The organism is Aestuariivivens insulae, from assembly GCF_022662195.1.
In the GTDB taxonomy this organism is placed as follows: Bacteria; Bacteroidota; Bacteroidia; order Flavobacteriales; family Flavobacteriaceae; genus Aestuariivivens; species Aestuariivivens insulae.
In genome coordinates, this window is sequence record NZ_JAKMCS010000018.1 from 1 (window position 1) to 57,671 (window position 57,671).

Annotated in this window: 38 protein-coding genes, 1 tRNA gene and 1 pseudogene (1 of these 40 running past the window's edge); 20 read left to right on the plus strand and 20 right to left on the minus strand. The window is 35.5% G+C overall.

The window, feature by feature from the left end; all coding sequences use genetic code 11:
- Positions 1-876, minus strand: a pseudogene (locus tag MR062_RS15905) (hypothetical protein); the annotation flags it as partial.
- A 425-nt stretch (positions 877-1,301) separates the two neighbouring features.
- Positions 1,302-3,212 carry a hypothetical protein gene (locus tag MR062_RS15910; RefSeq protein WP_242206070.1) on the minus strand — a complete coding sequence of 637 codons (1,911 nt, stop codon included), beginning with the start codon at positions 3,210-3,212 and terminating at the stop codon, positions 1,302-1,304.
- A gap of 689 nt (positions 3,213-3,901) precedes the next feature.
- On the opposite strand from MR062_RS15910, the gene MR062_RS15915 reads away from it, so the two are divergent.
- The 3 genes from MR062_RS15915 (at position 3,902) to MR062_RS15925 (ending at position 5,705) form a co-directional block, all read left to right on the plus strand.
- Positions 3,902-4,252 (plus strand): hypothetical protein, encoded by a 351-nt coding sequence (locus MR062_RS15915; RefSeq protein WP_242206072.1) that lies wholly within the window; start codon positions 3,902-3,904, stop codon positions 4,250-4,252.
- 296 nt (positions 4,253-4,548) lie between these two features.
- Entirely contained in the window at positions 4,549-4,905 is a 357-nt protein-coding gene (locus MR062_RS15920; protein ID WP_242206074.1) for a hypothetical protein, read from the plus strand.
- Positions 4,906-4,994: 89 nt separating this feature from the next.
- Complete coding sequence (locus tag MR062_RS15925; protein ID WP_242206076.1) at positions 4,995-5,705, plus strand: LytR/AlgR family response regulator transcription factor; 711 nt, start codon at positions 4,995-4,997, stop codon at positions 5,703-5,705.
- A gap of 291 nt (positions 5,706-5,996) precedes the next feature.
- On the opposite strand, the gene MR062_RS15930 is transcribed toward MR062_RS15925, so the two are convergent.
- The 10 genes from MR062_RS15930 to bshB1 form a co-directional block, all read right to left on the minus strand.
- On the minus strand, positions 5,997-8,180 hold the full coding sequence (locus MR062_RS15930) for an alginate lyase family protein (RefSeq protein WP_242206078.1): 2,184 nt from the start codon (positions 8,178-8,180) through the stop codon (positions 5,997-5,999).
- A gap of 274 nt (positions 8,181-8,454) precedes the next feature.
- Positions 8,455-11,772, minus strand: a complete 3,318-nt coding sequence (locus MR062_RS15935) for a VCBS repeat-containing protein (RefSeq protein ID WP_242206080.1) — start codon at positions 11,770-11,772, stop codon at positions 8,455-8,457.
- 20 nt (positions 11,773-11,792) lie between these two features.
- Positions 11,793-12,818, minus strand: a complete 1,026-nt coding sequence (locus MR062_RS15940; protein WP_242206081.1) for a hypothetical protein — start codon at positions 12,816-12,818, stop codon at positions 11,793-11,795.
- Between the two features lie 127 nt (positions 12,819-12,945).
- Positions 12,946-16,638: a CBM96 family carbohydrate-binding protein gene (locus MR062_RS15945; RefSeq protein WP_242206083.1), complete on the minus strand. Its 3,693-nt coding sequence runs from the start codon at positions 16,636-16,638 to the stop codon at positions 12,946-12,948.
- 166 nt (positions 16,639-16,804) lie between these two features.
- A complete protein-coding gene (locus MR062_RS15950; protein WP_242206084.1) occupies positions 16,805-18,325 on the minus strand; it encodes a RagB/SusD family nutrient uptake outer membrane protein in 1,521 nt (506 codons plus the stop codon).
- Positions 18,326-18,342: 17 nt separating this feature from the next.
- Entirely contained in the window at positions 18,343-21,228 is a 2,886-nt protein-coding gene (locus MR062_RS15955; protein WP_242206086.1) for a SusC/RagA family TonB-linked outer membrane protein, read from the minus strand.
- 210 nt (positions 21,229-21,438) lie between these two features.
- Positions 21,439-22,635, minus strand: a complete 1,197-nt coding sequence (locus MR062_RS15960; RefSeq protein ID WP_242206088.1) for a glycoside hydrolase family 88 protein — start codon at positions 22,633-22,635, stop codon at positions 21,439-21,441.
- Between the two features lie 179 nt (positions 22,636-22,814).
- Positions 22,815-26,936 (minus strand): hybrid sensor histidine kinase/response regulator transcription factor, encoded by a 4,122-nt coding sequence (locus MR062_RS15965; protein ID WP_242206090.1) that lies wholly within the window; start codon positions 26,934-26,936, stop codon positions 22,815-22,817.
- Between the two features lie 712 nt (positions 26,937-27,648).
- Positions 27,649-27,724: transfer RNA gene (locus MR062_RS15970), tRNA-His, on the minus strand.
- A gap of 81 nt (positions 27,725-27,805) precedes the next feature.
- The gene (gene bshB1, locus MR062_RS15975; RefSeq protein ID WP_242206092.1) at positions 27,806-28,528 is read right to left on the minus strand and encodes a bacillithiol biosynthesis deacetylase BshB1; all 723 of its coding nucleotides are present in this window, start codon (positions 28,526-28,528) and stop codon (positions 27,806-27,808) included.
- A gap of 441 nt (positions 28,529-28,969) precedes the next feature.
- On the opposite strand from bshB1, the gene MR062_RS15980 reads away from it, so the two are divergent.
- The 3 genes from MR062_RS15980 (at position 28,970) to MR062_RS15990 (ending at position 33,466) form a co-directional block, all read left to right on the plus strand.
- Complete coding sequence (locus MR062_RS15980; protein WP_242206094.1) at positions 28,970-30,811, plus strand: SLC13 family permease; 1,842 nt, start codon at positions 28,970-28,972, stop codon at positions 30,809-30,811.
- A gap of 42 nt (positions 30,812-30,853) precedes the next feature.
- Positions 30,854-32,485, plus strand: coding sequence for a phosphoenolpyruvate carboxykinase (ATP) (gene pckA, locus MR062_RS15985; RefSeq protein WP_242206096.1), 1,632 nt, complete (start codon positions 30,854-30,856; stop codon positions 32,483-32,485).
- A gap of 309 nt (positions 32,486-32,794) precedes the next feature.
- Positions 32,795-33,466 carry a DUF2490 domain-containing protein gene (locus MR062_RS15990; RefSeq protein ID WP_242206098.1) on the plus strand — a complete coding sequence of 224 codons (672 nt, stop codon included), beginning with the start codon at positions 32,795-32,797 and terminating at the stop codon, positions 33,464-33,466.
- 2 nt (positions 33,467-33,468) lie between these two features.
- On the opposite strand, the gene MR062_RS15995 is transcribed toward MR062_RS15990, so the two are convergent.
- Together MR062_RS15995 and MR062_RS16000 are read right to left on the minus strand one after the other, a co-directional pair.
- Positions 33,469-34,056 carry a TMEM175 family protein gene (locus MR062_RS15995; RefSeq protein WP_242206100.1) on the minus strand — a complete coding sequence of 196 codons (588 nt, stop codon included), beginning with the start codon at positions 34,054-34,056 and terminating at the stop codon, positions 33,469-33,471.
- A gap of 47 nt (positions 34,057-34,103) precedes the next feature.
- Positions 34,104-35,513 carry an MATE family efflux transporter gene (locus MR062_RS16000; protein ID WP_242206104.1) on the minus strand — a complete coding sequence of 470 codons (1,410 nt, stop codon included), beginning with the start codon at positions 35,511-35,513 and terminating at the stop codon, positions 34,104-34,106.
- 355 nt (positions 35,514-35,868) lie between these two features.
- Here MR062_RS16000 and MR062_RS16005 point away from each other — a divergent pair, with 355 nt between their 5' ends.
- Entirely contained in the window at positions 35,869-36,534 is a 666-nt protein-coding gene (locus MR062_RS16005) for an HAD family hydrolase (RefSeq protein ID WP_242206105.1), read from the plus strand.
- A gap of 22 nt (positions 36,535-36,556) precedes the next feature.
- Here the strand turns inward: MR062_RS16005 and MR062_RS16010 are convergent, their stop codons facing one another.
- From MR062_RS16010 to MR062_RS16020, 3 genes are all read right to left on the minus strand, one after another.
- Complete coding sequence (locus MR062_RS16010) at positions 36,557-37,168, minus strand: glutathione peroxidase (RefSeq protein WP_242206110.1); 612 nt, start codon at positions 37,166-37,168, stop codon at positions 36,557-36,559.
- Positions 37,169-37,172: 4 nt separating this feature from the next.
- A complete protein-coding gene (ccsA, locus tag MR062_RS16015; RefSeq protein WP_242206117.1) occupies positions 37,173-40,451 on the minus strand; it encodes a cytochrome c biogenesis protein in 3,279 nt (1,092 codons plus the stop codon).
- 230 nt (positions 40,452-40,681) lie between these two features.
- Positions 40,682-41,068: a group III truncated hemoglobin gene (locus MR062_RS16020; RefSeq protein WP_242206119.1), complete on the minus strand. Its 387-nt coding sequence runs from the start codon at positions 41,066-41,068 to the stop codon at positions 40,682-40,684.
- Between the two features lie 208 nt (positions 41,069-41,276).
- Here MR062_RS16020 and MR062_RS16025 point away from each other — a divergent pair, with 208 nt between their 5' ends.
- The 10 genes from MR062_RS16025 to MR062_RS16070 all read left to right on the plus strand — a co-directional run bounded on the left by MR062_RS16025 (position 41,277) and on the right by MR062_RS16070 (position 51,962).
- A complete protein-coding gene (locus MR062_RS16025; protein ID WP_242206122.1) occupies positions 41,277-41,675 on the plus strand; it encodes a hypothetical protein in 399 nt (132 codons plus the stop codon).
- Between the two features lie 54 nt (positions 41,676-41,729).
- Positions 41,730-42,533, plus strand: a complete 804-nt coding sequence (locus tag MR062_RS16030; protein ID WP_242206124.1) for a Rossmann-like and DUF2520 domain-containing protein — start codon at positions 41,730-41,732, stop codon at positions 42,531-42,533.
- Positions 42,534-42,536: 3 nt separating this feature from the next.
- Positions 42,537-43,067, plus strand: coding sequence for a KdsC family phosphatase (locus MR062_RS16035; protein WP_242206126.1), 531 nt, complete (start codon positions 42,537-42,539; stop codon positions 43,065-43,067).
- A 48-nt stretch (positions 43,068-43,115) separates the two neighbouring features.
- Positions 43,116-44,030, plus strand: coding sequence for a geranylgeranylglycerol-phosphate geranylgeranyltransferase (locus MR062_RS16040; RefSeq protein WP_262916861.1), 915 nt, complete (start codon positions 43,116-43,118; stop codon positions 44,028-44,030).
- Entirely contained in the window at positions 44,030-44,623 is a 594-nt protein-coding gene (locus tag MR062_RS16045; RefSeq protein ID WP_242206130.1) for a Maf-like protein, read from the plus strand. Before MR062_RS16040 ends, MR062_RS16045 begins: the two co-directional genes overlap by 1 nt.
- Positions 44,624-44,715: 92 nt before the next feature.
- Positions 44,716-45,246 (plus strand): mechanosensitive ion channel domain-containing protein, encoded by a 531-nt coding sequence (locus tag MR062_RS16050; RefSeq protein WP_242206132.1) that lies wholly within the window; start codon positions 44,716-44,718, stop codon positions 45,244-45,246.
- Positions 45,247-45,330: 84 nt separating this feature from the next.
- Complete coding sequence (gene corA, locus MR062_RS16055) at positions 45,331-46,398, plus strand: magnesium/cobalt transporter CorA (RefSeq protein WP_242206134.1); 1,068 nt, start codon at positions 45,331-45,333, stop codon at positions 46,396-46,398.
- Positions 46,399-46,537: 139 nt separating this feature from the next.
- Positions 46,538-49,063: a PIG-L family deacetylase gene (locus MR062_RS16060; RefSeq protein WP_242206136.1), complete on the plus strand. Its 2,526-nt coding sequence runs from the start codon at positions 46,538-46,540 to the stop codon at positions 49,061-49,063.
- Positions 49,064-49,177: 114 nt separating this feature from the next.
- The gene (locus MR062_RS16065; RefSeq protein ID WP_242206138.1) at positions 49,178-50,992 is read left to right on the plus strand and encodes a sodium:solute symporter; all 1,815 of its coding nucleotides are present in this window, start codon (positions 49,178-49,180) and stop codon (positions 50,990-50,992) included.
- Positions 50,970-51,962 carry a Gfo/Idh/MocA family protein gene (locus MR062_RS16070; RefSeq protein WP_242206140.1) on the plus strand — a complete coding sequence of 331 codons (993 nt, stop codon included), beginning with the start codon at positions 50,970-50,972 and terminating at the stop codon, positions 51,960-51,962. Before MR062_RS16065 ends, MR062_RS16070 begins: the two co-directional genes overlap by 23 nt.
- 138 nt (positions 51,963-52,100) lie before the next feature.
- Here MR062_RS16070 and MR062_RS16075 read toward each other — a convergent pair whose 3' ends face one another.
- From MR062_RS16075 to MR062_RS16085, 3 genes are all read right to left on the minus strand, one after another.
- Complete coding sequence (locus MR062_RS16075) at positions 52,101-52,637, minus strand: hypothetical protein (RefSeq protein ID WP_242206141.1); 537 nt, start codon at positions 52,635-52,637, stop codon at positions 52,101-52,103.
- Between the two features lie 161 nt (positions 52,638-52,798).
- A complete protein-coding gene (locus tag MR062_RS16080) occupies positions 52,799-54,766 on the minus strand; it encodes a helix-turn-helix domain-containing protein (protein WP_242206143.1) in 1,968 nt (655 codons plus the stop codon).
- A gap of 182 nt (positions 54,767-54,948) precedes the next feature.
- On the minus strand, positions 54,949-55,797 hold the full coding sequence (locus tag MR062_RS16085; RefSeq protein ID WP_242206145.1) for a DUF2911 domain-containing protein: 849 nt from the start codon (positions 55,795-55,797) through the stop codon (positions 54,949-54,951).
- A 115-nt stretch (positions 55,798-55,912) separates the two neighbouring features.
- Here MR062_RS16085 and MR062_RS16090 point away from each other — a divergent pair, with 115 nt between their 5' ends.
- From MR062_RS16090 to MR062_RS16100, 3 genes are all read left to right on the plus strand, one after another.
- On the plus strand, positions 55,913-56,569 hold the full coding sequence (locus MR062_RS16090; RefSeq protein ID WP_242206146.1) for an MIP/aquaporin family protein: 657 nt from the start codon (positions 55,913-55,915) through the stop codon (positions 56,567-56,569).
- Positions 56,570-56,732: 163 nt separating this feature from the next.
- Entirely contained in the window at positions 56,733-56,948 is a 216-nt protein-coding gene (locus tag MR062_RS16095; protein WP_242206148.1) for a hypothetical protein, read from the plus strand.
- Between the two features lie 65 nt (positions 56,949-57,013).
- Positions 57,014-57,671 carry the 5' portion of a cryptochrome/photolyase family protein gene (locus MR062_RS16100; RefSeq protein WP_242206150.1) on the plus strand. 650 nt of this gene lie beyond the right edge of the window, so the window shows 658 of its 1,308 coding nt (coding positions 1-658); its start codon is at positions 57,014-57,016; its stop codon lies beyond the right edge, outside the window.

Below are 57,671 nucleotides of genomic sequence, written 5' to 3' on the forward strand. Positions count from 1 at the left end.
TGTTCCATCCCCATTATCCATATAACTGGTAAGGGTCTCGCTCCCGGACACCACATTGTTTATGTTATTGATAATGTCCTGCAAAGTCACGTTGTCGTCCTTAACGCCATCGCCATCGATATCCACCGTGCCGTCGGGCACCTTTGTATTGGTCGATATCATGTCTCCTAAATTGTCGGTGATGTCCTTTAGAGTAACATTGTCGTCCAAAACGCCATCGCCATTGATGTCTACAGTACCATCGGGAACCATTGTATTTCCCGCCAGCACCGTATTGTTGTAATCTTTCTTAACCTTATTTTCATCAGTATAGCTCGATGTTCCATCCCCATTATCCATATAACTGGTAAGGGTCTCGCTCCCGGACACCACATTGTTTATGTTATTGATAATGTCCTGCAAAGTCACGTTGTCGTCCAAAACGCCATCACCATTGATGTCTATAGTATTATCTGGAATCAGCACACTATCTGCAGTCGCAGAAATTTTTACGATGTTGGGATTGTCATTCTCATCTGTATAAGAAACGGTTCCATCTCCATTATTTTTTAAGGAGGTAACGGTTTGGCTTATGCTAGCAATGGCATCGGAATCTACCATACGAAGCCACTTTGCCCCACCCCAATAGTAATACCCTGGGGCAACATCATTAATTTTTGTGGTATTATAGACTAACAAACTTATAACATTACCACTGTTAATGGTCTTATTATCGTTAGTACCGGACAAAGCCACTCTGGGAATTAGCAGTCCTTTATCACTAGATACAATATCCAATTGGGCAGCCCCGTCCGGCACAGGAGAGCCTATGCTTACCTGTGCATACGAAACAGTGAAGCTAAAAGGAAAAATCAATAAAAGTAAAATTTTCTTCATTTGTGTTGGTTTTATAATGTCTTTTAAGATTATTTTAAAGTATATTTTAACTCTGTGAATTTTGAATTTTTTCAAATCTCTTGCATTCTGAAAATCATTCAAATATATAGAGCCGAAATAGCCTAAATAACTAAAATGACAGGCAAAACCTTATTAACCAACACCAAACAGATAAAGCACACATTTTTAAAGCATATATAGATCTTTTATGTTTTTTAGCATAAAAAAACTGCATAGGCCTATTATTGCACATAATTCTCCCTTAAAACAACCTATTTGGAATTTAATATTTTTAAACCTTAAAAACGGTCGCTTGAAAACACACGACTATACAGAAAATTAGTACACAAGAAGAAGATCGTGGATTTTTCTGTTAAGATTACATCAATACCACTACTTTAAAGCTTAACAACCTATTGCTATTATTAGCTTAAACTTTGATAAGGAAATTTTAGAATTTGAAAATTGCAGTACCCTTCTCGATCGGAAGTCGCGAATAGCAATTGGGCCTTCAATTTATTTGCATAGGTCTTGATTAGAAACATCCCTAGGCTTGAACCAAACTCTTTTTTGGATGAATTTATGTAATCCTGAATATCCTTTTGCAAAAGCCTATCCATTTTATTTCCATTATCATAAAACTTAAAATAAACCATTTGCTGTTCGATCAAAACTTCTAAAATTATTTTTCTTGCCTTGGAATGCCTAACAATATTTGTCAATATATTTCTTATTAAAACATTTGTACAATTACTCTTAAAAGACTCTTCCTCTTCATTAAAATGATAATATGTTAGCACCTCACATTTATTTGCTTCAAAAAAAGGCGTTAAATCTTCTAAACACTGTTCAATGCTTTTCTTAATAAATTCTTTATGTTCTCCTTTACCTCTTCTATCGATCCACAACCAATTTATCAAATTATTGCACAATCCTTTTATATTATTTAAGTAAGCGTTTTGCAACAATAGCTTACTTTTGATTTCTTTATCGTTTATAGAATAATTTTTAAGCTCTTCTATAATTATTTCCATAGAGTGAAGGGGAGAAAGCAGGTCATGCGAAATTACCCTTTGAATTTCCATTTTGACATGCATTTCTTCGTTTAAACGTTTATTAACTCTATATATTCGTAACAAAAGGATGAAAATTAAAACAATGAAAAAAAATGCCGTGACCAAATATATGGTCATTTGCTTTTGGTCCTCCTTATAATTCGCTACTTCCTGCTCCTTTTTTTCTGTTTGATACTCTACTTGTAGCTCATAAGCCCTTAGATTCCAATTTTTATTCCTTATCACATAAAGCATGTTGAGTGTTTTGTTAATGAATTTCACTAAATCAGAAGCATTATCCCCTTCCAATTCATAAAGCACATTTTTTTTAAGATTATACAGCCATACCTTGGATTCAAAGTCCCTTTCTTTCTGTTTTTCATACGCTTCAATAGCTAAATTTGCGTACCCCAAAGCTTTTTGATAATCTTTTAAAAAGTAATATCCATTTGAAATATCGTTATATATTAAAAAAGTATCGACCAAAACAGGGAATTCTAGGATTTCGATTGAATAATCTAAAGCTTCCTTATAGTTACCAAGGCCCCAACAATAACTAGAATAAGTTCGGTAAAAGAATTGTCTATAAAATTCAAATTCCTTATTATTATCTATTATCAAAATACCTTCATTAAACGCTTGATTGACCCTCTCTGAAGAGATCGGGACAATTTTTGACGCACCCTTTCGTAAATCATTATAACACCCATAAAGCTTATATAAAGCATTCGTACTGTTTAATGTAAGGCCTTCAATCTCTACGAAGTACTTCTCGACCAAATATCTATCTCCCACTAATCGGGGCCAGTTTTCATAATAGTTTACATTTAGCATTTGATTTAAGGTTAATATCTGGGCCAGCGTATCATTGTTCTTTTGGAAAACGGGCAATATTTCACGACACAATCTGGCTGATACCACCCTACTGGAATCAAAGTACTTTCGGGCTAAAAATAATTTAATGAACGATTTTCTGGTTTTGTCTACAGAATTATCCTTAGTAAATTTGTTGAGTTCTGACACAAAAGAAGAGTCTACATTTTTGGTCTCCACAAGCTGTTCAAGCTTATTTCTTATTAAGGTATCTAACCTAATATTATTAGATAAACCGTCTATTTTTTCATAATTGGCAACGCCATAATTACCCTTTTTAAATAAATAATCGCTCAATAAAATTGTTCCATTATCATCAAAACTTTCTTCCTTGTAGAAATATTTGAATATCAGAAAAAAAGCTAGAACCAAAGCGCCTGCTGAAAAAATTAATCTATTTTTAAGCATAAATCGTATCGTAATAAATTTTATTCCTCTTCTTCTTTAAACACTATTATTTCTTTTAATTAAGCCTTTAAATTTAATTTAAAAACACCCCTTTATATTTCCTTTATAGTTGGAAAACAAATACATATAAACAGGTTTTTTGATTAACCATTTCAAACATACATGAAATTTAATCAGATTTTATTAATACAGTATTGTTTTTGAGATAAACTGTTTAAAAGCTGTCATATTGTACACTTTGCATATAAAATTATTACATTACACTAAATTCACATATTTCATTTTACATTAAAAATTTAGAAACACACCTAACAGTTAACTCTTATTTTAACAAGCCACACAAGCAACTGCGCATTTTAAACATATACCAATTCTAACTAACCATTTTTTTTTATACTTCCCCTTTCTGTACGGCCTTCCTTAAAAATTTCTATCTCTCCTTAATAACACCAAAGTCAATTATGCATGAAAAGAACCTTATTAGGTATAATTAATGGTGTATTCTGTATTTTTTTTGTAAAAAACCCAAAAATTCACAAATAGATATAAAAAAAAGCAAATACGATCGATTTTTCTTTTTCAAGACCCAACACCCAATTATCTACCTGTTATACAAACAATTAAAGTTAATTTTAACCTCAAAACCAATGAAATAGATATTAATGAATATAGACTAAAGACCTAATCCAATGAAAAAAAGTAAAGTTGTTATCTTTGATTCCCAAAACTACATCTCAAAACTTATCCCGGAAGGATTTAACAAAGCTTTGGATTTTAAGAATTTTGACAAATCTGTTCCAATTCCCATTCACATGAATAATGATGCTGATGCTTCTCTTATGTTTGTAGTATATTCTCATGAGGAACTTCTAAGCCTATTGGATTTACATGGAAACTACAAACAGACATTTCTTTGCTCATTCGAAAAAGAAATATTAAAAAAAGCACCGGAAATATTAAAGGTTATTCCTATAGACATTTCTACCCATAATTTTGAGCTTGAAGACAAATTACGGGATCATTTTTTAAAAATTGTTTAACCCTTGTTAACCAAAAAAAGAATTGGTGTATGGGTCTAGCTAAACTTTATTTTCAAAAAGACTTAAAGAAAGTTCTTTTGGCACACCTTAGAAATTCTTATTTAGTTTTTATGGTTTGGAGGTTTTATTAAATCATCCGGTAAATTAATTAACAACAATTTTGATATTAACTGACATTATTCAAAATACAACATTATCAGAAGCAAAGGCAAGTAATAACAATCGTTTATCTACCATATTTATAGTTATCATCTTATAAAAAATTAAAACAAATTATCATCAAAAAAAAACAGAATATGAATGTTGAAATTCTCATCTATGACCCCCAACTTTTTTTTTCAAGGCTAATAAAATCAAGTATTGTTAATGAATACTCCTTTATTATTGCAAAAAACCCAGAAGATTTTTTTTGTGCCTTAAAGCTCAAAGAACCTTTTGCCGTTATTTTTGTAATATACTCCCTCGAAGATTTATTAAATCTTTTAGGAACACATTATCAAACTGATGCCCATATGATTTTATGCGCCTATGATAATAAACTTCTGGAAAAAGCTAAAGATTATAATTACCTTCACCCTTTAGACCTGAACAAACATAAGAATGATATTTTGCATGAAGTTAAAAATTACATCACATTTTTTTTGAATAAATAATTATTTCTGTCCTGTTTCCTACAGTTCGATTTTTTTTATTAATTTAAAAAAATCTTAATCATGCTTAACCCTAACGCATATATTTCAAAATGGAGAATCTTCAAATTTTACTTATTGATGATGATGAACATCATTTAAATAACTTGAGCCAACGCCTTTACAACTTATCTTACAAAAATATAGTTGAAGCCATTGGTTTTAAGCAAGGAAGCGTTTTTCTTAAAAGCATGCAGCCAGACCTTATTATAATAGATTACTATTTGGACAATGGTAAAACTTGTATCGACTTTATTAAAGAAAACCTTATTAATAACTTAACCCCTGTAATAGTAATCTCTGCTTTTTTTGATGAAAAAACATTTAAAGAAATCAAAAGAATAAAACCAATAGATTTTCTGTCTAAAAACTGTAGCGATTTCGAATTGAAAAAAAGCTTAGATCTCTCTTTAATAAAAAATATTTCCAGAAATGACAAGATTGCTAATCCGAAAATATACTTTGTTAAGGTAGGAAATAATATAAAAAAAATAAAGGTCAAAGATATAGAAATGATTAGAGTGGATGGGAAGTATATAATTTTACATATCGAAAATAGAGAATACCCTATTCGATCATCTCTAAATAATTTTCTAAAAAAATTACCTGAAACTTTTATCAAAGTTCATCAGTCTTACATTGTAAATTTAGATTTCCTAGAAAGCATCAATCCGGAAAAAAATAAAATTAAATTAAAAAACTGTGAAGCCTATTATAGTCGAAACTATAAAAAGACCTTATTCAACTATTACCTGTTATCATAAACAGCCTCATTTTTAACACAGATAAATGCCTCTCTAGATGTAATACATTGAAGGTTTGCCTTATTTTAAGAATGCCCAAAACCTGGCACTTGCTTTCTAATTTCCATAACTGCCAATTTAGCAACTTCTGTGGCTCCTAATTTTGACAAATGTGTGTCATCCTTTTTGCCCTTCTCATAATATAGGTGCTCATCTGGCTCAAAATGGAGGTGTAGGTTTTTGATCCTTACTACAATTCGAGCGTAATATAAGGTGTCTATTTACATTAAAGACTAAATACAGTATCCCAACTTATTTAATATTATACACTTTGGTGCTTTCTTTATCCTTTTCAATTAATACAATTTCGCCATGTATCATTTTTCCATCCACGACAAAAAAGTGATTGGCTATGGTTGGTGAATTATATGCAACCACCAAAGTATATGACTTATTATCGAAATGTACTGTCACGGCTTCAGCATCTTCTTTTGACAATACATTATCGTTTCTGTCGTATACCGGTGTACTTTTATATGTTATGTTGGTGGTGTCGGGAAAATACAGCAAGGAAATAAAAGTTTCAAACCCTTTGGTGTTTTTATAAACTTCAACGCGTTTACTTTCTTTCTTTAGGTTATACTCTGGAGAATACCAAGAATCTTCTAATTTTAATTCGACATCACTTATAGGGTGAATTTTCAAATTTCGACTGTTGTAAGTTGTTATTATGGCTTGGTCTTTAATCTGCACCTTTGTATTTGGAAAGTTAAAATACTGCGAATACTTATGGTTTTCTTTTGCCGAAAAACTATCAAAAACCAACCAAACATTAGGCTTTAAGAAAAGCATTCTACGTTTCATGGACACTGGATCTTCCAATCGTTTATAGCTTGTATTTTCTGCTTCTCCGTAATCAAAAATTGGATTTGACTTTGTATAGATCCCATCGGTCCAGCCTTGATAATCACTCCCCCAAGCTCCATTTAAAATGCTATTTGGTAAATTGTCTACTCCTAGCCCATTATGACTCCTATTTTCTTTGAACATTTTTCTCCAGGTATTGTCCACATAAGTGTAACGCCCATTGTCTACTAAATAATCCCTACCATTAGCATAAATTGTAAAACTTAACAGGTCTTCGTGTGCATGCCCTCCTGCCAACTTTTTTAAGTGTAACGAGGTATAGGTTGCATCTTCTTTCCATGATGTTCGCATATAAAAATCGCCTGAACTTTGTTGGAATTTTGATAAGAATGATGGCTCTTTTGGCTCTATTGTTTTATAATTTTCATTGGCCTCTTTACCTATAATTAAATAATCCTCAAAATCCAACGTTTTGTATGCTCTTGTCTTTATAACTGGATCATTGTACAGATATGCGGCCAATGATAGTAACCCTCTTGTATCTGTGTCGTCACTGTCTCCCAATAATGGCTGGTGGTAATTTGGCTTTTGCCATCCTACATTGGCATAAGCCATCGCTTTGGTTTTTTGCACAAGTATTTCCGGTAGTTTTATATTATTGCGTTGCGACAATAGATTCACATTCATAAAGCAATGGAAAACTTCATTATGGTACATGGGTGAATGCTCCCAATGTGTCCCATCTTCTAAAACCTGCAATGCTATGCATTGGGTCAATCTATCTATTGCATTACTTTGCCAGTCTTGGGCTGTATTAAAGTCTTCTAAAAATACTGATACATTGAATAGTCCTTGGTACTCCAAAACGCCCCAATTACTCGTTTTCGAAAAATTACTAAATGCACTATCAATGTATTGGCCGTGTTGATATAATGCTTTTAAGAATTTAGCAAGAAATTTTGGTGTTACGTGTTTTGAGTTTTTTATATACTCGAACGCCTTAATCCAATTTTCACAACGTATTCCTGCTTCTATTCTTCGCCATGCTGCGGAGTTTTTATATTTATCCTCCAATGAGGGTAATGGATTATGGTCTATCCAATGATTTACTTGGTTTATAAAAGCTTTGGCGTATTTCTCTTTGCCTGTAAAAAAATATGCTTTTCCAAGGTGTATCCAATATTTATGTCGGTTAAGCATATAGGTCCATTCTGGATCTCCAAAAGGGTTTTGCTCCCAAATAATTTCTTTTTTAAATTGGTAAGGGATGTTGGTTCTTTCCATATCCCATGCTTCCCTAAACACAAAATATTGAGATACTACTTCGTCTGCAATCTTAATTGATCTATTAAGGTCTTCAAGATAATTCTCGTTTATATATGGGATATCCTCCTTTGAAACTCTTTTATATATATCTTCTTTTTTTCTATATACTTTTAAAAGTTCTGTTAACGCTTTACTTGAATTATTTTTTGCATGACATTCTTTAACCTGCTCCATATATGGCGTGTCCAGATTTAATTCGTCGAATATGTTATCTAAGCGTATCGTCTTTGTTTGTGAAAACAGTTGGCCAAAAACAACCAACCCCAATAGAAATATCCAACCTTTTCTTTTTATTACAATCATTTTAATTTTTGCTTTTAGGCTTTGTTTAATTCATAATTAAACAAAGTTTATTATTTGCTATTTGCCGAGAAAGATATTAAAATCCACATCAAAATACAATCGATTGTACTTATGATTTTATATTGTCTTTTACTTTTCCAAAAAAACGTATGTCCTAAATCTAATTTGATTTTCAAACGAGTGGCCTACACGTTTAGCTAAAGTAAGTTTCTGTTCTCTTCTGTTTATATATGTTTTACCAATAATTAGAGTGACTATTTATTCTAACTTTATATTATTCTTTTTTGAGATCAAACAATTGATGTGTCTCGTTGTTATTTATTACAATTATGGCTGTCCCACGTGTTGTACTAACTTGTAACATATTACGAACGTTCTTATTTGCGATAAAGCCTGTTTTATAAGTTGGCATATAATTAAATTGTCCTTTCCCATTTCCTTTTAAAAAAGCCCCTACTCCTGCATCATTTCTGGTGGTTTCGATTTCTACTTGATAATTGTTTCCTGCCAAAAGTAAATCTGCTTGACCATCATTGTCAAAATCATCCAACAACATACTATTTATTGGGCTTCTTTGAACCTCGTAAGTAAATGGTTCAAATATAAACTCTCCTCCTCTATTTAAAAATATACCAGACCTGAACTCATTGGCTTTGTAATGTAATGCCGTTTTTATTCCTTCTCCCAATATGCCCTGCAGATCGTTATTGGCAAATTCTTGGTAGCTTTTTATTTTCTCCTTCAAAACAGGCATTTGTTGTGCTGTACAGCTCTTTCCTCTAACTGGAACTTGCCTGTCTTTATAATGTTTAGCCAGAAAGACATCTTCGGTACCGTTATGGTCGAAGTCTTTGGTATAAATATGAAATGGCTTATCCTCTGAGGCATGAAATTTAGTGTTGAGGCCCAAGTTTCCGGCTATAATATCCTTATCTCCATCACCATCAATATCTTTAATCAATAACTTGTTCCACCATCCCACTTTATTCGATAAGTAGTCATATTTTTTATTTTGGGACAATATGCCTTTATTATTTTCAAAAACTTCAATGCCCATCCATTCACCGGTAAGGACAAGATCCAAATCATTGTCTGCATCCATATCTACCCAATGGGCATCGGTAACCATGCCTATATATTCCAATGATGGTGCCAGTTGCTGTGTTTTTATGGTATATTTCCCTTTGTTGTTTACCAAAATATAGCTTTTAGGGGCATGTGGGTATTTACCGGGTATTAGGCGTCCTCCCACAAAAAGATCGATATCTCCATCGTTGTCAAAATCGGCCGGGTCTACCACCGATCCTGATTCATAAAAATCAGGAAGGCAATCGGTACATTTCCTAAAATTGCCATACCCTTTGTTCAGATAGAGTCTGTCCTGTAATTGTTGAGCCCCTTCAGCAAACTCATAACTTCCACTTACAACATAAAGATCTTGGTCGCCATCGTTGTCTGCATCAAAAAAAACGGCACCAATGTCTTCATACGTTTTATCCAAAGAAAAATCTGTTATGGTTTCTTTTTTAAACTTTCCAGAAGGCATTCCCATTAAAAATTGTCCTTCTTGCATATACCCTCCACCTAGATATAGGTCATCCAATCCATCATTATTGATATCTGCCTTTGCAGCTCCAGGCCCCAGCTGAGATAGTTTATGTGGCAACAGTAACTGTATTTGAAAATCATCAAAAACGCTATCTTTATGCGTATAGTTGAAAACGGTCTTTTCAAAAATTTTAGGTTCCTCCTTTATACTTTCTTCTTGAATTAAAGCGGCTTCAGCATACCTAACCGTAATCAATTGGTTAGGTTTTACATTATGGAATTTTTGGACCTTTCTATCTGGCCACATCATTTCAATTGTCTTTATCGTTTTGGTTTTACTGAATCCAAAATGTAATTTATTGGATACCGATGACAGGTAGCCCCTTGTATTAATAAGCTGCTTTTTTTGTAATGTCCCGTCTTCAAAAAACAATGTTGCTGTAACTCCTACTCCGAATTTATTTTTATCTGCTCCTACAAATTGAAATTGCAAATAGCTTCCTTTATCCAATTCCCGGGCATTGTTCTTTAAAATGGACGCTTTTTCATTAATGTTATTGACTACCACATCTAAATCGCCATCGTTATCAAAATCGGCATAAACCGCCCCGTTAGAAAATGTGGGCTGCATCTCTGCCCATTCTGTGGTACGATCTGAAAATGTAATGTCGCCATTGTTCTTAAAAAAATAATTGGTCATTTTTTGCTGTGGCAACATTTGTGTGTATTCAAGATATTCTGCTTTTGTTGGCTTTTTACCTTTCTTCCTTATAATGTCGAGTATCTTTTTATTAGTGTCTTTATCAATAACATCTCTATAAACGCCATTGGTTATATAAATATCGTTGTACCCATCTAAATCAAAATCGGCAAGTAAAGGAGCCCAGCTCCAATCGGTATTGGCAATTCCAGCCATATTACCAATTTCACTAAATGTACCATTGCCATTATTTAGCTGTAGCACATTATGCATGTATTGGTAATGATATCCTTTGTTTACCATTTCCCAAAATTTGTCGATAGAGGTCATGGACATGGTCGTTTTAGAGCGCACATAATCTTCTGGATTCATATCCAGGGCCATCATATCATACAGTCCATCATTATTGATATCGGCTATATCCCCTCCCATACTATAAAAAGACATGTGTTTGAACATCTCATGTTTTTTATCTGAAAATGTGCCATCGCCATTGTTTATATAGGCAAAATCGGGCATGCTAAAATCATTGTTAACATACACGTCCAGCCAGCCATCGTTATTTAAATCGCCTACTTGGGGATTGAGCCCAAAACCTCGATCTGGAATTATCCCTGCTTCTTTAGACACCTCTTGAAAATGCCCTTCTCCATCATTTTTGTACAGTTTATCACTTCCCTTTAAGGCTATGGTTTCCTCGCTGGTAGCAATCTCATTTAAATCTAAAATGGCCTTGTAATCTCTGGTTACCGTAGGTGCATTGGACATGTAAACATCTAAGTCGCCATCATTATCATAATCAAAAAAAGAAGCGGCTATCGTTCTACTTGTATCAGCGAGCCCATATATCTCTGCTTGCTCGGTAAAGCTTAGGTTCCCATTATTGATGTACAATAAATTCTTTAGTTTCTCGGCTTCCTTAAACCACCCTGCCCGGCATATATAAATATCCAGATATCCATCATTATTAACATCGGCCACAGAAATCCCCATATTAAATCCGTTGTTATCTTTTATTCCTGCCTTTTCAGTAATATCTTCAAAATGAAAATCGCCTTTGTTGAGGTACAATTTATTTTGTGATGTATTGGCCGTAAAGAATAAATCTACCAAACCATCGTTGTTAAAATCGGCTGCCGCTACCCCGCCTCCGTTGTATGAATAGATGTATTGGTAGTAATGAAAGTCTTCGCTTTCTTTAATGTGGTTTATGAAATCTACTCCCGATTCTTCCGACAATATTTGAGTGAACAGTTTTTCCTCAACCTGTGTATTGGTAGATTCCTCACAGCCCAAAATCAGCATTAAGATAAAACAGTATGGAATTAATTTAAGCTTACCCATTAGTATTTCCTATAATCTCTTTAATTAAAACTTTCTTTTCTTACAATTCTTGCGGCACGCTTTCGTTCTTCCACCAAATTATTGAACCAATCCTCCATCATCATATGTTCCAATTGTGCCTTTGCTTCATTAAATGGAACATATCCGTTTTCTTTTCGATCATAACCTACCAAAATGGATAGTTTTTGACCTACATCCAAAATATTGGAGATCTCTCCTTTTTGTAATCTTTCTATATATCGATATAGCGGCCCATACATTTCCCCATCTGTTCTGCTCCTTTCACTCTTTAAAGTTTGTTTGTCAATCACTTCAATGCCATTAATCGTTCTCAAGGATGATAATTCACGTTCAAAATCCTGAATAGTTACCACTTTGCTTTTTATTTTTTTCATCAAGTCCAGCGCTTCATTTTGGGTATAAGGAGATGCATTTCCATAAGGCACCGACAACGTTGCAAGGTCAATATCCGGTCTTTTTTTAAAAATACTGTCCTTAACTTTATTATATCGGGTTTTAAGTTTTTCTATGTTTACCATTTCAGGCATCTTTTGCCTTTTTAAAGTTAAAATGGCATTGGACAACAAATAACTGTAATATACCTGTTGGGAGTAATTTTTAGGCCCGTAAATAATGCCACCTCTATCTAACACCTCTTTCCTTCGTTCATTTTCCTTTTGAAGGGATTCTTTAAAGGAATGAAAATCGATGGTATCCCTAATTCCGTATGTTTTAAGGATTATGTTTTGTATTTTATTTTCTATGGCGGCATCCAAGGCAAATTGCTCCAATGTTGCTTTAGGCTCTTCATTGCCATAGGTTTGGTTCCAAAAGTCCTGAATTACATCAAGGTTATAATTATTCTTGTAATAGGAAATAACATTGGTACGTACTTTTTGTTTAAAAAAGTTAAATTCTGAACGCACTATGGGCTCATCATCAACATACAGCAAGACCTCTTCGCCTTTGTAGATCCAGTCCCTACTGTTGTTTTTGCAAGCAACTACAACTATTAACAGAACTAATAAAACTCTTTTTGTATACATTTTATAAAGTTTAATTCAGTACTAAATATAGAGTATATTTAGTACTGAATTATTATTAACACTCTTATACAGACTAAATATAAAGACTGTATTGGCAATATTGCTTATATTCGAAAAACGGGTTGTTCTATTGCTTAATAAACTTTAGAATTACAGGCTGCTCATTTTGATTTGTAAGTCTAATAATATACAATCCTACTTGTAAATTAGACACATCCAGGTTTAACGTGTTATTTATTTCGTTTAATTCTAAATGCCTAATATTTTCTCCAGATAGTCCCAAAACCTCTACCGTCGTTCCTTTTGAAAATGACCCTTTAAGGGTCAAAGCACCTTTTGTTGGGTTTGGAAATAAAATTGATGACAGGTCTTTGTTAGCCTTTTGTTGCACCATTGCCACGACCTTACTTAAATTTTGCGAACGCTTTGATGTAGATCCAGTTGTAGTTACAACCAATTCTGGCACATTCGTATTTTCTTTGCTATGGAAATCTACCGTGTTTTCATCAGGATTAAGACTTTTTAGTATAAATGAAACTGTACCATCACCTGCCTTTTCATTGGCCACCAAATTGGAAACGTCCCATTCGTAATACTGCAAGGTACCATTAACTGTTACTGAAGCGATAGCAGTTCCTGTTGCATTAATATCATTAACTGTAACAGTTCCCTCAGACCAAGTGTCTGTTGTTGCTTGATACACTTCAATAACGCTTGACGCACTTTGAACTTGTCCAAAGTTCGACATATATAAACGCAATGTGGCATTGTCTACGGTACCAGACAAACTGGAAAGATCAAACTTTAGTACGGCATCCCTATCATAACTATCATTATTAGAATTTTTCGCTCTTAAGAAATTGGCTGTACTGTAATTATTTCCGCTATTGGTTCCTCTTCGCACATACGAATCATCTATGGCACTCAAGGTATTGGTTGTAGTTGAAGACGTCGTGGTAGTTATTTCTAAAACAGGCTGTACCCCAGAGGCAGCTTCTTTAGAGCTGAAGTTAATCCACTTATTACTGCCAATACTGGTAGATGTAATTTGTAGCGAAATACTATTATCTCCATTTTTTTCTGTAATCACCTGATTGGTGATATCCCATTCTAGGGTTCCAGTACTACCTGGCTGCGTTGCCAGTACACTTCCTGCTGTTGGCTTGTTGTTATAGGTGATTCCCGATTCGGTCCAGGAGTCATCGCTTACAAATGATACTTCTAAGTTCGTTGTCGCAATGTCTGTACCTGCCGATGAACTTACCAATTTTAGTTTAGCCGACTGGATAGTTCCTGATACCCCCGAAAGATCAAACCGCAAAAAGCCTTCTCTTTTATAGCCCACAGCATCATTTTTAACTGTAAAGACGTTTTCAGAACCGAAGTTAGTATCTGCATAACTTCCATCCCTTACATAGGCATCGGCCTCTGCAACAATGGCTGTGGTGCTATTACCAGACGAAGGTAAAGTCACTATAGCAAGTTGAGGGACATTTGTATTTTCCTTACTATCAAAATCCACAACTACCTCATCTGTATTAAGTCCTTTTAATATTAAAGATACTACCCCATCTCCAGATACTTCAGTATTAATTAAACTGGTAATATCCCATTCGTAATACTGGGCAGCTGAACCAACAACAAGAGAAGCAGCTGCTGCTCCTGAAGCATCAATATCATTGGCTGTTACGGTCGCTTCAGACCATGTATCGGTGTTGGCTAGATAAACGGCTATATTGGTACCTGCTCCACTGTTATTATAAAGTCTCAGTTTTGCACTATCTACATTACCTGAAATGGAGGATACATCAAATTTTAAAACGGCATCCCTATCATAACTCGCATCATGGGAATTCTTAACCCTTAAATAGTTCACCCCACTATAGTTATTACCACTGTTCGTACCTCTTCTTACATAAGAATCATCGATAGGGGTTAAAGTGGTCGCTGTGAAATTACTTGTAGTAACACTTACTTCGGAAGTATATGTGGAATCGCCTATAGCATTGGAGGCTTTCACTCTGTAATAATAGGTTGTAGCACCTAACACATTGGTATCGGTATAGGTTAAGCTATTGGGCGGAAGGGTCGCTATTGTTGAAAAACCGCTTCCGCTGGTTGTTGAACGTTCTACAATAAAATTATACTCGTTGTTAGCATTATCGTCCCAATTGAGCAAAACAGCATTCAACTGGTTTTGAGCTGTTAGATTCGATGGCGCAGCAGGAACGGTCGTTATGGTTCCTCCACCTTCATAAGCTCCAATGGAAGGTGCTGCTAAAGAAGATACTGTATTTCCAAAATAATCGCGCCCTCCATTATCTGCCACCAACTCTCCCATACCAATAGCTGGTGATCCTGATGCTAATTTATAGCCATCAACATTCCCAAGGGTTACCACACCATTTGAAAAACTACCAGTCGTTCCTGTGTTAACGGCTACCAGCATAGGATCTAAATTAGCATTACCTTTTGTATTTACCGGAGATGTCGCATGCTGATTATTGTTAGGGTAATAAATAATATTGTTCCTGATATCGACCCCCGATTGTTCCCAGGTCGCATCTTTCTCTAAATAAAAGATATTGTTAAATATCTCATAGCCGGACCCTCCGGTCACCCTTGTTACATAATTGAGAATTTGACTGGAAGCAACATAGAAGGTATTATTATAAAACTTTGTATTTGTAGCGTTTACAATATGTATTAATCGTTCCTGATCGTTCTCACTAATGTTATATCGTACCGTATTGTTGTCCGTATTGGTATCTCCAAACTCAATAACCAACATAAAACCACCTCGGTTATCATGGCTATAGTTATACTGGAATGTGACATCAACAGACCCACCATCCAAATCGTAAGACTGTCCGTCAAATGTGCCGCGGGTAGCATAAGCTTCATTAAATTGCCATACCGCGCCCAAACATCTGGTAGCCCAGGTAGCTATATTTGCCAATCCCATCACAGAACCTCTGGTATTGTTATCGTACAACAAATTATATTCAACAACACCATCTAGCATAGATCTGGACAAAATGCCATCTCCTCCCGATTTCTCTACATAATTATTACGTATAATGGTATTTGTTGACAATCCTGGTTCATTGGGGTTACAATTACTTCCAGCTACGCCATCTACACAGGTCCATGCAAAGGCATGGCTATAACCTGTACGGTCACAATTTATAATTTGATTGCCTTCCACTAAAATATCATCATAATACGAGTACACAGGATTCGTCCCCTTGGTAGTGGCAATCATAATGCCCTGGCTTCCATCATACCCCTTTCCGGTTTGGGAGCCTTCAGCACTGTTCATTTCCCCTTTGACATCATGAACATAATTATTTAGTAGCTTGATACCACTAAGCTTTCCTGCATCCTGGTTTTCTACCAAGATTCCTTTTCTATCATACAGATTTGGGTCTTTGTTGTTTATAATTTCAAAGTCCTGAATTGTAATGTATTCAACATTATACACATAGATGGCGGCCCATAAACCATTTCCATCTATTAAAGGGCGTGTATCGTAATTGGTTGTACCGTACTTACCAAATGTAATAGGGTTGCCCAAAGTACCACTATTTTTTGGTTTTAGTTGACCTATCCAGGTCTCGCCCGCTTTAAAATAGATATTGTCTCCGGGCTGAAAAGTGAAATTGTTAACTTTGGCTAATGATTGCCAAGGTGTTGAAGTAGTAGTGCCATTATTGGAATCGTTACCAGTAGTAGCATCAATGTAATAATCTGTTGCAAAACTGTTTATTGCCATCCATAAGAATGCAAATAATAAGAGTTGTTTTTTAGTAATGTTCATTTCATTGGTTAATTAGATTAGTTTGATTTATCAATATTACATATGTTCATTTTTTTGTTGGATTAAACATTGTATAAGGGGTCGATATGTTAATCCCCTACCCATAATTAATATGGGTAGGGGTTAACCAGTACTAACTCAAAATATATTATGATGCATCTATATTTTAATTGGCTAATTGTGGTGCTTTATCTATTTCAGACTGTGGTATTGGAGAGAAGTAAAAATACTCACCACTAGTGGCTGGAACAGTACCATTTAGCACATCAACTGTTTCATCAGGTGACCGGTTTTCTAAAGCTTCTTTTACACGCTCCATACGTACTAAATCATGCCAACGCTCATATTCCCCTGCAAACTCCCACTTTCTTTCCGTAAAAGCTAATTCGGCCAAATCTCCTGTTAATAAATCTGTAGTAGCTCCGGCTCTTCTTCTTACTTTATTTAATGCTTCCCAAGCATCGGCCGTCTCATTACCTAATCGACCTGAAGCTTCAGCATAATTCAACAACACTTCTGCATAACGCATGAAATAGCGGTTGATGTCATTATTTGTAGTATTAACGGCACTCCAGTCTCCTCCTACTACTTTTCTAAGTATCGGATGTGGGTCCGACCATGTTTCCCACTCTGCTCCAACGGGATTACTTCCATTTGGAATTGTTTCGAGAATATAGGTGTCGTTAAAGCGCTGTTCGGTTCCATCTGTTTGTGCGGTTGCTTCAAAATCTTCAAAGAAGGCTATTTCACCAAAGGTTTCGGTCCACCCACCGGCTTCTGCTGGTAATCCTAAACGTCCAGTTGTTCTGTTTCCAATGCCACAATCGTAAGCACAACCTACCATTGTAAATACCCCTTCGCTATGGGAAAATCGGCCTGCTTCCGTCCAAAGGCCCCTAAAATCATCAGATAAGGCAAATCCATAGGTGCCCGCATTATCTATTACTTCTTTTGCCTTGGCGGCTGCCAAAGCATATTTGCCCGCATCTTTAAGTGGATATCCTGCCCAATGCATGTATAATCTTGACAAGAAGGCTTTTGCCGACCCTTTATTGGGACGTACGCCCACTGCGGGAATGCCCGGATATACATTTGGCAGTAAATTTTCTGCCGCTTTTAGATCTGATTCAATTTGCACATAGATCTCTTCAAAAGAAGCTCTAAGCAATGCTTCATTGGAATTAGACTTTAATTGTATAGGGATTCTACCATAGGTTCTGGTTAAATGTAAGTAAGCAAAGGCACGCATAAAATAAGCTTCCCCTATTAATCTATCAATTGTTGCGGCATCACCTTTAATATTATCTTTAGCATCTATGGCCGTGTTGGCAATCGTAATGGCATTATAACAACCGGTATAAGCATCTGTTAACCGTTCTGAATCAGGAGTCTGTATTCTCCAGTCAGAATGTCTAAAACCAATTTTATTACTACCACTATGTGTCGTTATATCATCGCCTCCATAACCTGCAATAAAAAATCCGGACCATTTCGCATTATTTTGAAGTTTGCGGTACATTCCCGTAACAAGTGCATCCAATGCTGCATCTGAACTTAAAGATGTAGGATCTAACTGTACCTCTCCTGGATTTTCATCAAGATCGGAGCAAGCTACCATCATAAGAGTTGACAACACTATACTTCCTATTTTAAACCAAGAAATCTTATTTATTCTATTTCGTATCATACTTTATTTTTTTATTATTAAAATCCTAAATTAACACCCAATGTAAACGTTCTTGGATTTGGTAGTGCACCAAAATCTAAAGAAGGTGTTGCATCTGATGAAGAGGTTCCTGTGGAAGACACTTCGGGGTCGTAGCCTGTATAATCTGTTATGGTAAACACATTTTGGGCACTTACATAAATCTTTAAAGATTTAAACCCTTTAACTTCCGGTAAAGTATAACCTAAAGACAAATTACTTAATCGTATAAAACTTCCATCTTCAATATATCTAGTAGAATTGATATGGTTAGTTCCTGAAGTAGGGCTATCACTCTTTAACATATCTGCACTGGTTGGCACTGTAACATCGCCACTTGCCAACGAAATCATTCCGCGGGTAGCATTTAGAACATCATAACCATGAACCCCTCTAAACAGCATATTAAGGTCGAAGTTTTTGTAGGTTAATGTATTATTCAAGCCCCATGTGAAATCTGGGATACCATTACCTATAACCCCTTGGCTATCGGCATATTGGGCCACACCATTTGCATCTGCTCCTAAATAGCTAAACCCATAAAAGTTACCTAATGGTTGTCCTTCTTCGACTATATATAAATTATTTCCTGTCCCTCCTGGATTAATCCCGTTAGGTCTGGTTAGTATTTGATCCAGCCCTCCTAAGTTCAACACTTTATTACTAACTGCAGACATTGTTAAGTTCGCGTCCCATTTAAAGTTATCTGTATCGAACACCACTGCAGACAGGCTAACATCTACACCTGTATTTTGGACTTCACCAACGTTAGTACGAATTACGCCGCCTCCATTGAATTGGGGAACCGGCAGATCCAATAACAAATCGGTCGTGTTTTTCTTAAACCAATCGACACTTAAATTTACACGACCATTCGCCAGTCTAAAATCTAATCCCGCATTGAATTGTTTTGTGGTTTCCCAAGTTAGATCTTCATCTACCAGGGCACCGTTAGCTAATCCAATATTAAAGGACGATCCACTAAAGAAGTAATTGTTTCCTGTAGCCAGAGATTGGTATGTGGAAAAAGGAGGGATATTTTGATTTCCTGTTTCACCATAACCTGCTCTTACTTTTATGTTATTAATAAATGAATCCTCTGAAATAAACTGTCCTAAATTATAAGCTGCAGATACAGAGGGAAAATACCCGGTACGATTACCTTCTCTAAATCTTGACGATTCATCGATACGAATAGTTCCTGTAACCAAGAGATTATTAGCCACATTTACTTCTGCTCTTGCTACATAAGAATCTATAGCACTTTTTACTTGATTGGCTCCTATAGTTTGTGTTTGTCCCAACTCCAACAGGTAAAATGCATCGGACAATCCAGAAATAGCATAGTTTTGTGAACCTATATTTGCTATTTTAGTTGTTGCGGATTGTAATTCGTAAATTCCTGTAAGTTTTAGGTTCGTGTTGCCAAAATCTTTATTCCATGTTAAAATATTACTTAATTGATAGTTATTGGTTCTTATGGCGTTAAATGAAGCTCTCCCTTCCAAAACTGATGAGCCTGCTGGGATCCCCTCAAATATTTCTTCATTAAAATGTGTTGAAGATGCTCCCGCTAAAATTGTAAAATTCAAGCTTTCTGAAATGTCATAAGACAGATTAAGGTTTGCGTTTAAACGATCCTCTACCAGATTACCATCTCTTTCATTTTGAACGGCAATTGGGTTTACTAATATGGAACCGTAACTTGATTGTAAATTGTAGTCTCCATTTGAATCACGAACAGACAACGCAGGATTAAAAGACAATACATTTACGACACCTCCTCTGGTGTCTGATGAAGCTCCAGAACCTCCTCTTATCAAGTTAAGGGCATTCTCTTTAGAACCATATATATTTAACCCTACTGAAAGTTTATCGTTTAAGTCGGCATTTAAATTACTTCGCAATGAATAACGCTTATAGTTTGTGTTCATCACTATACCTTCTTGATCGACTAAATTACCAGACAGGTAATAATTAAGCCGCCCTTCGTTTCCACTGGCCGATAGTTGTAGATTGTTTGTTAAAGCTGTTTGGAAATACTCGTCCTGATAGTCTGCCCCTCCACCAGAAACCGTAGTTCCTGCTAGTGAAGCAAATTCAGATGGTGATAGGAGATCGATCTTTTTAGGAATTTTGGCAGACGATATAAAGTAATTGAGGTTAATTTGTGGCTCGCCCGACTTTCCTTTTTTGGTCGTTACCATTACCACACCATTAGCTCCTCTTGATCCATAGATAGCCGTAGCTGAGGCATCCTTAAGTACATCAATGCTTTGGATATCGCTGGCATTTAAACTGGACAGATCGCCTCCAATAATACCATCAATAACCACTAAAGGGTCATTACTTCCTGTAATAGAATTGGAACCGCGCACCCGTATTTTAATATTACCTCCTGGTGCTCCCGAATTTTTTGAAACATTAACACCGGCGGTACGCGATTGCAAGGCATCTTCTGCTCGCGTTATAGGTTGTTTTTCAAAATCTTTTGCCGATACTGTTGAAACAGATCCAGTTAGATCTGATTTCTTGGCGGTTCCGTAACCAATTACAACAATATCGTCCAGCTGTTCTGCTGATGATTTCAAAACAATGTCTAAAACACTATTAGAGCCTACTGTTTTCTCTACCGTTTCATATCCTATATAACTAAAGACCAAAATATCGTTAGCAGAGGCTTCGATGGTATATTTACCATCAAAATCGGTAGATGCTCCTTTAGTGGTACCTTTAATCAAGACGTTAGCTCCTGGAATGGGCTGCCCGTCTTCTATAGAGGTAACTGTCCCCGTTATTGTAGTTTGACCATACATACACACACTTGTAAAGAACATCATGCACATATATACTATTTGTCTAGTATGTGAGTTGTTTTTTTTCATACTTAATTGTTTAAAGTTATTTTTGTTGGTTATAAAATTATATTCATCTGTTTTTGTTTAAGAGTTACAAATAATCATTATCAGGGGGGGAAATAGTTAGTTCTTATCATTTTTCTTCCTTTTGTATTATTTTATTTTTATCTGTTTACAATTAGTTTTACTCAGTCTGTTAGATACATACTGTCAATAAACATTTTGGTCGGCACCAACTTAATTGCTATGGCTCCCTTCATACTTAATCAATGCCTCTATAAAGTAATAATCTGCATAGTTTAACGGTACATCTATTTCACTTTGGTGAGGTAAGCTCCCTACGCTATGCTTTAAAAGGAACCCATTATTTGTTCCCACCTTGGCCATGTACTTATCACTGGCCAAAGACTTTAAAAGTTTATCTATGTTATGGGAATAGTCCACATGGGAATATTGATTAAGTTCTATTAATGCTGAAACGGTAACGGCTGCTGCAGATACATCGCGATAGGTATTGGGCTTATCGGGGGCATTATAATCCCAAAAGGGAATGCCATCTTTTGGAGTTTCTTTATAGTTTAATATGTAGGATGCTATTTTTTGAGCTTGGTCTAAATATTTTTCATCCTTTGTGTAACGGTAGCATACGGTATATCCATAAAGTCCCCAAGCCTGTCCTCGAGCCCAAGAACTTTCGTCTGCAAACCCTTGCGCCGTTTGTTTGCTTCTTACCATTCCTGTTTCTGAATCGTAATCAACAACATGATAAGAACTGTTATCCTGTCTAAAATGATTCTTTAACGTTGTGTTTGCATGCGAGATGGCGACTTTTTTATATTTATGGTCTCCAGTAATCTCACTTAATTTAAAGAGTAGTTCCAAATTCATCATATTATCAATAATGACTGGAAAATTCCAACCTCTTTCTGCTTGCCATCCACTGTTAACATCCCAACTTTGAATACATCCTATAACAGGATTAAAACGTGTTAACAATGAATTTCCGGCAGTAATCATTACTTGCTTAAACGTTTCATCTTTGGTTATTCTATACCCATTACCATAGGAACAATTAAACACAAAACCTAGATCGTGATTGGTAGTGAGATACTTGTGAACCTCAAATTGGGATTGCATTTTTTCTGCTGCTGCTTTCCACTTTTCATCCTTCGTTTCTTCATATAAATACCAACATGTCCCTGGAAAGAACCCTTCTGTCCAGTCAAAATCTTGGTTAGTCCATTCTATATTATTTTTTGAAGTAACTGTTCTGGGAATTCTATGGGCCGTATTGGCCTTCCTTAACAATACATCCATTTGCTTTTCTACATGTACTAACTCCTTTTCTACAAATGTTTCTTTAGTTTTATCATTTAAGGAATTACACGAAAACACAAAAAGCCCACATAAAAACAAAATTCTAGTTTTGGTCATACTTAAAATTAATTGATAGATTTAATAATTGTAATATTGTACTACAAGTTCAAAACTATTCAATTTTAAAGGTGACAAAGGGGTTTAATAATCATTATGGAGGGGGCAAAGCATCATACCCTAACAAACAGAAACCAATAAAAATAATTGATACACAAAGCTTTACCTCCTAAATACTTTTAAATACTTTCAGATTGTTTAGCCTTTGATCTATATTCTGTTGGTGAAGCATTGAAAAGAACCTTGAAGCTTTTTCTAAAATATTTTAGATCACTAAAACCAACTTCATAAGCTATTTCTGAAATATTCATTTCTGTTTGGGCAATCATTTGTGCAGCTTTTTTTAGTCTTACTGTTCTAATAAACTCGGAAAGGGATTGCCCGGTTAATGCTTTTAATTTTGTATACAACAAGGTGCGGCTCATACCTATTTCATCTGTAAACGATTGCGCATTAAATCCTGTGCTGGAAATGTTTTCCTCAACTATATGAAATGCTCTTTCTAAAAATTCTTCGTCTGCAGGCGTAACGGTTAGTTCTTTAGGGGTTAAAATGACATCTTTTTTATATTTAAGAATCATATGTTTTCGCGAACTGAACAAATTATTAACCTGCAGTTCTAAAATGTTAGCATCAAAAGGTTTAGTTATATAAATATCTGCTCCTGTTTTAAATCCTGTTTCCTGTGCTTTGGAAGAGGTTTTGGCGGTAAGTAAAATGATTGGGATATGGCTTGTTTTTATATCAGACTTTAAAACATTACACATTTCAATACCATCCATTACCGGCATCATAACGTCGCTTATAATTAAATCGATTGGGTTGGATTGCGCTATTTCAATGCCTTTCTTTCCATTTTTGGCCTCAAAAATGTTGAAATCCTTTTTAAAAATATCTTTAATAAACTTCCTCACCTCTATATTATCTTCAACCAGCAAAATAGATGGCAGCTCCTCTTTGTAAATATCTTCATGGAAATCTGATTCCTTTTGGACCCAACCGGATTTCAAAAAAGTGGGCTCATAAGGCTCTAGGCACATTGGATGTACCAAATCATTATCATTAACCATTTCATTTGGTTGTAAATGGGTATTGCCCAAAGGCAATAAAACAATAAAAGCAACACCTTTTCCTTCGGTGCTTTCAACTTTTATAGTGCCATGATGCAATTCTACTATATCCTTGGCCAGAGAAAGGCCAACTCCTGTTCCCGATCTTTTCTTGTCGGGCTCCCCTAATTGGAAAAACCTATCAAAAATAAATTCAATCTCCTTTTCTGGAATTCCTTTGCCATTGTCTTCAATGACTAACTTAACACAGTCTGAATTGTTTTCATTTAACATGTCCTTTGAAATGGATACACTTAATGTAATTGAGCCATGGTCTGGGGTGAACTTAAACGCATTGGACAATATATTTACAATGACTTTTTTTAATTCAATTTCATCAAACCAAACCTCAATATCTTCTGCATTGGTTTTGAAGCTGTAATTAATATGTCTTTCTTTTGCTAATTCTTCGAAGGATAACTTAACATTTTGCAGAAATGGCACAATATTGTTTTTAGAGGCATGCAGCTCTAACTTCCCTGCCTCACTTTTTCTAAAATCCAATAGCTGATTAATTAGTTGCAATAGCGTTATAGCATTTCTATACATACTTTTAAGCTGGCCTTGTATTTCATTATCGCCCTTCTTCTTTTCTATCATGCGTTGCAAAGGCCCAACAATAAGTGTTAATGGGGTTCTAAAATCATGAGAGATATTTGTAAATAATTGTAGTTTTAATTTATTGATCTCTTCAATTCTTTCCTTGTCTATCCTTTCTTGCTTTAATTCGTTCTTAACCTTTATTCTGGCCAGTGTTAGCATTCTTATATAATAAACTATCACGGCTACTATTAGGCTATAGATTAGATAGGCCCACCAGGTTTTCCACGGTGCCGGAAATACCGATATTTCTACTGAATCCCCTTTCTCATTCCATACCCCATCATTATTTGAAGCTTTTACTTTAAAAACATAATCACCCGCATCTATATTTGTATATGTTGCTGTCTTATTATTACCTATATAATTCCAATCGGCATCAAACCCCTCCAATTTATAGGCATATTGATTTTTATTGGCCTGGGAGTAACTTAATCCTATAAAATCTATACTAAAATCGTTTTGATTATACTTTAAAGTGATTTTCGAAATGGAATCTGTTATTTTTAAATAGGGTTTGTTATTAACATTTAAATTGTAAATATCGACTTTAGGTATAAAAGTATTTTCATTAATTTTATTGGGGTCGAAATAATTAAGACCATTGGTTCCCCCAAACATCAATTCTCCCTTCGACGTTTTTAAAAAAGCTCCATAGTTAAACTCATTTCCCTGAAGCCCATCAAACTCATCAAAGTTTTTAATCTGATTTGTTTTTACACTTAACCGACTAATACCCTGATTATTACTTATCCATAAGTAACCATTATCATCTGATAATATCCCATAAACAACTTCATTTGGCAAACCTTGTGCTGTCCCATATTTTATAGACTTTCCTGTATCGGGATTATAAAAATACAACCCAGACCCTTCAGTACCTATCCAATAATTATTTTGATCATCTATAAAAACACAGTTTACAGATTTTGAGGCAAGTTCGGATTTCGCATTTTTTTTAAACGGGATTTCCGCTCTCTTTTTTGTATTTACATTAACGCTTTCTAAACCTTGGGAACCTCCCGCTAATATGTAATTAGGATCTGAAGTTTGTACGATGCATGCAACTGATTTAATATTATCATCGAGCTTATAAAACACTTTTGTTTGTGTATCATAAAAAAACAAACCGTCTGTTAAAGTTCCAATCCATATATTTTGATTATGGTCTTCCAATAAGGATAAAATTCTATAGTCTGATATAGCAATACCATCTAATTGTACTGATTCAAAATGTTCAAACTTTAATGGTTTCTTATTAGGGTTTAAAAAATTAAGTCCTTTATCATGTGTACCAATCCATAAATTCCCAGATCGGTCTTGAATGATTGCCTTAACATTATTAGAGCTTAAACTATCATAATTGTCTGGATCGTGAGTATAATATGTAAACTTATTGGTTTTCCTGTCGTAAAAATTAATCCCGCCCCCTTCTGTACCTATCCACAGGTTTTTGTTTGGATCTTCTACAATGGCGCTTACTACTTTATAGTTAAGCATGGTATTATTATCTCCAGCAGAAAAAAGTTTAAACGTATCGAAGCTTTTATCATAGAAATTAACCCCTCCAGCCCATGTACCTATCCATATATCGGCACGGGAATCCAAAAAGATCTTATAAACTGAATTTTGGCTTAAACTTTTAGGGTTATTTTCGTCATGAACTATATGCGTTATGGTTTGCTTCTCTGAATTTAATATGTAAATGCCTGTATAAGTTCCTATCCAAAGATTACCTGAATAATCTTCGCAAATAGTACGTACAGCGCTTGTTATACCCTTAGTCTTATTAAACTTATAGTCTATAAACGTATTTGAAGTTCGGTCAAAAATAGCTAGCCCCATTTCATATCCTAACCAAATGGTATGATGGCTATCCTCGAATAAAGTGGGCGCATTATTTATATGAATGTCTTTAGTAGTCCCTTTAGGGTAGTTGTAATGTGTAACATTATTATTTTTTAAATTATAGACATCAATACCTTCTACTGTACATACCCATAAGTCACCACTTCTTGACACTAAAAAGTTTCGTGTTTTTTTATGGTCACCTGAATTAAACGTGCCCTCGACTTGAATTTTAAAGTGAGATATTTTATCTTCAATAATATCTAGTTTGTCAATACCACTATTAGTGGCAACATAAAGTGCATTATCATTAAGTTGGGTTAAGTCCCAAATCTCGTTGTCTGAAATAGAAGTACCAATTGAGGTCTGTTTATATCTTGTGAAATTATCTGTTTCTGGGTTATACTTGTTTAAACCATCTTTAGTCCCAACCCACAAGTTCCCATAATTGTCCTCAAAAACTGAGGTTACCCAGCTATGACTTAAACTATTTTCGTTTTCAGAAATATGTCTATAGACCACAAACTTATCTCCATCATATTTATTTAAACCATCTCTGGTTCCAAACCATAAATAGCCTTTTTTATCTTGCAAAATATCTATCACAGACCTTTGCGATAGCCCTTCTCGAGAAGATAACTGCTTAAATTTTAAATCATGTAATGAATTACTATATACTTGTCCGTAAACATTTTGAAACAACCAATTACATAATAGAAAAAGTAACACATGATTTGTTTTCATTTATTTTATTTCAAAAGTATTCATTAATCAATTTACTCATTGAACATGTTAATTTGGCAATAAATGTAACAATAAATAAACATATTCATCATAAGTATAAAGATTTGAAAATTTTAAGATGACAAGCAAAAAAATTGCTGTAAGAATATTGTATTTAGTTATCAAATCATTTTTTAATATGAAACTATTAGTACAGTAAAATTAACTTAACACGAAAAAAACAGAGGGGACAAACAATCATTTTTGAGAGGTCAAATGATTACATTCCAATATTTATAGGTTAACTAAAGCTGGACAGTGTTGAATTAAGCCTAGTAGATTCGATTTTTAAGTAGTTCTTTTTTAGGGAAGGTTACAGAAATATGTACCTATAAAAGCATAAATGAATAAACTATTATTTCTTATGTTAATGAGCTCCCAAGAAGATGACTTTTTTTTTGTTCAGGTATCTTCATAATACTCCACAAAAAAAGCCTTTCAAAAACTTGAAAGGCTTGTCTTTTTGGGTGGAAGATCGGTCTTACTTCGACTACGCTCAGCATAAACTTCTCGACCTCACCGTAACGCACAAAAAAAGCCTTTCAAAAACTTGAAAGGCTTGTCTTTTTGGGTGGAAGATCGGTCTTACTTCGACTACGCTCAGCATAAACTTCTCGACCTCACCGTAACGCACAAAAAAAGCCTTTCAAAAACTTGAAAGGCTTGTCTTTTTGGGTGGAAGATCGGTCTCGAACCGACGACCTCCTGAACCACAATCAGGCGCTCTAACCAACTGAGCTACAACCACCATGTAAAACGCATTACAAATGCGAGTGCAAATGTAATTTATTTCGGTTTCTCTACAAAAACTTTTTTAAATATTTTAATCACTATTTCAAATCAAACAGGCTATCTACTGCCACATAACGCTCCACATTAAACCCTTCGGCATGTTCTACTCCTATTAAACGCCCCAAATCCCTTGCCCTGTACTTTACACTATCTGTAAAATTTTTACTTGATATAGGGGTTTCTGGCTCTTTGCTGTTTTCATTATAAAACTGGGTTTTATAGGCTAAAACGGCATCCATTTTTTTATCTATAAAGCCTGTAACATCTACCACAAAATCAGGCTCTAAGTTTTTCCATTGAATATAATGGTACACCTGCTTTGGTCGCCAAGGCTCTTGCCAAACATCGTCATTTTCATCTTTAGTATCAATTTTTAAGAGTCCGCTTAAAAAACAGGCATCACTTACCAACTTACTGGCTTTACCATGATCTATATGCCTATCATCAATTGCATTACATAGAACAATATCTGGCCTGTATTTACGTATCATTTTAATCAATGCTATTTGATGGTCTTTATCATTAACAAAAAACCCATCGGCAAATTCCATGTTAGTACGCAAAGTCACACCTAATATTTTCGCAGCACATGCGGCTTCCTCCTCCCGTGTTTTAACAGTACCCCGTGTCCCCAATTCACCACGAGTTAAATCTATAACCCCAACTTTTTTACCATTAGCCACTTCTTTGGCTATGGTGGCACCACAACCTAGCTCTATATCATCTGGATGAGCTCCTATAGCAAGTATATCTAATTTCATCGGTATTCTTTTATTGAATTTTAATGGTTAGATGTAACCTTTGATAATTAAAATAATCATTTGCTGTATATTTAATTATCATATCAGTTTCATAAGTTTATTCTATTGTTTTTTTAACCAAACTTCATCCTTTTTAGAAGCTTTTTTATCATTTTTATTTGTTAAAAACTGAACGTTCAATTCTGCTAACCTTATTTTTTATTAAATATATCAAGAAATCTTAACAAAGCTCCATTACTATTACGTTTTCGTGTTTTTTTTCAACATGAAAAAACTCAAAACCTTCATAATTATTGAAAAATAATGTTCTTCCCAAAAGCATGACATCCGTCATAATAATTAGCGACAATAGCCTGTAATTTTACTTTGTAATAAAAAATAAAATACCATCAATTAACCAACAGGTATTTAAACCGTAAAACTAATAAACATTTTTTAGATATGATTTTTTTAATGCTCACCATATTAGCCATCACGATCGGTCTTTTTGCTTGGGGAAAATTCACGCCAGATATTGTGGCGCTCATATCTATGATAAGTTTATACTTAACCGGCATTTTAGATGCTACTGAAACCTTAAGCGGATTTAGTAACCCTACAGTAATTATGATTGCTGCTCTCTTTATTATTGGAGAAGGTATTGCCCAAACGGGCTGGACCGCCATGGCAGGTAAAAAATTTGTGGAATGGGCCGGAAAAAGTGTTCCTAAGCTCTTAGTAATCGTTACTTTAGGAGCTGGGATACTTTCTGGATTTGTTAGCAATACGGGTACTGTCGCCACATTAATGCCTTTAACCATCTCTTCTGCCTGGAGCATTGGAACCTTACCTTCAAAAATGTTAATGCCTGTTGCCTTTGGGTCTAATACCGGTGGATTATTAACCTTAACGGGAACACCTCCTAATATTATTGCTAGTAATGCTTTAGTTGATGCTGGGTTTAACGGGTTTTCATTTTTTGAATTTGGTTTGATTGGATTACCATTACTAATCATTGCCTTACTATACTTTAGATACATAGGTTACAGGTTGCTACCAAAAAACAAAACCAACAACAAGCCTGTAAACATTGAAACAACCTTGCACAAATGGATAGAAGCCTATAAAATAGACAACGACTATTACAGGTTACGTATAAGAAGCCTTTCTCCCCTTATAAACACTAAATTGGAAGACTGGCACATTGAAAAAAACTTTAACGTTTCTATCATTCGATTAAAAAGAAGGCATCCTAATTTATTAAAAGGAATACATAGCTATGAAGAATTTCCAACACATGATACAGAACTAAGATATCATGACATAATCACTGTAAAAGGAGACACTGAAGGTATTAATAAATTAATGATAAAATTTAGACTAGGCCTTTTACCATTGGAACCTATTACAGATGAGTTAAAAAACAACCTCATAAACCAAGAAGTTGGTATGACCGAAGTTATTGTTAACCCTAACTCTATGTTAGTTGGAAAACATTATAAAATTGGGGATTATTTTAACCGATATGGCATTCAGCTATTAGCCGCTTCCAGAAACAACAAACCTTTAGAAGAAAAAGAAATAACGGTAAAAGCAGGTGACGCCTTTTTATTAAGAGGTACTTGGGAAGATATTGACAACCTAAAAAAACAACATGAAAACCTAGTAATTATTGGTAGCCCAGAAGGTATGGCCAAAAACGTTGACAAGCTTAATCTAAAATCGTACATAGCCTTAGGTGCTCTTTTACTCATGATTGTGTTTATGGTATTTAAAATTGTACCGGGAGCCATAGCCGCATTAATTTCTGCTGGTATTATTTTACTAGCGGGATGTGTCCCTATTACCAAAGCCTATAAAGGTATTAGTTGGACCAGTGTAGTGATGATTGCCGCCATGATACCCATGGGCATCGCTTTACAAAAAACAGGAACGGCACAAGTTATTGCTAATGGTTTGGTAAGCTATTTAGGAGCCATTCACCCCATAGCATTACTTGCTGGTGTTTTTTTATTAACCACCACCTTTAGTCAGGTAATAAACAACTCGGCTACAGCAGTGCTTATGGCACCTATAGCCATGTTAGCTGCCAGTACTTTAAACCTATCGCCAGAACCCTTCATGATAGTAGTCGCCATTAGTGCTTCAACAGCGTTTCTAACCCCAATAGGCACGACAACCAATGCCATGGTCATGACAGCCGGGGGTTATAAGTTCATGAATTACTTAAAAGTAGGTGCGCCATTGCTACTAATATTTTTGATTATCTCACTAATGCTCGTACCAATAATATGGCCATTTTAAAAACATACAAATTATTATTAAGAACCTTAAATTTAATACAGAATGAAAACTTTAGAAACCTTACAAAAAGACACTAGCTTAGAGCAATATGGTATCCAAGATGTTATTGTAAACTGGAATCTGTCTCCTGAAGAACTTCAAAAAATAACGGTTGAAAAAGGTATGGGCAAGGAAACCACTAACGGTACCTTAGCTATTAACACTGGAAAATTTACAGGGCGTTCGCCTCAAGACCGCTTTCTAGTGAAAGATGATTACACTGCTGATAAAGTATGGTGGGGAAAAACCAATAAACCGGTATCTCCTGAAAGTTTTGACAAGCTTCAAAATGAAATTGTAAAATATCTTTCTGGAAAAGAAATTTATGCCAGAGATGGTTATGTATGCGCGGAACCAGAATACAGAACCAATATTAGAACCATAACCGAATTCCCTTGGTCTAACCTATTTGTTTACAACATGTTCTTAAGACCTAGCATTAAGGAACTTGAAAACTTCAAGGAAGACTGGTTAATCCTCTGTGCTCCTGGTTACGAGTGTCCAAACCCTAAAGCCTATGGCATACGTCAAGGTAATTTTTCCATTCTAAACTTTACTAAAAAAATAGCCTTGGTAGGCGGGTCAGCTTACACTGGTGAAATGAAAAAAGGTATCTTCTCCGCCTTAAATTTAATATTACCCACCGAAAAAAATGTATTACCAATGCACTGTTCTGCCAATGTGGGCAAAAAGGGAGACACAGCTATTTTCTTCGGGTTATCTGGAACCGGAAAAACCACCCTCTCAGCAGATCCTGAACGAAAATTAATTGGCGACGACGAACATGGCTGGACAGCAGACAATACAATCTTTAATTTTGAAGGAGGCTGTTATGCTAAAGTAATAGACCTAACCGAAGAGAAAGAACCAGATATCTTTAGAGCCGTTAAGCCTGGTGCATTATTGGAAAATGTAATCTTTAAAGATAATGGTGAACCCGATTATGAAGATAGTAGCATTACCCAAAACACACGTGTAAGCTATCCTATCTACCATATCGATAACATTCAGGAAACGCTCTATGCCAACAACCCAAAGAACATTTTCTTTTTAACCTGTGATGCTTTTGGTGTATTGCCTCCTGTTTCAAAATTAACCCCTGGGCAAGCGGCTTACCACTTCATCTCTGGATATACTGCTAAAGTAGCTGGAACCGAAGCAGGAATTACCGAGCCCGTACCTTCATTCTCAGCTTGTTTCGGAGAACCATTTATGCCATTGCACCCTACCGTTTATGGTGAAATGTTAAGCAAAAAAATGCAAGAAGCCGGGGTAAATGTATGGTTAATAAACACTGGCTGGAGTGGTGGCGCTTATGGTGTAGGCTCTCGTATAAAATTAAAATATACCAGAGCGATGATTACAGCCATTCTTAATGGTGATTTAGATGGCGTGGATTACGAACAGAACTTTATTTTCGGCCTATTTATGCCTAAATACTGTCCTGGTGTACCTTCTGAAATATTAGACCCAATGAATACCTGGCTACAAAAAGGCGCCTATATTGGCAAGGCCATTCAATTGGCACATTCATTCCACTTAAATTTTGAGAAGTTTGCGCAACAAGCTTCAGAACAAATTATTGAAGGTGGTCCATTAATTGATGAACACCATCATTTACACGAACACTTTTAATAGGTTCTTATGAATTGTAAAAGGAGCTCTATTATTGAGCTCCTTTTATATTACCAAACAAAATTTAGTTAAAAACAACCCGTTGTGTAATTTGATAAAATGCTGTCAGTTCGAGTGAATTTTACGATTGAAATGAGTAAAATTTTTATCGAGAACCTGTTGCAGGCAGACAGGTATGAATTTTAGTCTTTGAATAGTTCTCGATACGTCCCGCCTTTGGCGGACACTCGAACAGACATAATTGAAATTAGTTTGATCTAAAATACACAACAGGTTAAAACAAATTACTAACGCATATATTTGTATGCCATGAAACATCTATTAATAATTCTAGGCCTTTTTTTAAGTATTAACTTAAGTTTTGGACAGTCAAACCCTGAAGATAAGTTAGGGGGGTGGTATGAATTAGGCATCAATACTAAGATTTCAAAAAAATTAAGTGTAAATACCTATACCCTATTATGGCTATATGAAGCAAATGACAATTTCAACTTTGTTTTATTGAAAGGAGGACTTAGCTATCAATTGAATCCCAAACTTAAGGCTGTATTGACCTATGGTTATGCAGATTTCGATGGCTCAATAGATTTATCGTCACCCCATACTTTGGAAAACCGAATTTCCGAACAAATTATATTTAAACACCATTTTGTGAAACTCCCCATAGAACATAGGTTAATGGTAGATCATCGCTTTTTAAGAAAGCCTAATAAAAGATCGGCAGTAGCGCGGCTTCGCTATCGTATTGGTACTAAACTTAAAATCAACAATACTTTATCCCTACTTTTAAAAAACGAATTGCTGCTTTCTCCTAAGTTAAGCAACAGCCCTGAAAACCGATTTTATAGCGGACTGGGGGCAGCAATTAATAAAAACTACACAATTACTATAGGTTATGTTAATAGAAATACCATGAACAAGGAAAACTTACACCGACTCCAAGCTGGCTTGTTTATAAAGACTGATTTTACCAAAAAGTAGCATTAATGCGTTGCGCCCTCTTTTAAGGTTTTTTCAATCCTTCGGTCTGGAATTAACCAAATTACCGCTACCAAAACAAAAAAGAAACCACTTATCCAAACATTAATAAAAGCGCCAACTATTCCCAAAATATATAAAACAGGAGATGTTTTTCCCTTTATATCTTTACCTAAAGCTTTAGCCAAGATAGAATCCTTGCCATGACTTTTTATAATTAGGGTCTGTAAAATAAAATAGGCCAATGCGGCACACAATAAAACAATGCCGTACAAAAAAACCGAGGCCGTTGTAAAATGGTTCTCTCCCATCCATCCTGTAACAAATGGCACTAAAGAGAGCCAAAACAACAAGTGCATGTTGGCCCATAGAATAGGGCCAGTAACATGTTTAACGGTTTGCATCATATGATGGTGGTTATTCCAATAAATGGCCAAATAAATAAAGCTTAAAATATAACTTCCAAAAATAGGCAGTAAAGGCGTTAGATCTTCAAACGTTCCTCCATGTGGCACTTTTAACTCTAATACCATAATGGTAATAATAATGGCCAAAACGCCATCTGTAAATGCTTCAAGTCTTCCTTTTTTCATCTTAATATTTGTTTAAGCGTATAAGTGAGTAATTTACAAAAATACACTTATACTTCAACCGTCTTCCAATACCCTTTTTTAAACCATACAATCGCAATTATAGCGATTAAGACCTCTGCAATAGTAATGGCCCAAAAGACCCCTACTGGGCCAAAATCCAAGGTAAGTGCCATAAGGTAAGCAAATGGCAATTGCAATAACCAGAAGCAAACAAAGTTTATATAGGTAGGTGTTTTGGTATCGCCAGCGCCATTAAATGCATTAATAACCACCATACCATAACCATAAAAAATATAACCAGCAGCAATAACACGTAAACATAAACTACCATATTTAACAACGTCTGGAGTGGTATTGAACAGCACAATAATTTGAGGTGCAAACACCAAATAGACCACAGACACTATACCCATAAAAATAGCGCTATATTTTCCGGTTCTCCATACCGATAGTTCTGCACGTTCTGGCTTTCTAGCCCCTAAATTTTGTCCAACTAAAGTAGCTGCGGCATTACTCATACCCCATGCCGGCATTAAGGTAAACATCATAACCCGAATGGCAATAGTATACCCTGCTAGCACTTCGCTACCAAACTCACTCATAATGCGCATTAAAAACACCCAAGATGAAGTCCCTATTAAAAATTGGCCTATACCTCCCAATGATACTTTTATTAGATTAAACATCACTTTAAGGCGTAGCACTAAATCGTTAAATCCAATTTTTATTTTGCTATAACCAAAAAACAAAATGGCAAGCTGAAAAACCACAGCCGTACCTCGTCCAATTGTTGTGGCTATTGCAGCACCTTGCACACCGAATTCGGGTACAGGACCAAAACCAAAAATAAATATAGGATCCAATATAATATTGAGCCCATTAGACAATACCAGTGTCCACATAGCCACCGAAGCATTGCCAGCTCCCCTAAACACTGCATTGATTAGAAACAATAGCATTATGGTAACATTACCACCTAATAGCACTTGGGTATAGCCATAGCCCTCGGCTATTAAATCGGGTTCACCTCCCATTAATTCGAGAATATGTTTGGGGTATATAATGCCTATGGCACTAATTATTGCCGCCACAAATACCCCTAAAAAAATAACCTGTACCGCTGCACTAGAGGCCCCCTTCAAATCTTTTTCACCTACACGTCTAGCTACAACGGCTGTTGCCGCCATACTTAATCCTATGGCTACTGCATAGACCAAGGTTATTACAGACTCAGTTAAACCAATAGTCGCCACAGCGTTAACGCTTACCTGCGACACATATAAAATATCGACCAAAGCGAAAATCGATTCCATGAGCATTTCCAAAATCATGGGTATGGACAGCATAAATACCGCCCTACGAATACTCCCCGATGTAAACTCTTGCTCCTTACCCGTTACGGCAATTTTAAAATATTGAATGTATTGTTTTAAAGAAATTTTATTTGATGATTGCATTCTGAAAATTATAAAAAATAGACTATACCAAACACCGAAGCATTTGGCTCATTTTTGTTCGAGAGGCTCTCGATACGATACGGAAGTCGAATTAAACAATCATAAGTCGCAAATATGAAGAATTAATTTAAAACCGCAAAATAGTTTTTCAAGGTTTTGGGCAATGTGTATCTTCGCAGAAAAAAAGAAGTACCCTAAAAAGTTAATTATCAAATTAAATCAACCTTTTTATAGTACTCATTAAAACCTTTGAATTTACAACAGCTATTAATTATTTTTTAATCGTTATGCTGCCCATTTCTTAGCATAATGGAACCTAATAATTAATAACTATTTAACCAATAACTTATAATAGATGCTAAAAGCTGTTATTTTTGATATGGATGGTGTTATTGTGGATAGCGAACCTTTGCACCGTAAAGCCTATAGGGAAATGTTCGAAGAGGTAGGCATTGAAGTTAGCGACTCCCTTTATGAATCTTATACAGGGCAAGCTACGCTCCCTATTTGTCAGCACCTTTGCCAACACTTTAATTTAACCGAAAAACCCGAAACCTTAGTAGCCCTAAAACGTAAGCATTTTAAATACCTGTTCGATAACGACGATAGCTTTAAATTAATTGATGGCGTTTTAGATTTGATTAAAGATTATTACCATAACGGACTAACTCTAGTGTTAGGCTCTTCGGCTTCTATGCCCAATATTGAGCGTATTTTTGATCGCTTTGACCTAAACCAATACTTTAAAGCAAAATTAAGTGGAGCTGATTTAGAACAGTCCAAACCACATCCAGAAATTTTTATTAAAGCTGCCCAGGCTTCAGGTTTTAGCGCTAAAGAATGTATGGTGATTGAAGATTCTACCAATGGCATTGAAGCCGCCAAGGCTGCCAATATCTTTTGTATAGGCTATAACAGCAAGCATTCAAAAAATCAAGATTATTCAAAAGCCAATAAGGTCATTAACGATTTTAAGGACATACACTTTAAACAAAGTATCCAGCTTTTTATGAGCTTTTAATAAGAAACATTTTAAAGCACAATCACCCTTTAATCCAAGTGATTATAGACGTATCTGTAGGCAATGTTTTTGGTGTTAGGGAACGTACAACATAGCCATTTTCATCTATTAAGTACTTTTGAAAATTCCACGTCACCTCAGAGTCTTCAACTCCATTTTTATCCTTTTGGGTTAAAAATTGATAGACCTCGTGCATATCATCTCCCTTTACGGAGATTTTTCCCATCATAGGAAAGCTTACCCCATAATTTTGCTGACAAAATGTTGCTATTTCTGCATTGGTTCCCGGTTCCTGTGCTCCAAAATTATTTGCCGGAAAACCAATAATCGTAAAATTATCATTTTTATAGGTTTCGTAAAGTGCCTGCAAATCTTTATATTGTGGTGTGAGGCCACACTCGCTTGCCGTGTTAACAACCATTACTTTTTTTCCCTTCAACGTTGACAAATCGAAGTCATTACCCGATAAATCCTTAACGGTAAACTGGTGGATAGACTGTTTTTGCATAATAGTTTCATTTTTTACAACCTGAACAACTGCTTTACTTTCTCTTAGTTCAGATTCATGAGATGCTTTATTTTGTTTACAAGCAGTTAGCGCGAGTATTAAAACAATAAGTGTTGTTTTTTGCATCACATTATTTCTTATAATATTTAGCATACCCTCTATAACCAAAGTACCCCAATAAAGCTACAAATGCAACACCCATAGCGATAATTTTAAAACTGGCTATTTGCTGACCCGATTGGTAGGAATGTAGTCCAGCCAAATAAAAGTTCACACCAAAATAAGTAAAAATTATAAACGAAATAGCAATTACCGAACTAAGGTTAAACAACCAACGCCCTCTAAGCCCAGGCACCAATCGCATATGGATAACAAAAGCATAAATCATGATACTAATAAGCGCCCAGGTTTCTTTAGGATCCCAACCCCAATAGCGTCCCCAACTTTCATTGGCCCACATACCACCTAAAAAGTTACCAATAGTTAACATGACCAATCCAACGGTTAATGCCATTTCGTTAACAATAGTGAGCTCTTTAATGTTTAAATCCATTTTGGTTTTGTTCTTACTAGTGGTTAGCGCCATAAGAAGTAGGGATACCACCCCTAAAATCATACCCAAAGTAAAAGGCCCATAACTGGCTACAATAATAGCCACATGAATCATAAGCCAATAACTGTTTAACACAGGCTGTAAGTTTTCAATTGATGGATCCATCCATTGGAAATGCGCAACCATTAATAACATAGAAGTTACAAAAGCTCCTGCTGCTATGGTTAAGTCTGACGTTTTTCTTTTCCCAAAAATCGTCGATAAAACCCCTGATACATTGTCGTTATCGTTATGGGCTTTCTCTTTCTTCTTACTTAAACCAACAATAAACCCAAACAACATGGTAGACCAAGCCACATAGATCATAGATTCATAGGCATTACTCCATGGGGCATGCCCAGATACATACCAACGGACAATTAAACCAGCCAAATGGAGTAGAAATACTCCAAAAATAACCCACTTCAATCCCTTTATAATAGCATCTATGTACTTGCTTTTATCCTTTAAAATTTGAACTATTAACAGCACAAACATTAAACTACCTGCATACATGTACCAACTAAACAGCTTTTTAAAAATATCGTACTTGTTATAAAGTACTTCGGTATGGATTTTATCGTCGCTTAGCATGACTTCGGCTCCATATTTATGCTGCGTTTTTTTGAAGGCTTCCAACAGCTTTTCTGCTTCGGAATAATCTCCTGTTTGTTTTGCTTGATTAAGCGTTACAAGATAAGCTCGAAAACCATTCTTTATAAAATTTCCATAAAGTGAATCTTGTATTTTATGGGTTCCAAACCTATAATCGTAAGACGACATCCAAGTGTTATTGGCATCATCAGGAACTGGGAACAATCGTAAAGATGCCCCTTCAATGGTATTATATAACAAGTTAACACGTTTGTGGGCTTCCTGTATTTCTTTTTGATAACCATTAGGCGTGGTTGTACTAAAAGCATCTTCTAAATAAGGTTGCAACTTATAGTCACCGTGCTCTGAAAAGAAATCGGCCAAGGTCACATATTTATCTTCTATACTGGTACCAATAATGTGCCTTACGGTATCTGCTTTCTTTTTAGCCAAATAAATTACGGGAACGCTATACCACAACCTTGGACTTTCCTGCATGGATAAAAATACTTGATGGGCATCAAAATCTTCATAAGTATCATGCTTGCTTAATTTTCTAAGCATTTCTGAAGCATAAGTACTTACAGGCTTCATACGTCCATCTGAATCTTGAATGACCAAATGCGCGAACTTATCGGCATGATCTTTAGGCGTTATGTTCGTCGCTAAAATAGAATCTATCTGAGCTTTGGTTGGCCTTGACTGTACTGCATGGGCTGAATGGTCATGACCATCGTCTTGGGTATGCTCTTGACTAAAGCCAGATAGCCCCATACACAACAACAAAACCGTAATCAGTTTTGCTTTTTTAGCTCGTACTTTTTTAAGCTGTTTGCGCAAATCTGAAAACCGTGTTCCTTTTACAAATAAAATGGACAACAATCCAAAATAGAGCATAAAATAGCCTATATAGGTAAACAGTGTCCCCCAAGAATCGTGGTTAACTGAAAGCACAGTGCCTTTCTCATCTGGATGGAAACTGGATTGAAAAAATCGATACCCACGATGGTTTAGGATGTTATTCATAAAAATCTTGTAATCGAAATCGCCTTCTTTTTCATCTATAACTGTAACGTCACTTGAATAGGCCGAATTTATATTAGACCCAGGAAACTTATCGGCAACAAAATCGTTGAGCTTAATACTAAAAGGCAACTGTAAAACTTTAGAACCATACTTAAAAGCAAATTCCAGTCCGCCAACTTCTATCTGTTTAAAATTATTATTAATGCCTTTTCCACCTAGCAATCCAATATGCTTCGTTTCTCCATTGGTAGTCACTTTTAGCACCACGCCATCGGCATCATTTTTAAGGATTTGTGATTTTTGAACCACATCGAAAACACCTTTAACGACAGGTTTTGGGAATACCATTTGCATATTGCCTATGACGTAGCGCGAACGCAAATGCAGCGTCTGTAAACTATCTTTTACCAGCTTCCCTTGCGCACGAGTTGCCATGGTCATATATTCTCCTTCAAAAGGAGAGTTAATGCTTAACGAATCACCTTGATAAGTAATGTTAATAGCACCATTGGTAGGCTTATTAAGTGCAAACAAAATATTATGTATACTTGCTACTTGCCCTACTTTTAAAAAATGGTTATGTGGGCCATCGGCTCCCGCTTCAACCATTTTAAGATACTGTTCGCCATTGTCATCTGGGACAATATCTTCTTCGGCTCCGGCAATAAATTTTTCCAGTTCAATGGTTACGGGTTGTGTATTATATTTGGTTTTAATCTTAAAGTGGTTATCCAATCGTGGTGAAAAATCGACTTCGTTTTCCAATACACGGCGTTGTGCGACACCATCCACCTTATAATCACCATCAATATAAGTTGTTATATAGGTTCTTTGGGACAAAAACGTGTTTTCCGTAGCGCCTTCTCGAATGGCCATCATGCCTTCAAAACCTATATACCTTGTAATGAAAGCTCCAAGTAGGATAAATATAAATGCAATATGTAGTGTAAGCGTTGCCCACTTTTCCTTTTTATAAAGCTTGTACTTAAAAATATTGCCCGCGAAATTAATTACAAAAAACACCATAATGGCTTCAAACCACCAAGCATTGTAAATTAAATTTCTGGTATAAGGCGTTGGTGAAGTTTCCTGCCCAGCATCCATAAACGTTCCTGTTGCCATAGCTGCGGCAAAAACAATAAATAAGATTGCGGTAAGTCTTGTGGAGAAGAGAATTTTAGCGAGTTTTTCTTGCATGATAAATACCTATTTTAAGGTCGTGCAAATTTACATATTTCAATTCAGTTTAAGATGTTAAAGTTTGATAAAAAGATGGTAGATGTTAGTCGTTAGACGTTAGACCGAATACGTTGTAGACCAAAGACAGATACTTGAAGAGTCAAGAACAAAGACGCTAGATAATTAGATTGTAGAATATATACTGATCACTGATCACTGTCCACTGACCACTAACTACTGACTACTGCTCACTGAGTTCTCGCTTCAAAAATCTTCAAATACAAAAAAGTTGCCATTTTTCTTGCTCTCCGTTTTGCATTTTCGGCATAATCGCCTTCAAATAGCTCATCAATAGTTTCAATCCATAAGTTTAACCACAAACCAAAATGCCTTTCGGTAATGGTATTGTTATTGTCTTTATCCACCTTAATATGGGCTTCTAAAGGATTGCCAATATATCGTGTCTTTAAAAACAAACTGGACTCCCAAAAAGTGGTGAGATTTTCTAAATGGACATCCCAATCTTCAATAACACCATTAAAAAAAGGCCCCAAGACAACATCTTTTCTCACTTTTTTATAAAATGACGACACTAACAAATAGACATCATCCCGTGTTTTTATATCTTTTTTCATCTGTTTACCCCTAATTGTTTTTAAAAAGCAAAAAATAATGGATTAAAGATCAACCCAACCCTTCCATCTACCTAAAATACAACTACATAACACCTTATTATCTCAAAAAAAATCGTTATTTTTAAGATAGCTTATTTAGTACAATAGTTTCTTTTTTGCAATAGTTACTATTCTTCAAAAATAAGGTTTCTAACAAAAAAATACAGCTATGAAAAGAAAAACGTTTATCCAAAAAGCGCTGGGCGCTATGCTTATTGCCATACCCGCCTATGCTGCATTAAGTTGCTCAAGTTCCTCCGATGATTCGTATAACAATGGAGGCAATGACGGAGGAAATAACAACGGTGGCGGATCCCAAGGCAATTGTATTGAAAATGGGACATCAAGTTCTATTTCCAGTAATCATGGCCACACCCTTACAGTCTCGAAAGAGGATGTTAATGCAGGCACCCAAAAAACCTATGACATTACTGGATCTTCAGGACATTCGCATAATGTAACCTTAACTGCTGCAAATTTCACAAGCCTTAAGAACAACCAACAAATTAGTGTTTCCTCTACCAGTGGAAGTGGACATACCCATAGCGTTACTGTCTCTTGTGCCTGATTAAGTTTTTATTCAATTTGAACTATTGAAAAAATATATGCTTATTTTCGCAGTATGATTTCAGTAGTTATTTTAGGTGCAGGAAATGTAGCCACACATTTGTTTAAGGCGTTTGAAAAAGCAGATAATATTTCTGTAAATCAGTGGTATAATAGACATTTAAAATCCATTGCTTCTTACAGAAACAAAGTTGCTATTACCGATAATTTAGACACCTTGCAAATTGCCGACATGTACATATTGGCGGTAAGTGATGATGCCGTTGCCGAATTGTCTGCACAATTGCCATTTGAAAACAGATTGGTTCTACACACTTCCGGGAGTGTAAATGTACACGATTTAGACAAAAAAAACCGAAGAGGCGTATTATATCCGCTTCAAACCTTTAGCAAAACGGCCGATATTGATTTTAGCAATGTCCCTATATGTATTGAGACCTTACACAAACCCGATTACCATATTATAAAACAATTAGCGGTTAGCATAGGAAGCCCTGCTAAAAAAATAAATAGCGACCAACGACGCGCATTACACCTAGCGGCCGTTTTTGTCAATAATTTTACCAATCAGCTATACCGTATCGGCCACGAAATTACCGAAGCCCATGGTGCCGAGTTCGACCTTTTAAAACCTTTGATATTGGAAACGGCCAACAAAATACAAACCGTCTCGCCCTATATGGCACAAACAGGTCCAGCAAAACGGGGCGACAAAAAAACCATTAAAAAGCATTTAAACCAACTCGATAAAAAACAACACCAAGAGATTTATAAATTATTAACTGCTGCTATTCAAGAAACGCATGCTTCGACCTGGCTGAGCAACCGGGTTTCCGACAACAACTCAACTAAAAAATAATAAATGGAAGAAAAAAGCTATAAAGAATACTTAGAACATATAACCACCTTCATCTTTGACGTTGATGGTGTTTTAACCGATGGTTCAGTAATTATAACCACCGATGGCGAAATGCTAAGGACTATGAGCGTAAAAGATGGTTACGCCCTTAAAACAGCTGTAAACAGTGGCTATAATATTTGCGTTATTTCCGGTGGCACTAACGAAGGGGTTCGTTTACGCTTAAAAGGCCTGGGTGTTACCGATATTTATTTGGGCGCACACAATAAAATAGAACAGCTTAACGACTATTTTAGTAAAAATAATATTAAGCGTGAAAACGTACTATATATGGGCGATGATGTGCCAGACTACCCCGCTATGAAACTTATAGGCCTCCCTTGTTGTCCGCAAGATGCTGTTCCCGAAATAAAAGCCATTTCTAAGTACGTATCCCACAAAAAAGGGGGCAAAGGCGCTGCTCGCGATGTTATTGAACAAGTACTGAAAGTACAAGGCAAATGGAATGGCAATTTTGATGCTAAATATGATTGATTTTCAGTAGGCAGTATTCAGTTGCAGTGCACATTAAAACTTTAAACCTTGAACTACCTCAACCTCATCCGCTGGAAAAATTTATTAATGCTTGTCCTTGTACAGTTATTAATAAAATATGCTCTATTAGAACCTTTGGGAGTTCAAGTTAGTTTAAATACATTTAGCATTTCATTACTTATACTTGCTACGGTTTTCATAGCAGCTGCAGGAAATATCATCAACGATATTTACGATATTGAAACCGATACCATTAACAAACCCAACAAGCTTATAGTTGGCAAACACATTACGGAACAAACTGCTTTTAACTGCTTTATTGCCTTAAACCTTATTGGTGTTGGCCTTGGGTTTTACGTATCACACCTTGTTGGCAAAAATGCTTTCTTTGCTTTATTCGTTATTATATCTGCATTGCTTTATGTATACGCCAGTTATTTAAAACGTCTCTTTTTAATTGGCAATATTATCATATCCCTTTTGGTATCACTAAGCATTTTAATTGTTGGTATTTTTGAATTATTACCAGTAATCACTCCAGAGAACCAATATATCCAACTGGCTGTTTTTAAAATCATCTTTTATTATGCCGTTTTTGCCTTTATCATAAATTTAATAAGGGAGATAATAAAAGATATTGAAGATATTGAAGGTGACACAAAATCTGGCATGCATACCTTACCCATAGTTATTGGCACTTCAAAAGCTAGGAGCACCGCTTTTGTGTTAACGCTTTTTACCACCATGGCCATTTCGTTTTATGTCATCAGCTCGTTATACAAAACCCCCATCGCCTCAGGGTATTTTATATTTTTTATTATTGGCCCTTTAATTTATGTTTTCATAAAATTGTTAACCGCAAAAACAAAACAGGAATACCGCCATATTAGCGCCATGCTTAAACTGGTTATGCTTTCTGGTATGCTTTCCTTACTTTTATACAAGTATATTCTTTTAAGCTAATGCTGAGCGACACCTTAAAAAACCATCATATCATTTTAGCTTCGGGCTCTCCTCGTAGACAAGCGTTTTTTAAAAACCTTGGCGTTGATGTCGAAATCCGTTTAAAACCAGTAAAAGAAGAATATCCTAACCGATTAACACATTTCGAAATAAGCAACTATTTAGCCCAACTAAAGGCTTTGCCCTTTAAGCCGGAACTTAAAGACAAAGAGATACTTATAACCAGTGATACCATTGTTTGGCATAACCATACCGCTTTAGGAAAACCTAAAAATGAAGCTGAAGCTTTTAACATTATAAAGTCATTGAGCAACGCTACGCACGAGGTGATTACTTCAGTTTGTTTTACCACCAAGACTTTTGAAAAAACAGTACATGATATCACAAAGGTAACCTTTAAACCTCTCACCGACGAAGAGATTAATTACTACATACAAACCTACAAACCATTTGACAAAGCTGGTGCTTATGGCATACAGGAATGGATAGGACAAATTGGCGTTACCAAATTAGAAGGTTCTTATTTTAACGTTATGGGATTGCCTACCCATCTTGTTTACACAACCTTAAACGATATTGCCAACACCCATTAAGCCTGAACTTTTATAAGTCATTCATCAACATTTTAAAACTGGAATAGCATAAAACTATTTATCTTTGTTAAGTAATCCCTAACCAAAACACAATGTTTTCAGAAACACTTCAAGGGCAGCTTATCATCACAGGAATAGTTATTGTATCCTTATTAACCTTGAGAGCTATTGCCAATATTACCTTAGCTAAGGTAGCCAGAAGAAATGGCATTAATGAAGCTCGCATACGGCTCATGCAAAGATACTTAACGGCTTTATTCCTTTTAATAGCCTTACTTATTGAAGCTTGGGTTTTTGGAACGGACCTAAATCGGTTGGCTATTATTTTTTCATCGCTTTTTGCTGTTTTGGGAGTTGGCCTGTTTGCCATTTGGTCTATTTTAAGCAATGTCACTTCTGGGATTATCATGTTTTTCAACTTTCCATACAAAGTGGGCGATAAAATAGAGATACATGATAAGGACTTCCCTATAACAGCTATTATTGAAGACATTAGAGCTTTTCAACTGCATCTGCGTTTAGAAAATGGAGACCTAGTAACCTACCCCAATAATTTAATGCTTCAAAGAGCAGTAACCCTAATTAAAAAAGATGCCATTGAAGACGATGGCGAAGCTGTCTAGGAGCTTCTATTAAGAATTTGTAATTGGAATTATTAAACTGGCCCTTAATATTGTTTATATTTATAGGGCGTTTAGGTTTATAACATGTCCAAAAAAAGAACACAATTTTCCAAAAAGAAACTGGGTCAAATTCCTGGAAGTATTATTTATACTGGCGAAAAGGCCAAACAAAAACTATCTATTGAGCTTTTCGATTTTAACAAAGAGCAATATGTAGAAAAAGAATTGCAAAACGTTGAAGAAAGTTTTTCGTTTAAACTTTCCGATTCTACCACTTGGATTAACTTAAACGGCTTAAACCATGTTAATGATATTGAGACATTAGGAACACATTACAATTTGCATCCCTTGGTCTTAGAAGATATCGTAAACATTTCGCACCGCCCAAAAATTGACGAATACGACGATTATCTATTCGTAATTGTAAAAATGCTGCACTACGATGCTAATGAAAGTATGGTTTCTGAACAGGTTAGTTTTGTTTTAGGAAAAAATTATGTACTCTCGTTTCAAGAGGCCGAAGGCGATGTTTTCGATAATGTAAGAGACCGCATTAGGTTTGCAAAAGGTAGAGTAAGACACATGCAGGCCGATTATCTGCTTTACATTCTTATAGATGCTATTGTAGATCATTATTTTAGCGTTACCGAACTTCTAGGCGATAAGATTGAAGATCTGGAATCGGATATCTTTTCTGGAAATATTACCGACCATACTACCAAAAACATTCAAAATTTAAAACGTGAAATCCTTAGAGTTCGACGTTCTATTTTTCCACTTCGTGAAGTCATTAATCGTTTTGAAAAAAACGACAACAGTCTTATCCATAAAAAAACCATTAGTTACTACAAGGATATTTATGACCATTTAACCCAGGTTTCAGAAAACATAGACATTTACCGAGAAATGATTTGGAGTTTAATGGATATGTACATGACCACCATTAGCAATAAAATGAATGAGGTCATGAAAGTCCTTACCATCATGGCATCTATTTTTATTCCACTTACATTCATTGCTGGTATTTATGGCATGAATTTTAACTATATGCCAGAACTGCACTATAAGTATGGCTATTTTGTAGTTTGGGGCGTGATGATAGTTCTTTTTCTTGGAATGCTCTACTTTTTTAAACGTAAAAAATGGTTATAGCCCATTACTTACAGCGGTTCTAAGTCTTTCTATTTTTTTAGATTTGTCCTGAAACTCATTTAAGTTAAAGAAACATTAAAAGCTAGACAATCTCCCTATAACTTTGTTATATTTGGCTTTTAGCTAATCTCAAAAAGTTATGCAAAGAGCTATATTATTTGCTTTTATTACTGTTTTCCTTTTATCCAATTTACAAGCCCAAAAACCAAAAACACCTTCTGCATCAGAAATTTACGAATCCCTACAAAAGTTAAATTTTTTAGGCTCAGTTTTATATATCGCTGCTCACCCAGATGACGAAAACACCCGTCTTATTTCATACATGTCCAACCATGTTAAAGCCAGAACTGCTTATTTATCGTTAACACGTGGTGATGGGGGACAAAACCTTATTGGCCCCGAATTAAGAGAACTTTTAGGCGTTATTAGAACACAAGAGCTATTAGCCGCACGACGCATTGACGGAGGTGAACAGTTATTTTCCAGAGCCAACGATTTTGGATATTCCAAACATCCAAACGAAACCCTTTCAATTTGGAATAAAGATGATGTTTTAAGTGATGTCGTATTGGCCATTAGAACATTTAAACCCGATATTATTATCAACCGTTTCGACCATAGAACACCAGGCAGCACTCATGGCCACCACACCAGTTCTGCTATGTTGAGCATGGAAGCATTCGATTTATCGAACGATGCCTCTGCTTATCCCGAAACCTTAAAAAACGTTGGCACATGGCAGCCCAAGCGACTATTTTTTAATACAGGCTGGTGGTTTTATGGCAGTCAGGAAAACTTTGAAAAAGCCGATAAAAGTAATATGCTGAGTTTAGATATTGGCGTGTACTACCCCCTTAAAGGTTTATCTAATAACGAAGTAGCCGCACTGGCAAGCAGCCAACACCTATGTCAAGGCTTTGGTAGATTGGCACAGCGAGGTTCCCAAAAAGAATATATCGAATTTTTAAAAGGTGAACCTTTACTGGACCAAGACAATGTTTTTGCTGGTATTGATACTTCTTGGAACCGTATAAAGGGAGGAACAGCTATTGGAAATATTTTATACGATATTGAACATAACTTTAATTTCAGTAGGCCATCCGTTCATATACCCCAATTGCTTAAGGCCTATCAATTATTGCAAAAGATAGAAGATCGCCATTGGAGAATCCAAAAAACAAAAGAGCTAAAAAACATTATTGAAATGTGTGCGGGATTATACTTGGAAGTTTCGGCGGAAACCAACTGGGCCACACCGGGTGAAACCATTAATCTGGACATAGAAGTTTTAAATCGAAGCAACCTACCCATTCAGTTAATAAACATCCAAAACGCAAAAGGCCTTCAAATACAAAAAGATATTGCCCTTGAGGAAAACACCAAATATACGTTCAATGAACCTTTGAAAGTTCAAAATGACCAACAACCCACAACGCCATATTGGCTTATAGAAAAAGGATCGCTGGGCATGTATAAAGTGTCTGATAGAAATTTAATAGGGCTTCCCGAAACACCAAGGGTTTACAATTTAGGTTTCAACCTTCTAATCAATAACATTCCCATCACTATTACCAAACCTGTAATTTACAGATATTCCAAACCTGATAAAGGTGAATTATACCGTCCGTTTGAAATTATCCCCGAAGCATCAGCTAAAATCACTGAAAAGGTTATCATTTTTAAAGATGACAAACAACGGGATGTATCTGTCATAGTTAAAGCAGGACGTGATAACCTTGAAGGCACAGTTGAAATTTGCCTTCCTAACAATTGGAGCGTACACCCTAAAAATAAAAAAGTTAACATAACCAATAAAGGCGAAGAACAAACGCTAACGTTTACCATAACACCTCCAAAAGACCAAAGCGAAGGCCATATAAGCCCTATTGTTCATGTTAACGACAAGCAATACACCAAAGAACTTATTGAAATAGATTATAATCATATTCCGTTCCAAACAGTTTTATTGCCTAGTGAAAGTAAAGTAGTGCGTTTGGATATAAAAAAGAAGGGGGAAAATATTGCCTACATACAAGGTGCCGGTGATGTGGTTCCAGAAAGCTTAAAACAAATAGGTTATAGTGTTAGGGTTATTACTCCTGAAGATATTAATGCTGAAACATTAAGCCTTTTTGACGCTGTGGTTTTAGGCATTAGAGCCTATAACACCTTAGATAAGTTACAGTTCAAACAACAACAATTATTCGACTTTGTAGCACAGGGTGGCAATATGATTGTGCAATATAATACCAGCTACCGCCTACAGGCAGGCCAACTTGCCCCTTATACCTTAAAACTTTCTAGAGACCGTGTAACTAACGAAAATGCCGAAGTTCGGTTTTTAGCACCAAAGCACGAACTACTTAATTACCCCAATAAAATTACCCAAAAAGATTTTGAAGGCTGGACCCAAGAACGCGGATTATATTTCCCTGGTGAATGGGCCAAGGAGTTTACCCCTATCCTATCTATGAACGATGCAGGCGAAACCCCTAAAGCGGGTAGTTTACTAGTTGCCAAATACGGAAAAGGGTATTATATCTATACAGGGTTAAGCTTTTTTAGGGAATTCCCCGAAGGCGTATCTGGTGCTTACCGCTTGTTTGCCAATATGCTATCTATAGGAAAAGATACTGTTGAACTAGAAGCCAAAATAAACGATTGATTATGAGCGACACCAAACAACCAATTCCAAAATGGCTTAAACTATACTCTATAGTTTTAATAGCCAACGCCCTTTACATTTTAGTGTTTTACCTTATCATGAAAGCGTTTTAAGATGCAAGTACTAAATTGGGTAGATTGGGTTGTTTTATTGGTTACCTTGCTAACCATTGTTGGCTATGGCACCTGGAAAACCAGGGGCAGTAAAAGTGTACACGATTATGTAAAAGGGGGCAACTCTACCAAATGGTGGACTATAGGTCTGTCTGTTATGGCCACTCAAGCCAGTGCCATTACCTTTTTATCGACTACGGGGCAAGCATTTTCCGATGGTATGGGATTTGTTCAGTTTTATTTTGGTCTTCCTATTGCCATGGTTATTATTTGTATGGTTTTTATCCCATTGTACCATCGCTTAAAAGTATATACCGCTTACGAGTTTCTAGAAAACCGGTTCGATTTAAAAACCAGAAGCCTTACCGCCATTTTATTTTTAGTGCAACGCGGCTTAGCTGCTGGGATTACCATTTTTGCTCCTGCGATTATCCTATCGGTTGTTTTGGGCTGGAATATTACTTACCTCAACATCATTATTGGTATTTTGGTAATTATTTATACGGTTTCAGGAGGCACCAAAGCGGTTACCGTAACGCAAAAGCAACAAATGTTTGTCATTTTTATAGGCATGCTCGCTGCGCTATTTATCATTTTAAATTTAATACCCAAAGACGTTTCATTCACCAATGCACTTGATATTGCTGGTGCCAGTGGACGTATGGAAGTATTGGATTTTTCATTCGATCTGGAAAACCGTTATACCGTATGGACAGGCTTAATTGGCGGTACGTTTTTAATGTTGTCTTATTTTGGCACCGACCAAAGTCAGGTGCAACGTTACCTTTCAGGGAAATCGATGAAGGAAATGCAAATGGGATTGCTCTTTAACGGGCTACTAAAAGTCCCCATGCAATTTTTTATTTTGTTAGTAGGGGTTATGGTCTTTGTCTTTTATCAATTTAACCCGGCACCATTGAATTTTATTGATTCATCTACTGAAAAAGTTTTAGCTTCAGAATACGCCCAAGAGTACCAAACACTTCAAGAAAAACAACATGCCGTTTTTAAAGAAAAGAAAGCACTAAGCTTACAGCTTGCCAAGGCAGATAACAATGCCCTAAAAAAGGATTTATGGGTATTGGACAGTATTGAAAGAGCACATCGGCTAGAATCTAAATACTTAATTAAAAGGGCTATCGATACGTCTTACGCCAATACATACGACAGGCTAAACAACGAATTATTGGCATTCGAGAATAATACAAACAGTGAAGCATACAAAGAAAAAGAAGAAGCCTTAAAGGCATTGTACAAAGCATCTGCCAAAGACACCGAAACGAACGACAGGGACTACATGTTCATTACATTTATCCTTAAAAACCTACCTAAAGGGCTTATTGGTTTGTTACTGGCCGTAATCCTATCGGCAGCGATGTCGTCTACTGCTTCAGAGATAAATGCTTTGGCCACGATAACGTCTATAGATTTGTATGGCAGGAACCTAAAGGAACAAAAGGATGAAAAACACATGGTAAAAGCCACCAAACTATTCACGTTGCTTTGGGGTATTATTGCCATAATAATTGCCTGCTTTGCCAATCTTGCCGAAAACTTGATACAATTGGTAAACATTATAGGCTCTATTTTTTATGGCAATGTATTGGGTATTTTCCTTTTGGCGTTTTTCTTAAAGTTTGTTAAAGCCAATGCGGTATTCATTTCAGCTTTAATTACTCAAGGCATTGTGATTATTGGCTGGTGGTTCGATTGGATGCCCTACCTTTGGCTGAACCTATTTGGCTGTATCTTGGTAATGGCTATGGCTTGTTTGCTTCAAATAATTAACAAAAATGAAAAACCAATTACCGCGTAAAACCATAAATTGGGGCATTATTGGGCTTGGAAATATTGCCAATAAATTTGCTCAAGATGTATTAACCGTCACCGATGCTAAGTTATACGCCGTAGCATCGCGTTCTCAAGAAAAAGCCAATGCATTTGCCAAAACTTATAACGCCTTAAAGGCCTATAACAGTTATGAAGCCCTGGTAAACGACCCTAATATTGATGCGGTATACATTGCTACCCCACATAGCCTGCATAAGGAAAACTCATTGCTCTGTTTAAAGCACGGTATTGCAGTATTGTGTGAAAAGCCATTTGCCATGAATCATGGGGAAGTAACCCAAATGATTACATCTGCCAAAGCCAACAACACTTTATTGATGGAAGCCCTTTGGACCTACTTTTTACCACATTACCAATACGTTTTGAAGCTTTTGAAAATCCAAACCCTTGGGAAGGTTTTAAAACTTGAAGCCGATTTTGGATTCTATAGGGCTTTCGACAATAGTACTAGATTGTTCAATAAATCGTTAGGGGGAGGAAGCTTATTGGATATTGGTATCTACCCCATTTTTGCTGCTCTCTCTACTTTAGGTAAACCCGACGAGATTAATGCCAAGGCCTCATTTTTTGAAAATAATACCGATTCTTCCTGTGACATAATCTTTAAATATAACAGTGGAACAATAGCTTATTTAAGAAGTAGCTTACTTGAAGACACTCCTACCGAGGCCATTTTTTATTGTGAAAAAGGTACTATTAAAATCCATACACAATTTCACAAACCCAGTGCAGTTACCATAAATTCTGAAGGTAAAGAAAAAACCATAGATTTTAGCGAGAGGGCCTTAGGGTACAAATACGAAATCATGCACTTTAATGACTTAGTTCGTCAAGGCAAAACGGAAAGCAATGTGATGACTTTTGCTTTCAGCAAACAACTTATAAGTCTTTTGGATGAGGTTAGAGCTTTAATTAACCTTAATTATAAAGCATAATCAACATTATAACTAATCAACTCATTGATAACAGAAAAGATGGGTTCGATATGCTTGATGTTGCTTAAGAGTAATTTCTAAATCATTATATCGAACCCATAGTTATTTACAATATTATTTGCTTGCAATTCCAAGCATTTATAATATTTCTCCATTTGAGTTTACACGTATTTTTATTTTAGACTTATTATTTTTGATGGTAACCTCATAGGTCTTTTCAACACTACCGTTTTTGTAGGAAGCATAATAATCTGTTCTTAATAATGTTGCATTAGAGTATGCTTTAAAAATATTATCCCTTACGGCATTAGGAAGTTTTACGTCTTTAAATTTTTCAACGGTTTCTAAAACCTTGCCATTTTCATCATAAAAAGCTTTAATAAAACCTTTGTTGGATTGAAATACGACTTCAAAAGGCTTGGCTTTCCCTTTATATGCTGAAGCAGATGTAACATCGAAGTTGGATACCTGTAACTCTAAAGCCCTAACATGATTGGCCATAGACCTTTCTGTAACTTGATCTATATAATCTGCATTAAGTAATCTTGGTGATTTCTTTACCATATAAGGAGACTCCTTTTTCGTATTAAGCGCTAATAAATTAGCTGTTTCACTTTGGGAAAACCCCAATTGGGCAATAAATAATGTTGCTGTAAGTAATAGGATTGTTTTCATGACTTTATAAGTTTAAAGATTAGTGATTAACGTTTAAACAAATATGAAACAATAACAAATACAGTACTTAACAGCTATGTTGCAATAAATTCAAAATAAATTTTAAAGGACATTGAACATAATTTGAAGGCTTTAAATTATGTTGTTTCTCTAGTATCTAACTAATCTTTATAACTTTTGTATTGTTGGTAATCACCTAAATTCATTTTTTCCAACAGTTTTAAAAATTCAGGGTTTTGATGTAGATTATTAAAAAAGTGATCGTATTTTATTCTATACAATTCAACATTATTTCTATTGAATGCTATGTTCAACCATTTCATGGCCTCCTCATCTTCATTTAAATAAGCATATTTCTGCGCTATCCAATAGGCATTATGCTGAACGTGCTCTTCATTTGCATGGTTTATATCCAAATCATTAATCCACCTAAACACACCATCTATACCTCCTTTTTTAAAGGCCTCTAGCATGGGGGACACGTTTACTTTAGCACTTGGGTTTAAGCTCCAATTTTCAACCAGTTCGTCTACCGCTTTCTCATCTTGACCTTTCTTGGCATATATTAAGAAATTAATCCAGGACGCCCATCCATCTTTATAATCAATTTCCTTGGCTTTTTTTGATTCTTCCAAAGCCTTGTCATATTCTTCAGTTAACATATAACACTCTGAACTTAAAATGTTTATATAATAGGATACTGGCGCAATCGATAAAGCCTTATCTATAAATTCTCTGGCCTTAACAAAATCTCCTTTTATATACGTTAAATACCTCGCATAGGTAACTAATACTCCTGGGTTTTTAGGATCGATGTCTACAGCTCTTAGAAATTCTTTTTCGGCATCTTCCCATTTCCATTCAAACTCCATATAAACTAGCCCCAAAGCACGATGGGTTTCCGCTAAACTATTATCAAGTTTAATTGCTTTTAAAGCATAATCCTTTGCCGTTAAATAATCTTGCTCTGAGAGTGTTGGGAACCCTTTATATAAATGCAGTAAGGCCAAACCAGAATAAGGTAATGCAAATTCCGGATCCAATGCTATACTCTGGTTAAAATATTTTTCTGCTAATTGAAAGCCATCCCCGGAAAAATCATATAAAAAATAATGGCCTTTTAAATACAAGTTATAAGCTTCTAAATTCTTTGTTGGTATCTTATCTATTTGTTCCAACTCTGCTGGAGATAATACCAAATCCAATTCTTTAGCGATCAATCTTGAAATTTCACTTTCCAAAAAGAAAATATCCTCAAATTCCCGATCGAAATCTTTGGACCACAAATGAGTATCGTTCTTAGCATTAATAAGGTATACAATAACTTTAATTCTACCTTCGTACCGCTGTACACTTCCATCGATAATGTAATTAACTCCCAAGGCCTCGCCTATCTCCAACCCCGATAAATCACTAACACCATATCTATCTGAGGATTGTCTGGACTTCACAACAACATCCTTTATTTTAGACAAATGATTGATAATATCATCTCGCATGCCATCGGCAAAATATTGATTGCTTGGGTCGGCACTTAAATTTTTAAAAGGCAATACAGCTATAGATTTTTCATGCACGCCATTAGTTATGGCACTTCCCATTTTATTTTCTCCTGAGCTTTTTAGTGCATAGTAACCCAAAACAATAAACAAAATACTTCCTAATAGAATTAAAATTTGTCGCCTTCGAAACTTCCTTTCTTTTTTAATCGACCCTAACTTCTTTTTTATTTTTGAATCTGAAACTGTAGAACTAACTGAATTTATTGTCTCTTTTTCTTCTGGTTTTACCGTTCTATATTTAACCTCTCCTGGCGGATAACCATAATAATCACTAAAACTTGAGTTAAAATATGTAGGGCTACCAAAACCAACTCGATAGGCAATTTCAGATACGGTAGCCACATTATCTTGTAACATGACCATTGCTTTTTCCAGTCTATACTCTCTTATAAACTGACTTGTGGATTTACCCGTAAGTGAATTTAATTTCCTGTGCAATTGCGACCTACTAACTCCAATTTCTTCAGATAGTTCGTTAACACCAAACTGTTCGTTGGCTAGGTTGGTTTCAATTAAAACAGTAACCTTCCTAATAAATTCATCATCAATAGATAATTGGTTTGGCATTTACATGGATCATTAAAGTTAAAAGTCAGAAACGATAGATAAGGTGGCATTACATTCTACTAATATAAAGCATTTAACGGAAAAATACTTTTCAATATCTTAAATTTCACTTCTTTACGCCCATAAAAAAACCTAACGTGAATTGCGTTAGGTTTTTTTATAGCAACTTTAAGTTCCTGTATCTACATAGCACCCCACTCTTTAAGCGAGTCTTTGTTCATTTTCACATAATCGGCATTACCCGCTTTCTCTGCATACATAAGTGAAGCTTTCGCCGCAGCAATGGCACCAGATTTATCTCCTGCTTTGGCATGAATTAATGACTGCTGTCTTAACACCCAAAACCTTGGTTGGTCTTTATCCATTTCTACCGCTTTATCTATCCAAGCTTTAGCTTGCTCTATATCTTTGTCTTCTTGTAAATAATAAACCGCCGCTTGAAAATAATCACTAGAACTTGGTCCATTCATTATCTTATTAATACTGGCAACAACAGCAGCATCGGTTGGCACGCTAAACGGTACAGCCAAATACGTTTTTTCCCAAATTAAATCCAGGGTAGCACTACTGTTAGTGATATTATTAATATCCATAGTAAAAGTTTCAACATTAAATGGTACAGGATGTGACTTTACAGTAGTTTTAGCTGCCACATATTGCTGATCAAATTCATTAGGCGTGCCAAACTCTTTGCCATCGTTATAAAAAACAACCTCCCAAGATTCACTATTGGGAACAGTAAAAATAGAGTACGATCCTGCTTTTAAGGTTTGCCCATCAACAGTAGCATCTGTACTAAAGGTTATTTTTGTTCTTGCATTAGCTCCTGTTCGCCATATTTTACCATAAGGCACCAAATCTCCAAAAACGGTTCTCCCTTTAACTCCTGGTCTAGAGTATTCTAAAGTCACATCGGTTAATCCAACTTTTTGCTCTAACTTAGAAAATGGACTGGGAGCCGGTGTTTTTACTTGTGCATTAACCGAATAAATTGTTGCACAGGTCATAAAAAGTAATAGTAGTTTCTTCATCTTATTATTGATTAAAATTAGTTTTTTGAATTCAATAAATTTAATAATTAAAAAAGGCTTTACTGTTAACAAAAGCTTAAAAAACTGTATTGTATCTTTGTGAAAAATTTTCAAAATGAAACAATATTATGCTGAAACTATTGGCACCTTCGCCATGGTATTTTGTGGTTGCGGCGCCATGACCATCAATGAAATAACTAATGGAAGTATTTCCCATGTTGGCGTAGCTGCAACTTGGGGCCTTATTGTCATGGCCATGATATATGCTTTTGGTGAAATTTCTGGCGCCCATTTTAATCCCGCAGTAACCATAGGCTTTGCCTTTGCCAAAAAATTTCCATGGCAAAAAGTCCCTAAATATATATGTGCACAAGCCATAGGTGCTATCCTAGCAGCTTTTTTACTTTGGTTTTTATTTCCTGATAGTTCATCTTTGGGAGAAACCATACCGGCCAGTGGATTTCCTTCATACAAGGCAGCTATATTGGAATTTTTACTCACCTTCTTTTTAATGATCGTTATCATTAATGTTTCTACAGGAAGTAAGGAAATTGGCACCATGGCAGGTATTGCCGTTGGTGGGGTTATCCTATTGGAAGCCATGTTCGCTGGTCCTATGACAAAAGCTTCCATGAACCCCATTCGCTCCATAGCCCCTGCCCTATTTACAGGAAACCTTCAATATTTATGGTTGTATATTACTGCTCCAATATTGGGAGCAATAGTAGCAGTATCTAGTTGTAAATTAACAAAAGACAAGAATTGCTGTTAACGACTAAGTTATATCGTCCAATAACAATCGTTTTTCTTCAAAAAATAGTATTAAAAAAAATAATTTATTAAAATTTCCTTAATAGAACGCTTCAAAAACCATCAATCATTAAGAATTTATTATATTGTCAAATTCTTAAAAAAATTGAAAAGATTAGAAGACTATGGAGATTATTGATAAAGCCCTTGAATTTGAGCAACGCAAACACACCTTCAAAACGACAAGCGAACGCATTGAGTCCTCTAGAGAAGTTAAAAATTTAATTTTAGCTTTAAACGATCTGTACAAAAAAGATAAAGATCCAGAACTTATGGAACTCATGAAAAGATTAACCGTGATTAAACAAAAAATTGAAAAGCGTTTAAAGGGTAGACCATAATTTTTTAATGGCATTCTATTTAAAATCCTTATAAAAGGCTAGAGGTTTGCTTCGCAACATATTAAATGGCACACCCCATAAACATATTTTGGTTTCGTCGTGACTTGCGACTGGATGATAACCTTGGTTTTTATGAAGCTTTAAAGGGAGAACACCCTGTATTGCCCCTTTTTATCTTCGATACCGAAATTCTGGAGAATCTACCCAAAGATGATGCCCGTGTAACATTTATCCATGAAACCCTTCAGAAAATGAAGGGTAAACTTCAAGAACGTTTTAATAGTGATATTGCATTGTTTTATGGAAGACCAATAACTATATTTGAGCAATTGGTTACCGACTTTCATATACAAACTGTATATACCAATCATGATTATGAGCCTTATGCCCAAATGCGGGATAATGAAATAAAGGCTGCTTTAAAAGCACATGATATCGCTTTTAAAACCTTTAAAGACCAAGTTGTTTTTGAAAAAAATGACGTTGTAAAAGCCGATGGCTCTCCTTATGTTGTGTATACACCCTATATGAAAGCTTGGAAAGCTAAGTTTAAGTCTCATAATTTAAAAATCTTTCATACCAATAAATTCTTAGGTAATCTTGTAAAACATCCACAATCATCAAATTTGAGCCTATCTGATATTGGGTTTACTAAATCACAGCAAACCATAGCAGCATATAACACTGCACCTGCCCTTATCCAAAATTATGAAGGCACCCGAA

Coding starts and splice junctions, on each gene's coding strand:
- MR062_RS15910 (WP_242206070.1), bottom strand. CDS start 3,212: ATGCTTAAAAATAGATTAATTTTTTCAGCAGGCGCTTTGGTTCTAGCT.
- MR062_RS15915 (WP_242206072.1), top strand. CDS start 3,902: ATGAAAAAAAGTAAAGTTGTTATCTTTGATTCCCAAAACTACATCTCA.
- MR062_RS15920 (WP_242206074.1), top strand. CDS start 4,549: ATGAATGTTGAAATTCTCATCTATGACCCCCAACTTTTTTTTTCAAGG.
- MR062_RS15925 (WP_242206076.1), top strand. CDS start 4,995: ATGGAGAATCTTCAAATTTTACTTATTGATGATGATGAACATCATTTA.
- MR062_RS15930 (WP_242206078.1), bottom strand. CDS start 8,180: ATGATTGTAATAAAAAGAAAAGGTTGGATATTTCTATTGGGGTTGGTT.
- MR062_RS15935 (WP_242206080.1), bottom strand. CDS start 11,772: ATGGGTAAGCTTAAATTAATTCCATACTGTTTTATCTTAATGCTGATT.
- MR062_RS15940 (WP_242206081.1), bottom strand. CDS start 12,818: ATGTATACAAAAAGAGTTTTATTAGTTCTGTTAATAGTTGTAGTTGCT.
- MR062_RS15945 (WP_242206083.1), bottom strand. CDS start 16,638: ATGAACATTACTAAAAAACAACTCTTATTATTTGCATTCTTATGGATG.
- MR062_RS15950 (WP_242206084.1), bottom strand. CDS start 18,325: ATGATACGAAATAGAATAAATAAGATTTCTTGGTTTAAAATAGGAAGT.
- MR062_RS15955 (WP_242206086.1), bottom strand. CDS start 21,228: ATGAAAAAAAACAACTCACATACTAGACAAATAGTATATATGTGCATG.
- MR062_RS15960 (WP_242206088.1), bottom strand. CDS start 22,635: ATGACCAAAACTAGAATTTTGTTTTTATGTGGGCTTTTTGTGTTTTCG.
- MR062_RS15965 (WP_242206090.1), bottom strand. CDS start 26,936: ATGAAAACAAATCATGTGTTACTTTTTCTATTATGTAATTGGTTGTTT.
- bshB1 (WP_242206092.1), bottom strand. CDS start 28,528: ATGAAATTAGATATACTTGCTATAGGAGCTCATCCAGATGATATAGAG.
- MR062_RS15980 (WP_242206094.1), top strand. CDS start 28,970: ATGATTTTTTTAATGCTCACCATATTAGCCATCACGATCGGTCTTTTT.
- pckA (WP_242206096.1), top strand. CDS start 30,854: ATGAAAACTTTAGAAACCTTACAAAAAGACACTAGCTTAGAGCAATAT.
- MR062_RS15990 (WP_242206098.1), top strand. CDS start 32,795: ATGAAACATCTATTAATAATTCTAGGCCTTTTTTTAAGTATTAACTTA.
- MR062_RS15995 (WP_242206100.1), bottom strand. CDS start 34,056: ATGAAAAAAGGAAGACTTGAAGCATTTACAGATGGCGTTTTGGCCATT.
- MR062_RS16000 (WP_242206104.1), bottom strand. CDS start 35,513: ATGCAATCATCAAATAAAATTTCTTTAAAACAATACATTCAATATTTT.
- MR062_RS16005 (WP_242206105.1), top strand. CDS start 35,869: ATGCTAAAAGCTGTTATTTTTGATATGGATGGTGTTATTGTGGATAGC.
- MR062_RS16010 (WP_242206110.1), bottom strand. CDS start 37,168: ATGCAAAAAACAACACTTATTGTTTTAATACTCGCGCTAACTGCTTGT.
- ccsA (WP_242206117.1), bottom strand. CDS start 40,451: ATGCAAGAAAAACTCGCTAAAATTCTCTTCTCCACAAGACTTACCGCA.
- MR062_RS16020 (WP_242206119.1), bottom strand. CDS start 41,068: ATGAAAAAAGATATAAAAACACGGGATGATGTCTATTTGTTAGTGTCG.
- MR062_RS16025 (WP_242206122.1), top strand. CDS start 41,277: ATGAAAAGAAAAACGTTTATCCAAAAAGCGCTGGGCGCTATGCTTATT.
- MR062_RS16030 (WP_242206124.1), top strand. CDS start 41,730: ATGATTTCAGTAGTTATTTTAGGTGCAGGAAATGTAGCCACACATTTG.
- MR062_RS16035 (WP_242206126.1), top strand. CDS start 42,537: ATGGAAGAAAAAAGCTATAAAGAATACTTAGAACATATAACCACCTTC.
- MR062_RS16045 (WP_242206130.1), top strand. CDS start 44,030: ATGCTGAGCGACACCTTAAAAAACCATCATATCATTTTAGCTTCGGGC.
- MR062_RS16050 (WP_242206132.1), top strand. CDS start 44,716: ATGTTTTCAGAAACACTTCAAGGGCAGCTTATCATCACAGGAATAGTT.
- corA (WP_242206134.1), top strand. CDS start 45,331: ATGTCCAAAAAAAGAACACAATTTTCCAAAAAGAAACTGGGTCAAATT.
- MR062_RS16060 (WP_242206136.1), top strand. CDS start 46,538: ATGCAAAGAGCTATATTATTTGCTTTTATTACTGTTTTCCTTTTATCC.
- MR062_RS16065 (WP_242206138.1), top strand. CDS start 49,178: ATGCAAGTACTAAATTGGGTAGATTGGGTTGTTTTATTGGTTACCTTG.
- MR062_RS16070 (WP_242206140.1), top strand. CDS start 50,970: ATGAAAAACCAATTACCGCGTAAAACCATAAATTGGGGCATTATTGGG.
- MR062_RS16075 (WP_242206141.1), bottom strand. CDS start 52,637: ATGAAAACAATCCTATTACTTACAGCAACATTATTTATTGCCCAATTG.
- MR062_RS16080 (WP_242206143.1), bottom strand. CDS start 54,766: ATGCCAAACCAATTATCTATTGATGATGAATTTATTAGGAAGGTTACT.
- MR062_RS16085 (WP_242206145.1), bottom strand. CDS start 55,797: ATGAAGAAACTACTATTACTTTTTATGACCTGTGCAACAATTTATTCG.
- MR062_RS16090 (WP_242206146.1), top strand. CDS start 55,913: ATGAAACAATATTATGCTGAAACTATTGGCACCTTCGCCATGGTATTT.
- MR062_RS16095 (WP_242206148.1), top strand. CDS start 56,733: ATGGAGATTATTGATAAAGCCCTTGAATTTGAGCAACGCAAACACACC.